Source organism: Embleya sp. NPDC050154 (genome assembly GCF_044460165.1).
GTDB lineage: Bacteria > Actinomycetota > Actinomycetes > Streptomycetales > Streptomycetaceae > Embleya.
Genome location: NZ_JBITJP010000002.1, coordinates 459,023 through 516,693 on the forward strand (window position 1 = coordinate 459,023; position 57,671 = coordinate 516,693).

50 protein-coding genes are annotated in these 57,671 nt (G+C 70.7%); 23 read left to right on the forward strand and 27 right to left on the reverse strand.

What is annotated here, in order from left to right; genetic code table 11:
- Positions 1–248: 248 nt before the first annotated feature.
- Positions 249–1,715, forward strand: a complete 1,467-nt coding sequence (locus ACIBSV_RS05650; protein ID WP_395859685.1) for an MDR family MFS transporter — start codon at positions 249–251, stop codon at positions 1,713–1,715.
- Between the two features lie 37 nt (positions 1,716–1,752).
- Positions 1,753–2,271 (forward strand): SRPBCC family protein, encoded by a 519-nt coding sequence (locus ACIBSV_RS05655; protein ID WP_395859686.1) that lies wholly within the window; start codon positions 1,753–1,755, stop codon positions 2,269–2,271.
- A gap of 135 nt (positions 2,272–2,406) precedes the next feature.
- Here ACIBSV_RS05655 and ACIBSV_RS05660 read toward each other — a convergent pair whose 3' ends face one another.
- Together ACIBSV_RS05660 and ACIBSV_RS05665 are read right to left on the reverse strand one after the other, a co-directional pair.
- Complete coding sequence (locus ACIBSV_RS05660; RefSeq protein WP_395859687.1) at positions 2,407–3,717, reverse strand: DUF1214 domain-containing protein; 1,311 nt, start codon at positions 3,715–3,717, stop codon at positions 2,407–2,409.
- Position 3,718: 1 nt separating this feature from the next.
- Positions 3,719–4,975 (reverse strand): sulfotransferase family protein, encoded by a 1,257-nt coding sequence (locus tag ACIBSV_RS05665; RefSeq protein WP_395859688.1) that lies wholly within the window; start codon positions 4,973–4,975, stop codon positions 3,719–3,721.
- Between the two features lie 390 nt (positions 4,976–5,365).
- Here ACIBSV_RS05665 and cysC point away from each other — a divergent pair, with 390 nt between their 5' ends.
- The gene (gene cysC, locus ACIBSV_RS05670) at positions 5,366–5,959 is read left to right on the forward strand and encodes an adenylyl-sulfate kinase (RefSeq protein WP_395859689.1); all 594 of its coding nucleotides are present in this window, start codon (positions 5,366–5,368) and stop codon (positions 5,957–5,959) included.
- A gap of 224 nt (positions 5,960–6,183) precedes the next feature.
- Here the strand turns inward: cysC and ACIBSV_RS05675 are convergent, their stop codons facing one another.
- The 4 genes from ACIBSV_RS05675 to ACIBSV_RS05690 all read right to left on the reverse strand — a co-directional run bounded on the left by ACIBSV_RS05675 (position 6,184) and on the right by ACIBSV_RS05690 (position 13,963).
- A complete protein-coding gene (locus tag ACIBSV_RS05675; RefSeq protein WP_395859690.1) occupies positions 6,184–7,854 on the reverse strand; it encodes an MFS transporter in 1,671 nt (556 codons plus the stop codon).
- A gap of 1,445 nt (positions 7,855–9,299) precedes the next feature.
- A complete protein-coding gene (locus ACIBSV_RS05680; protein WP_395859691.1) occupies positions 9,300–10,466 on the reverse strand; it encodes an ATP-binding protein in 1,167 nt (388 codons plus the stop codon).
- Positions 10,467–12,005: 1,539 nt separating this feature from the next.
- Positions 12,006–13,031, reverse strand: a complete 1,026-nt coding sequence (locus ACIBSV_RS05685; RefSeq protein ID WP_395859692.1) for a TIGR03617 family F420-dependent LLM class oxidoreductase — start codon at positions 13,029–13,031, stop codon at positions 12,006–12,008.
- Positions 13,028–13,963 (reverse strand): enoyl-CoA hydratase/isomerase family protein, encoded by a 936-nt coding sequence (locus ACIBSV_RS05690; RefSeq protein ID WP_395859693.1) that lies wholly within the window; start codon positions 13,961–13,963, stop codon positions 13,028–13,030. The genes ACIBSV_RS05685 and ACIBSV_RS05690 overlap by 4 nt, the downstream gene beginning before the upstream one ends.
- Before the next feature lie 130 nt (positions 13,964–14,093).
- Here ACIBSV_RS05690 and ACIBSV_RS05695 point away from each other — a divergent pair, with 130 nt between their 5' ends.
- The 3 genes from ACIBSV_RS05695 to ACIBSV_RS05705 all read left to right on the forward strand — a co-directional run bounded on the left by ACIBSV_RS05695 (position 14,094) and on the right by ACIBSV_RS05705 (position 16,004).
- A complete protein-coding gene (locus ACIBSV_RS05695; protein WP_395859694.1) occupies positions 14,094–14,909 on the forward strand; it encodes a coniferyl-alcohol dehydrogenase in 816 nt (271 codons plus the stop codon).
- A gap of 410 nt (positions 14,910–15,319) precedes the next feature.
- A complete protein-coding gene (locus ACIBSV_RS05700; RefSeq protein WP_395859695.1) occupies positions 15,320–15,667 on the forward strand; it encodes a hypothetical protein in 348 nt (115 codons plus the stop codon).
- A 121-nt stretch (positions 15,668–15,788) separates the two neighbouring features.
- Positions 15,789–16,004: a hypothetical protein gene (locus tag ACIBSV_RS05705; RefSeq protein ID WP_395859696.1), complete on the forward strand. Its 216-nt coding sequence runs from the start codon at positions 15,789–15,791 to the stop codon at positions 16,002–16,004.
- 251 nt (positions 16,005–16,255) lie between these two features.
- On the opposite strand, the gene ACIBSV_RS05710 is transcribed toward ACIBSV_RS05705, so the two are convergent.
- The 3 genes from ACIBSV_RS05710 to ACIBSV_RS05720 form a co-directional block, all read right to left on the reverse strand.
- On the reverse strand, positions 16,256–16,453 hold the full coding sequence (locus ACIBSV_RS05710; RefSeq protein WP_395859697.1) for a DUF397 domain-containing protein: 198 nt from the start codon (positions 16,451–16,453) through the stop codon (positions 16,256–16,258).
- Positions 16,454–16,596: 143 nt separating this feature from the next.
- Positions 16,597–16,794 carry a DUF397 domain-containing protein gene (locus tag ACIBSV_RS05715; RefSeq protein WP_395859698.1) on the reverse strand — a complete coding sequence of 66 codons (198 nt, stop codon included), beginning with the start codon at positions 16,792–16,794 and terminating at the stop codon, positions 16,597–16,599.
- 28 nt (positions 16,795–16,822) lie between these two features.
- Complete coding sequence (locus ACIBSV_RS05720; RefSeq protein WP_395859699.1) at positions 16,823–17,566, reverse strand: Scr1 family TA system antitoxin-like transcriptional regulator; 744 nt, start codon at positions 17,564–17,566, stop codon at positions 16,823–16,825.
- A gap of 659 nt (positions 17,567–18,225) precedes the next feature.
- Here ACIBSV_RS05720 and ACIBSV_RS05725 point away from each other — a divergent pair.
- Positions 18,226–18,765 (forward strand): hypothetical protein, encoded by a 540-nt coding sequence (locus tag ACIBSV_RS05725; protein ID WP_395859700.1) that lies wholly within the window; start codon positions 18,226–18,228, stop codon positions 18,763–18,765.
- Between the two features lie 192 nt (positions 18,766–18,957).
- Here ACIBSV_RS05725 and ACIBSV_RS05730 read toward each other — a convergent pair whose 3' ends face one another.
- The 4 genes from ACIBSV_RS05730 to ACIBSV_RS05745 form a co-directional block, all read right to left on the reverse strand.
- Positions 18,958–19,437, reverse strand: a complete 480-nt coding sequence (locus tag ACIBSV_RS05730) for a MarR family winged helix-turn-helix transcriptional regulator (protein WP_395859701.1) — start codon at positions 19,435–19,437, stop codon at positions 18,958–18,960.
- A gap of 347 nt (positions 19,438–19,784) precedes the next feature.
- Positions 19,785–20,726, reverse strand: coding sequence for a cyclase family protein (locus ACIBSV_RS05735; RefSeq protein WP_395859702.1), 942 nt, complete (start codon positions 20,724–20,726; stop codon positions 19,785–19,787).
- A gap of 104 nt (positions 20,727–20,830) precedes the next feature.
- The gene (locus ACIBSV_RS05740) at positions 20,831–21,937 is read right to left on the reverse strand and encodes an alcohol dehydrogenase catalytic domain-containing protein (RefSeq protein WP_395859703.1); all 1,107 of its coding nucleotides are present in this window, start codon (positions 21,935–21,937) and stop codon (positions 20,831–20,833) included.
- Positions 21,938–22,419: 482 nt separating this feature from the next.
- Entirely contained in the window at positions 22,420–22,932 is a 513-nt protein-coding gene (locus tag ACIBSV_RS05745) for a GNAT family N-acetyltransferase (protein ID WP_395859913.1), read from the reverse strand.
- A gap of 90 nt (positions 22,933–23,022) precedes the next feature.
- Between ACIBSV_RS05745 and ACIBSV_RS05750 the strand changes: the two genes are divergently transcribed.
- The 3 genes from ACIBSV_RS05750 to ACIBSV_RS05760 all read left to right on the forward strand — a co-directional run bounded on the left by ACIBSV_RS05750 (position 23,023) and on the right by ACIBSV_RS05760 (position 24,793).
- Positions 23,023–23,616: a maleylpyruvate isomerase N-terminal domain-containing protein gene (locus ACIBSV_RS05750; protein WP_395859704.1), complete on the forward strand. Its 594-nt coding sequence runs from the start codon at positions 23,023–23,025 to the stop codon at positions 23,614–23,616.
- A 186-nt stretch (positions 23,617–23,802) separates the two neighbouring features.
- Entirely contained in the window at positions 23,803–24,156 is a 354-nt protein-coding gene (locus ACIBSV_RS05755) for a hypothetical protein (protein ID WP_395859705.1), read from the forward strand.
- A gap of 70 nt (positions 24,157–24,226) precedes the next feature.
- On the forward strand, positions 24,227–24,793 hold the full coding sequence (locus tag ACIBSV_RS05760) for a hypothetical protein (protein ID WP_395859706.1): 567 nt from the start codon (positions 24,227–24,229) through the stop codon (positions 24,791–24,793).
- Between the two features lie 55 nt (positions 24,794–24,848).
- On the opposite strand, the gene ACIBSV_RS05765 is transcribed toward ACIBSV_RS05760, so the two are convergent.
- Complete coding sequence (locus tag ACIBSV_RS05765; protein ID WP_395859708.1) at positions 24,849–25,295, reverse strand: winged helix-turn-helix transcriptional regulator; 447 nt, start codon at positions 25,293–25,295, stop codon at positions 24,849–24,851.
- A gap of 80 nt (positions 25,296–25,375) precedes the next feature.
- Between ACIBSV_RS05765 and ACIBSV_RS05770 the strand changes: the two genes are divergently transcribed.
- The 3 genes from ACIBSV_RS05770 to ACIBSV_RS05780 all read left to right on the forward strand — a co-directional run bounded on the left by ACIBSV_RS05770 (position 25,376) and on the right by ACIBSV_RS05780 (position 29,072).
- Positions 25,376–26,830: an MFS transporter gene (locus ACIBSV_RS05770; RefSeq protein ID WP_395859709.1), complete on the forward strand. Its 1,455-nt coding sequence runs from the start codon at positions 25,376–25,378 to the stop codon at positions 26,828–26,830.
- Positions 26,831–27,132: 302 nt separating this feature from the next.
- Positions 27,133–28,440, forward strand: coding sequence for a sensor histidine kinase (locus tag ACIBSV_RS05775; RefSeq protein WP_395859710.1), 1,308 nt, complete (start codon positions 27,133–27,135; stop codon positions 28,438–28,440).
- On the forward strand, positions 28,428–29,072 hold the full coding sequence (locus ACIBSV_RS05780) for a response regulator (RefSeq protein ID WP_395859711.1): 645 nt from the start codon (positions 28,428–28,430) through the stop codon (positions 29,070–29,072). The genes ACIBSV_RS05775 and ACIBSV_RS05780 overlap by 13 nt, the downstream gene beginning before the upstream one ends.
- Positions 29,073–29,123: 51 nt before the next feature.
- Here the strand turns inward: ACIBSV_RS05780 and ACIBSV_RS05785 are convergent, their stop codons facing one another.
- The 5 genes from ACIBSV_RS05785 to ACIBSV_RS05805 all read right to left on the reverse strand — a co-directional run bounded on the left by ACIBSV_RS05785 (position 29,124) and on the right by ACIBSV_RS05805 (position 33,668).
- A complete protein-coding gene (locus ACIBSV_RS05785; protein WP_395859712.1) occupies positions 29,124–30,104 on the reverse strand; it encodes a fumarylacetoacetate hydrolase family protein in 981 nt (326 codons plus the stop codon).
- A 136-nt stretch (positions 30,105–30,240) separates the two neighbouring features.
- Positions 30,241–30,870 (reverse strand): 3-oxoacid CoA-transferase subunit B, encoded by a 630-nt coding sequence (locus ACIBSV_RS05790; RefSeq protein WP_395859713.1) that lies wholly within the window; start codon positions 30,868–30,870, stop codon positions 30,241–30,243.
- Entirely contained in the window at positions 30,870–31,652 is a 783-nt protein-coding gene (locus tag ACIBSV_RS05795; RefSeq protein ID WP_395859714.1) for a CoA transferase subunit A, read from the reverse strand. Before ACIBSV_RS05795 ends, ACIBSV_RS05790 begins: the two co-directional genes overlap by 1 nt.
- A 402-nt stretch (positions 31,653–32,054) precedes the next feature.
- Entirely contained in the window at positions 32,055–32,990 is a 936-nt protein-coding gene (locus ACIBSV_RS05800) for an MBL fold metallo-hydrolase (RefSeq protein WP_395859716.1), read from the reverse strand.
- A 138-nt stretch (positions 32,991–33,128) separates the two neighbouring features.
- On the reverse strand, positions 33,129–33,668 hold the full coding sequence (locus ACIBSV_RS05805) for a TIGR03086 family metal-binding protein (RefSeq protein WP_395859717.1): 540 nt from the start codon (positions 33,666–33,668) through the stop codon (positions 33,129–33,131).
- 285 nt (positions 33,669–33,953) lie between these two features.
- Here ACIBSV_RS05805 and ACIBSV_RS05810 point away from each other — a divergent pair, with 285 nt between their 5' ends.
- Both ACIBSV_RS05810 and ACIBSV_RS05815 read left to right on the forward strand, forming a co-directional pair.
- Positions 33,954–34,649: a DsbA family oxidoreductase gene (locus ACIBSV_RS05810; protein WP_395859718.1), complete on the forward strand. Its 696-nt coding sequence runs from the start codon at positions 33,954–33,956 to the stop codon at positions 34,647–34,649.
- The gene (locus ACIBSV_RS05815; protein ID WP_395859719.1) at positions 34,646–35,869 is read left to right on the forward strand and encodes an MFS transporter; all 1,224 of its coding nucleotides are present in this window, start codon (positions 34,646–34,648) and stop codon (positions 35,867–35,869) included. The genes ACIBSV_RS05810 and ACIBSV_RS05815 overlap by 4 nt, the downstream gene beginning before the upstream one ends.
- Before the next feature lie 237 nt (positions 35,870–36,106).
- Here the strand turns inward: ACIBSV_RS05815 and ACIBSV_RS05820 are convergent, their stop codons facing one another.
- Positions 36,107–37,777 carry a family 20 glycosylhydrolase gene (locus ACIBSV_RS05820; RefSeq protein WP_395859721.1) on the reverse strand — a complete coding sequence of 557 codons (1,671 nt, stop codon included), beginning with the start codon at positions 37,775–37,777 and terminating at the stop codon, positions 36,107–36,109.
- 497 nt (positions 37,778–38,274) lie between these two features.
- Between ACIBSV_RS05820 and ACIBSV_RS05825 the strand changes: the two genes are divergently transcribed.
- The 6 genes from ACIBSV_RS05825 to ACIBSV_RS05850 all read left to right on the forward strand — a co-directional run bounded on the left by ACIBSV_RS05825 (position 38,275) and on the right by ACIBSV_RS05850 (position 45,981).
- On the forward strand, positions 38,275–40,794 hold the full coding sequence (locus tag ACIBSV_RS05825; RefSeq protein ID WP_395859722.1) for a nitrate- and nitrite sensing domain-containing protein: 2,520 nt from the start codon (positions 38,275–38,277) through the stop codon (positions 40,792–40,794).
- Entirely contained in the window at positions 40,791–41,216 is a 426-nt protein-coding gene (locus tag ACIBSV_RS05830) for a roadblock/LC7 domain-containing protein (RefSeq protein ID WP_360314312.1), read from the forward strand. The genes ACIBSV_RS05825 and ACIBSV_RS05830 overlap by 4 nt, the downstream gene beginning before the upstream one ends.
- An 80-nt stretch (positions 41,217–41,296) precedes the next feature.
- Positions 41,297–42,511 (forward strand): ABC transporter substrate-binding protein, encoded by a 1,215-nt coding sequence (locus ACIBSV_RS05835; protein ID WP_395859723.1) that lies wholly within the window; start codon positions 41,297–41,299, stop codon positions 42,509–42,511.
- A gap of 30 nt (positions 42,512–42,541) precedes the next feature.
- Complete coding sequence (locus ACIBSV_RS05840; RefSeq protein WP_395859724.1) at positions 42,542–43,417, forward strand: branched-chain amino acid ABC transporter permease; 876 nt, start codon at positions 42,542–42,544, stop codon at positions 43,415–43,417.
- Positions 43,414–45,270 carry an ATP-binding cassette domain-containing protein gene (locus ACIBSV_RS05845; protein ID WP_395859725.1) on the forward strand — a complete coding sequence of 619 codons (1,857 nt, stop codon included), beginning with the start codon at positions 43,414–43,416 and terminating at the stop codon, positions 45,268–45,270. Before ACIBSV_RS05840 ends, ACIBSV_RS05845 begins: the two co-directional genes overlap by 4 nt.
- 3 nt (positions 45,271–45,273) lie before the next feature.
- Positions 45,274–45,981: an ABC transporter ATP-binding protein gene (locus ACIBSV_RS05850; RefSeq protein WP_395859726.1), complete on the forward strand. Its 708-nt coding sequence runs from the start codon at positions 45,274–45,276 to the stop codon at positions 45,979–45,981.
- Positions 45,982–46,048: 67 nt separating this feature from the next.
- Here ACIBSV_RS05850 and ACIBSV_RS05855 read toward each other — a convergent pair whose 3' ends face one another.
- From ACIBSV_RS05855 to ACIBSV_RS05885, 7 genes are read right to left on the reverse strand one after another with little or no spacing between them, the layout of a single operon-like run.
- Entirely contained in the window at positions 46,049–46,798 is a 750-nt protein-coding gene (locus ACIBSV_RS05855; protein WP_395859727.1) for an FHA domain-containing protein, read from the reverse strand.
- Positions 46,799–46,854: 56 nt separating this feature from the next.
- Positions 46,855–48,156, reverse strand: coding sequence for a VWA domain-containing protein (locus ACIBSV_RS05860; RefSeq protein ID WP_395859728.1), 1,302 nt, complete (start codon positions 48,154–48,156; stop codon positions 46,855–46,857).
- Positions 48,157–48,180: 24 nt separating this feature from the next.
- Positions 48,181–49,440, reverse strand: coding sequence for a protein phosphatase 2C domain-containing protein (locus ACIBSV_RS05865; protein WP_395859729.1), 1,260 nt, complete (start codon positions 49,438–49,440; stop codon positions 48,181–48,183).
- Entirely contained in the window at positions 49,431–51,716 is a 2,286-nt protein-coding gene (locus ACIBSV_RS05870) for a tetratricopeptide repeat protein (RefSeq protein WP_395859730.1), read from the reverse strand. The genes ACIBSV_RS05865 and ACIBSV_RS05870 overlap by 10 nt, the downstream gene beginning before the upstream one ends.
- Positions 51,713–52,987, reverse strand: a complete 1,275-nt coding sequence (locus ACIBSV_RS05875; RefSeq protein ID WP_395859731.1) for a hypothetical protein — start codon at positions 52,985–52,987, stop codon at positions 51,713–51,715. The genes ACIBSV_RS05870 and ACIBSV_RS05875 overlap by 4 nt, the downstream gene beginning before the upstream one ends.
- On the reverse strand, positions 52,984–53,982 hold the full coding sequence (locus ACIBSV_RS05880) for a glutamate ABC transporter substrate-binding protein (RefSeq protein WP_395859732.1): 999 nt from the start codon (positions 53,980–53,982) through the stop codon (positions 52,984–52,986). Before ACIBSV_RS05880 ends, ACIBSV_RS05875 begins: the two co-directional genes overlap by 4 nt.
- Positions 53,979–55,289, reverse strand: coding sequence for a hypothetical protein (locus tag ACIBSV_RS05885; RefSeq protein ID WP_395859733.1), 1,311 nt, complete (start codon positions 55,287–55,289; stop codon positions 53,979–53,981). The genes ACIBSV_RS05880 and ACIBSV_RS05885 overlap by 4 nt, the downstream gene beginning before the upstream one ends.
- Positions 55,290–55,727: 438 nt before the next feature.
- On the opposite strand from ACIBSV_RS05885, the gene ACIBSV_RS05890 reads away from it, so the two are divergent.
- A complete protein-coding gene (locus ACIBSV_RS05890; protein WP_395859734.1) occupies positions 55,728–56,717 on the forward strand; it encodes an ATP-binding cassette domain-containing protein in 990 nt (329 codons plus the stop codon).
- A 97-nt stretch (positions 56,718–56,814) separates the two neighbouring features.
- Complete coding sequence (locus ACIBSV_RS05895; RefSeq protein WP_395859735.1) at positions 56,815–57,660, forward strand: ABC transporter permease; 846 nt, start codon at positions 56,815–56,817, stop codon at positions 57,658–57,660.
- Positions 57,661–57,671 lie beyond the last annotated feature (11 nt).

A 57,671-nucleotide genomic window follows, 5' to 3' on the forward strand; every position in this document is an offset into this window, starting at 1 on the left:
GGAACCGGCGGGCCGACCGGCCCGACCACCTGTCAGACCCGACCACCTGTAACAAGCGTCACGCCGACGGCCCGGGAGGAAGCTCTCCCGGGCCGTCGGCGTTGGTCCGGTCGGGAAAAACCTGTCGTATGCACCTGTACGAAAAGATATAGTGAGCTTCGCTCAGTATCAGGCTTCGCCTCCACACTCGGCTCTCGCCTCCCCCTCCCGCCCTCCACGCATCCTCCCCGAACGAAGGCCCCTGCCGTATGCCGCCCATATCCGCGTCTCGCCTCAGCCAGAAGGTCGTGGTCGGCGCCGTCTTCGTCGCCGCGATGTTCGTCAACATCCTCGACATCACCATCATCAACGTCGCGCTGCCGGCGATCGGCAAGGACCTCGGCGCCTCCCAGGCGAGCCTGGCCACGGTCGCGGTCGGCTACCTGGTCAGCCTCGCGGTGTTCATCCCCGCGTCCGGCTGGCTCGGCGACCGCTTCGGCACCAAGCGCATCTTCCTGATCGCGCTCGCCCTGTTCACCGGCGCGTCCGCGCTGTGCGGGCTGGCCCAGAGCATCGACCAACTGGTGCTGTTCCGCATCCTCCAGGGCGCGGGCGGCGGCATGCTGACGCCGGTCGGCATGGCGATGATGTTCCGGGTCTTCCCGCCCGAGGAGCGCGTGCGCGCGTCCCGCATCCTGATGGTCCCCACCGCCCTGGCACCCGCGCTCGGCCCGGTGCTCGGCGGCCTGCTCGTGGACAAGGCGTCCTGGCACTGGGTCTTCTACATCAACCTGCCGGTGGGCGTGGCCGCGTTCGTGTTCGGCCTGATCTTCCTGGAGGAGTACAAGAACCCCAAGGCCGGTCGCTTCGACCTGCCCGGCTTCGTGCTCTCCGGGGCCGGCTTCGCGCTGCTGATGTACGCGCTGAGCGAGGGCGCGACCAAGGGCTGGGGCTCGCCGATCATCCTGTCCACCGGGATCTCCGGGCTGATCCTGTGTATCGCGATGGTCTTCGTCGAACTGCGGGTCAAGGAGCCGATGCTGCACCTGCGGCTGCTCCGCGATCGGCTGTTCGTGAGCACCAACGTGGTGTCGATGGTCAACTCCGCGGCGTTCCTGGGCGTGCTGTACGTCTTCCCGCTGATGCAGCAGCAGGCGTTCGGCAAGAGCGCCCTGGAGACCGGCCTGCTCACCTTCCCCGAGGCGTTCGGTGTGGTGATCGCCACCCAGTGGGTCTCGCGCCTGTACCCGGTGGTCGGTCCGCGCCGACTGATGGCGGGCGGCCTGCTCGGCATCGGCGCGTGCGCGGCGCTGCTCGCTCTGGTCGACGGCGACACCTCGGCCGTACTGATCGTGGTGTTGATGTTCTGCACGGGTGCCTCGATGGCGCACGTGATGATCCCGATGCAGGCGGCGGCGTTCGCGCGTACCGCGCCGGCCGACAACGGCCGCGCCTCGACCCTCTTCAACGTGCAGCGCCAACTCGGCTCGGCCCTCGGCGTCGCGCTACTGGCGAGCGTGCTCGCCGGAATCGGCACGATGACCATCCACTCCGGCGGCGCCCCGAGCCCGAACCTGCACGCCTACCACGTGGCCTTCCTGGTCGCGGCCGGCCTCGCGGTCCTCGGCGCGATCGCCGCCCTGACCATCCGCGACTCGGACGCCGCCTCCACGCTCCGCAAGAAGACCGAGGTCGTCCCCGCCCCGAAGCCGGAGACGGAGAGCGCAACGGTCTGATCCGAGGTTCCGGCCGTCGGCTGCCTACACTCGGGCCATGGACAGGACCGACCGTGCGAGTCGGGTGATCGCAGCATCACCGGCGACCGTCTACGACGCCCTCCTGGACCGGGAGTCCCTCGAGACCTGGTTGCCGCCGGAGGGCATGCGCGGGCGGATCGAGCGGTGGGATCCGCGGCCCGGTGGCGGGTTCCGGATGGTCCTCACCTACCTCGACCCCACCGACAGCCCCGGCAAGACCTCGGACGCGACGGATGTCGTCGACGTCGAGTTCGGTGAACTGGTGCGGGCGGAGCGCGTGGTGCAGCGGGCCGTGTTCGAGGCCGACGACCCGTCGTACGCGGGGACCATGACGATGACCTGGCACCTCGTTGCCGATGATGGCGGTGGCAGTGGCGGTGGTGGCAGTGGCAGTGGCAGTAACCGTGGCGGGGACGCGACCAGGGTGACCGTCACCGCCACGGATGTGCCGCCCGGCATCGACCAGGCGGCACACGAGGTCGGAATCGCCTCCTCGCTCGCCAACTTGGCGGGGTACGTGGAAGAGACCGGCTGACGCACGTCGACGCCGAACCGGGCTGACGACGTCGGCCCGGGAGCGAGCGGCCGTCCGGGCGTTCGGTCCCGCCCGCCGGATGTGGCAGGACGTGTCGGCGTCGATGGCGGTGTCGGTGTCGGCGTCGATCCGACGTCAGGCCCGGAAGCGCCACGAGACGTGCGCGGAGCGCCTTCGCATCGTTTCGCGGCGTTCCGGTTCGTCGACCGTGCGGGTGGTCGGGACGAGGTGGTCGCGGACCTCGTGGCGGGGGACCACCAGAGCCCGGACGGTGGGTTGTTCGCGGGGGTCGAGCCAGCGGTGCGTCGCGAAAACCTCCGTTCGCCCCTCGGTGTCCAGCCAGTTCGGTACGCCGGGGTCCACCGCGCCGATCACGACCCGGATCAGCCCGTCGGGATCGCGCTCGGCCTGCACGTGATTGAGCGAGGTCTGGCGGTTGGCGAAATCGAGCGACTCGAACCAACCGGGGCTGTAGAGCTGGAGATCCCACTGCCCGGAGACGCGGGGGTCGGTCTCCACGATCAGCACCTGATCATCCGTCAGCCGCACCCGCGCGAAGCCGTACACGACCTCCTTGACCCCGCCGGCCACCGTGGCCGGCGTACTGAACGTGTTCACCGCCTGCCGGTCGCCGGTGGTGCGCACCCAGTCGTTCCAGACTTCGATCGAGTTCTCCACCGACGTCGCGGCGCCGTCGAGCATGCCCGCGACCCGCTCCGGGGTCACCCGTGCGGCCGGTCGCCCCTGGGTGTCCAGGCGTTCGAGGGCGAGCATGGCGGGCTGTTCCGGCTTCCAGTCGAAGTAGTAGTCGCGTACGTGCAGAACCCGGGCGTCCGGTGTGAGGGGGACCCAGTTCCCGGGCTGCTCGGTGGCGCTGAGGATGATCTCGACGGTGTCGCCGGGCCCGACGCCCAGCGCGGTCGAGGAGGTCTCGGCGACGATGTCGGTCCGCCCGGAGTGCATGTCCCCCGGTTTGACCTGGAGTACGAACTTCTCGCACGCGTTCATCGTCACGGTGAGCCGGTACACGCCGTCCCCCGCGATCGGCGCGCGGCGCGCGTTCTGGTCCACGTTCGGCCCGCCCCAGCGGTAGGCGAGGTCGTTGTGGGTGAAGAAGGCCGGGTTCTGCGGGTCGGTCGCGGCGAGTTGGTAGGTCAGCCAGCAGGCGACCTGATTGGCCAGGTGCCGGATGCCCTCGGCTCGGTCGGCGTCGGTCGCGCCGGGGAAGTCGGCCTCCAGGATGCGGTCGCCGAGGGCGGCCATGCGCTCGCAATAGGCTCGCCACGCGGTGCCGTTGACCACGTCGTGCGCGGGTGGGTCGTTGCGACGCGGGTCGTGGTGGTGCCGGTCGTGGTGGTGGCGGTCGTTCGCGACTTGCCGTTGCGGTGCTTGCTGGTGCGGGACTTGCTGGTGCGGGTCGTTCGCGCGGAGTTCGTTCGACTGCACGTCAGATCTCTTCCGTCGGGACCAGGAACCGCTTCTGATAGTCCGTCAGCCGAGATCGTACGTCCTCCCGGGCCAATCCGAGGTCGTCGAACGAGTAGTTGTGCCTCCCGTGCCTACCCTGGGGCCGTTCGGTCAGGTACGCGCGCATCGCCGTCTCGGCCACGGTGGTGAGATCCAGACCGAATGTGGCGTACAACTCGCCCACCACCGCGATCGGGTCGCGCATGAAGTCGGCGTAGGCCGAGTCGTGCCAGTCGGATTCGGCGACCCGACCCGCGTCACGAAACGCGGTGAGCCGGTCGTACGCGGTGCACCACAGGGCGCTCTGGGTGCGGGCGACGTCCCGAATGTCGGACGGATTGCCGTACGCGTGGTGGATCGTGGCGATCAGGCTGCTCAACGAGGCCAGCACGGTGAGCGGATCGCGATGGGTCACCGCGAGCCGCGCATCGGGGTACACGTCGACCAGCGCGTCCAGGGTCAGCAGGTGCGCGGGTGACTTGAGCACCCAGCGGGTCTCCCCCGGCGTTCGGCGCTGGAGGATCTGCAACACGAGCCGGTGATAGGCGTACGCGGGTCGCATGTCGCACTCGGCCAACCACGCGGCGTAGGACGGGATCGCGAACTGCCCGGTGAAGTCCTCGGATCGGAACGCGAGCGCATGCGCGCTGATGCATTCCTTGGGCAGCGTGCCGCTCTTCTCGTGGATCGCGTCCATGGCCGGCACCGCACTCGTGATGAACCGGATCTCGCGCTCGGCGAGCCCGATCCGCGGGTCGGCGTCCCGGGTCGCGGGCTCCGGCGGCGGAACCGGGCGCAGGAACTCCCAGGTGGCCGGCACCCGGTTCGCCGGATCCCGGGCAAGCAGCGCATGCAGGATCGAAGTCCCGGTCCGGGGACCGCCGGTGACGAAGATCGGGCGCTGGATCGGCTCGTCGCGGACGCCGGGATCGTCCCGGACGTAGCGGGCCACCTGAAGCCGCACGTCCAGGAGCCGGGCCACCCACGTGTGCGCCCACCAGCGGCCCACCCGGTCCAGGTTCGCCTCGTGCTCCAGCGCGTGGAGCAGTCGGTCCAACCCCTCGCGGAAGCCGGGGTCGTCGTCCTCGCCCGGGTCGGTCAGTCCGGTCCTGGCCTGGGCCTCGCCGATCAGCGCGGCGGCGGCGAACGGCCGGTCCAGATCGTCGGTGAGCGGTGGGATGTCGCCGGCGGCAAGGGTCTCGGTCCAGGCGGCGCGGTGCGGCGGTGTCCAGGCCATGGCGGTACGGCCTCCCTCACGTCGTTCGAGTTCGCGGGCGGACGCCGAGTGGGCGCGACCCCGCCGCAGATTAGCTCTTTGTGAAGGTAAATCTGAAGAGGTGTCAGATACTGATCGGCGATGCGGTTGTGGGGGGTGGGGTGGCTCGGGGTGCGGCTCGGGTTGCCGACTTGAGTTCGGGCTCGGGTTGCCCGCTTGAGTCCGGCTCGGGTTGCATGAGTTCCGGCTCCGGGTACGGCTCGGCTCCGGGTACGGCTCGGGTTCGGATTCGGGCTCGGGGCTGAGTGGTCCGGGTGGCGGACCGGATCCGGGAGGGTGAGGGGTGCCCCGTACCGTACGAACCCTCGGTATCAGCGCGGAATCAACGCGAATCAACGCGGATGGAGAGTCGTGAGCGAGCGCAACGTGGTCTGGCACGAGGGCGGAGTGACGCGCGAGCAGCGTCCGGCGCTCGGGGCGACGATCTGGTTCACCGGGCTGTCGGGCTCGGGCAAGTCGACGGTCGCGGTGATCGCCGAGCGGCTCCTGGTCGAGCGTGGGATCACCGCGTACCGCCTGGACGGCGACAACGTCCGGCTCGGACTGAACGGCGACCTGGGCTTCGGGGCCGAGGACCGGACCGAGAACATCCGCCGGGTCGGCGAGGTGGCCCGCCTGTTCGCCGATGCGGGTGTGATCGCGATCGTCCCGGTGATCAGCCCGTACCGCGCCGACCGCGACCGGGTCCGCGCCCTGCACGCCCGGGACGGACTGCCGTTCCTGGAGGTGTTCGTGGACACCCCGATCGAGGAATGCGAACGTCGCGACCCGAAGGGCCTGTACGCCAAGGCCCGCCGCGGGGAGATCGGCGACTTCACCGGGATCTCGGCCCCGTACGAGGCGCCGGAGGCACCGGAACTGCGCCTCACCCCGGCGGACGGCGACCCGGAGCAGCAGGCGGCGCGGCTGATCGCGTTGTTGGACACGCTGAAGCTCGGAGTGTAGGCGGGGCTGGGCGGGGACCGGATCGAATCGGGTCGGCGAGGCGAGGGCAGGGTCGGCCGGGTCGGTCGGGTCGGTCGGGTCGGTCGGGTCGGTCGGTGACGTGCCGTCAGGGCCCGGGTATCCCCCTCGGATACCCGGGCCCTGAGGGTGTGTCAGGCCGCAGGCCACCCCTGTCGGACGCCGACCGACGCGACCGGGTCGACCCGTTCGGTGGCGGCCGATCGCTAGTGCAGCAGGCCGCCCGTGGCGGGCTTGCGACCGTGCTTCATCACCAGGGCGATCACGAGCGCCAGCACGCCGCACACGATCAGGACCCAGAACCCGGTGGTGAAGGCGTCCGTGGTGTACGTGCAGCCCCGCTCGTTGCACGCGTCGTTGGTGGCCAGGCCCTGGCCGCTCGGTGCCGGACCGGTGATCTTCAACCGGTTGTCGGTGAAGATCGGGGACAGCAGCGCGACCCCGACCGACGCGCCGAACGACTGGGCGACGACCAGCATGCTGGATGAGATGCCCTGCTGCTCCTGCGGTACCGCCTCGATGATCAGGTTCGGCGCCGCGGCGTAGTACATCCCGAAGCCGATGCCGTAGACCACGCCGCAGAGCAGCATCAACTGCCACGAGTCGTGCAGGAACAGGTACATGAAGCCGGCGACGGTCAGCGTCCCGACGCCGACGATCATCGGCATCCGCAGCCCTCGGCGCTGGCCCCACAGCCCGGCCAGTGGGCCGGCGATCATGCTGGACATCGACTGCCAGATCAGCACGTGCAGGGCGAGCCCGAGCAGGGTGAAGCCGAGCGCGTAGTCGAGCGAGTCGTTGAACGAGACAGCCGCCTTGACCTGGTCGGCGATTCCGGCCCACATCGCCTCGGGCGCGCCCATCGCCTTCGCGCCTTGGACGGCGCCGTCGGCGTACTGGTCGAGCGTGCTCTGCTTGACGTTGTCCGGGGTCAGGCCCATGTAGCTGGTGAGGTAGTTCTGGATGCCGATGATCATGTTCGCCAGGAACGCGATCCCGAGCACGAGCGCCACACGCGGGGCGGTGAGCAGCTTCAGGTCGATGATCGGGTTCTCCACCCGCTTCTCCCACAGTGCCCACAGCGCGATCACGAGCACGCCCAGGAGCGCGTATCCGAACGCGGAGGGCTTGCTCCAGCCCCAGGATTGCCCCTGGCTGATGTAGAGCAGGATCAGCGCGAGCCCGACGCCGAGGATGACACCGCCGACGTAGTCCACCTTCTGTGGGACGCGCAGCTTGGACTCCGGCACCACGACCAGCAGCAGCGGGATCAGCACGAGCATGTAGACGACCAGGAACCAGAACAGCGAGCGCCACGAGTAGTGCTCGGTGAGCAGCCCGCCGACCACCGGCGCGAGCGCGGCCGAGAGACCGAGGCCGGTGGCCGAGATGCCGATCGCGACCGGGATGAACTTGCGCGGCATCAGGTCGCGGATGAGCCCGTACACGACGGCGGTCATCCCGAACGCGACCGCCTGGAGCGCACGGCCGACCAGGAACAGCGGCCACGAACTGGTGAGCGCGCAGACCAGCGAGCCGACCAGGAACGAGACGCTGGTCGCGAGCAGCAGTCGCTTCTTGCCGTAGACGTCGGAGAGCTTCCCGATCAGCGGGCTCACCGCGCCGCCGACCAGGCCCAGGATCACCACCATCCACGAGATGCTCTCGCCGACGGACCGGAACGACGGGGCGATCTCGGGCACGGCAGAGGAGATCATCGCGTACTGGAGCGGCACGACCTCGGAGAACATGACCACGACGGCCAGAACTGCGAAGACCCGGCCCTTGGACACCCCTTCGAGTCGACCGGTGTCGACCGAGGACGGGTCCGATTCGGGCTCCGGCGGCTTCGCGGGTACTTCAACGGTCGCAGACATACCGGTACTTTCCGTTCTGTGCAGAGGCGCGCGCCGGACACGTGTCACCACTGCGACACGTCCGGTTTTGTACGGAATCTTTGGGGGCAAAACGCCGCTCGGCCTCGATGGGGCGGGCGCGTCTCGTGGACGGTGCCAACCGGATCGGTGTACTCCAGCCGAACTGATTGACAGTGTTTAGCACGGCGCACGGGCACGGGGAAGAGTGATCACCAGGAGTGCGTACGTTTTGAGGTCATTTGTGATAGAAATTCCCTGACGGCCCGTCAGCTAACTGTCGCGGTCGAGGGGTTGGCCCAAGTCGGGAATCGGGGCGCGAGTCGGGGTCGTCGCAAGGGTTGGAAAAATCCGGCGAGGCGAGGCGGGGCGAGGTCGCAGCCGGGCAGAAAAGCGACCGTCGGTGGCGGGAGAGGGCGAGACTCCGAGCGGGCCCGCCGAGGAGCCTCCCGCGCGAGTGACCCATGCTCTCCACAGAGAGCACTGCTCTCGGCCTACGTTGCGCGATGGCCGGGCCGGGGGCTGCCGGCTTTGCGCTCATAGGTTGGCGGCAGCGGCCGGTGTCGATCAGCCCTGTTCCAGGTCACCGGTGGTCTGGGGCCCGAGTTCTCGCCGGCAAGACGCGAGCTCGCTCGCGGGAAAGGCACCCGCAACGACGGCGGGGGTGGGTGGTCGGTGAGGTTCGTCGAGGGCCTTGCCGAGTGGGTCGGCCGGTCGAACCATGCGCCGAGCCTCGGTGGGAGCAGGCATGGGCGGCCTTGTACGCACCGATCGACGTACGCCGATGCCGGTCGGCCCGGCCCCAGGTCACCGGCGCCAAAAGCCATGGGCCCTCCGGCGAGATGCGGGCCTTGCTCGTCGGGAGGCGCCCGCGACTACGGAGGGGGAGAGCGGTCCGGTGAGGTTCGCCGGGGCGCCTTCCCGGGTGGGTTGGGGCGTTTTGGGTGCGGCGAGTGGAGGTGACGAGGTGTCACGAAGCCGGATGGCGTTGCAGGTTGCGGCTTCACCCGGGTTGAAACCGCAGGTCCGGGTGAGCGCGGAGCGAGACGCGGACGTCGGGATCCGGGTTTTGATCCCTGCGGCGGTACTTGCTCGGGTGTAGCGGTGAGTTGTGCCGACGGTGCGCGAAGCCGGCACTCGGCAAGTTCTTGTTTGCGCCGTCCCACCGAAACCGCAGGTCGCGCAGGCTCGCAATGTCCGCAACCGTCACCGTGATCCGGGTCGAGATCGCCGCCGGCCCGGGCTCGGGTGATCTGGTCGCTGTCACGGATGGGTTGTGCCGAGTTGTTCGTAGTCTCGGGTAACGGGCTGTCGGCGTGCTGTCTGTGGCACTGGACGCGGGAGCCGGCCTCGGGCGTGGCCGAGGCGCGGGCTTGGCCGCGTATGCGTGTGGTGCCGGTCGTCCCGCAGGTGCCGGATGTGGGACCAGCGGGACGGTTTGGTGGCGGTCAGTTCTGGTCGGCGTCCTGGAGGATTCGGTCGATCAGGGCTGCGGCCTGCTCCGGGTGCTGTTCCAGCCACCTGGCGAGGTGTTCCCGGACGGCCTGTGCAACGCAGGCGCGTACTTCGGCGTTGCCCAGTACGCCGCGCGTGGAGCCCTCGAACTCGGGATGGTCCAGCTTCACCGACACGACCGCAGTCAGTCCCTCGCCGATCCGGTCGGCGCCGAGATCGGGATCCGTCGCCGTCAGGAGTCGCCGTGCCCGCGCGTACGCGTTGACCGCAGCGGCCAGTCCATCACGCAAGCCATTCGCGTGGGTTCCGCCGCAGGAGGTGGGCCGGCTGTTGGCGAAGCTCCGGATCCGCTCCTCGCCGGAGCCGCACCACCGGAACGCCACCTCCATCGTCCCGGCCATCCGTGGGTCTTCCTGTTCGAAGCCGATGATGTCCGGGTAAGCGGGTGCCGCCTCCTGTGCGTCGAGGAAGGCGACGAACTCCCGTGTGCCGTCCGAGGACCGGAATCGAACCGACCGGGACTCGGCCGGGCGGCGCAGATCTGTCAGCGAGATCTCCAAGTCCCGGTTCAGGAAGGCCAGTTCCCTGAAGCGGTCCGCCAGGGTGTCGAACGAGCATTCCGCCGTCCCGAAGATTTCGGGGTCCGGTCGGAAGGCGATGGTGGTGCCGCTTCCGGTCGACGGCTCCGCGTCGGTGAGCGCCGTGATCGGGACGCCGCGCGCGTACTCCCATCCCCAATGGACCCCTTCGCGCCACACCTCAGCCGTCATTCGACTCGACAGGACGTTGGCGACGAAGAGCCCGATACCGCCGTAGAGGGGCATCACGTCGTAGCGGCCACTGGGCCCCGGCCCGCAGTGCATGCGTGTCAGCAGGGCTTCGAGATTGGGACCGCCGGTGTCCTCGCCGTCCTCGATGGACAGAGCCGGCCCGTCATCAGCGACGCGCACGCCGCCGTCGGGTGTGAGCGTGATGTCGACGCAGCCGGCACGGTCGGTCAGGACCTCGTTCACCGCCCGGTCGACGACATCGAACACCACGTGGTGCAGACCATGTTCACCGGTCGAGCCGACGTACATACCGGGTCGCTTCCGAACGGCTTCCCGCGGCTCCAGCACCTGGATGTCGGCTGCGTCGTACCTGATCGCTTCCCCACTCACGATGTCCCCTCCGAGGGTGTGCGGCAGAAGTCATCAGCCTAGGTAAGCTCCGGGAAACCAGCAGCTCAGAGCCGGTTTACCGAAGGTGTGGACGGCTGCGTGAACGCCTGTCCGAAGCCGTCGACCCTGGGTTCGAGACCCGCCTCCAAATTGCGACCGGGGGCCCACCGAGCCCGCGCACGACGCCATTCCCAGCGACCTCGAGGCCACCAATCTCGATGCATTTCGCCGGAGCGTCGTGGGCTCCCGAACCGCTGGTCACCCGGGACCGGCCGACCAACACCGGCCAACGCCGCCCGGTGAGTACAAAGCCACCCGCAGCCGTTCTCGGCTTGGCGCGACGCATACCGCGGGCACCGCACTCCGCAACCACCCGACCCACCCGGGAAGGCACCGGCCAACCGCACCGGACCACCCGCTCCGGCGCCTCCCCGGCGAGGCAAGCGGGCATCTCACCGGAGAACTCAGGGCTCCTGACCGCCGACGTCCCGAGACCGGGCCGACGGACAGCGCCCAACGCCAACCTGTGGGCACGAGGCGGTCCCGCGGCCGACCCCACCAAGGCGCGACGCACGCCGAGAGCAGTGCTCTCCATGAAGAGTCGGGCCACTCGGGAAGGCGTTTCGGGGAAACCTCGGCGGACCAGCCCACTCCCTCCGCCGCTGCGGGTGCCTTTCCTGCCGAGCATCTCGCCGGAAGGCTCAGGCTCCACCAGCGGCGACCTGCAACCGGGGCCGACCGACACCGCCAACGCCGACCGGCGAGCACAAATCCACCCGCACCCAGCCCCCAACACGCGACGCATACCGAGAGCACTGCTCTCCGCAAACAATCAACCCACTCGGGAACGCGCCCCGGCCGGCCCCACTGGCCTACCCACCCCCGGCGTTGTCGGAGCCTTCCTGCCGAGCAAACCGCGTCTCACCGGAAAACTCAGGCTCCACCACCGGCGACCCAAGGCCAACCGACGTCGGCCAACGCCAACCCATGAGCACAAAGCCACCCGCATACCGCCCCACCAATGCGAAGTGCACACCGAGAGCAGTGCTCTCCGTCAAGAGCACTGGTCACTCGCGAACGCGCCCCGGCCGGCCGCACCGGGCCGCTCACTCCCTCCACCGTCGCCGGCGGCCGTTCCTGCCAAGCAAAGCCCGCATCTCGCCGAAGAACTCAGGCCCCACCACCGGCGACCCGGGACCGGACGACCGACACCGGCCAACGCAGACCCTGAGCAAAAGGCCGGCCCGCTCGACCCCGCCGACGCGCAACGAACGCCGAGAGCAGTGCTCTCTATGAAGAGCACTGGTCACTCGGGAGGCTGCTCGACAAAAGCTCGACCGAAGACCCGCCCCTCCTGCCACCGTTGGTCGCTTTTTCTGTCGGCTCAGCCCCCGGCTCGCCGGACGACGCAACATCCTCGACAACCCCAAGCAGGCTTCATCCCGAGCCGCCCCGGCCGCGCGCACCGCGTCTCAGGACCACCTGCCCCGCCCAGCCGGGTGAAGCGCCTCGGCCTTGCGCCGCCCCGACCGGCCGCTCTCACGCCAGTTCGTGGAACGCGGCTGCGACCTCCGTCCAGCGTTCCACCGCGCCGGTGTCCTCGCGCCAGGTGCTGACCGCCGAGTACGCGACCACGCGGGTCGCGACGCCGCGGTAGCGGTTCATCAGGGCTTGGGCCAGGCCGTCCCACGGGGCGCTCACCGTCAGGCTGTCCAAGACCTCGTCGTCGATCGCGGCGGCCATGCCCGCGCGGTCCTTGGCGGCGAAGAGGCGGTTCAGGCGGGGTTGGAGGTCGTCCCAGCCGTGGGTCTCGAAGACCTTGGCGTAACCGGGCGTCGAGCCGTAGAAGGCCAAGCGCAGGCGCAGCTTCTCGCGTTCGGCCTCGATCTCCTCGTCGGTGTCGCCGGTCGCGGTCATCACCGGGCAGACCAGCGCGAAGTCGTCGGCCGCGCCGCCGGCGGCGAGTTGGGGGCGGACCACCTCCTCGATGTAGCGCACGCTGTGCAGCGGGTGGACGTGCAGGCCGTCGGCCACCTCGCCGATCATCCGCAACATCCACGGGTTGACCCCGGCCAGGTAGATCGGCGGGTCGGCGATCGAGCCGCCCGGCGTCCACTCCGGCGTCATCAGCGTGAAGCGATAGAAGTCGCCCTTGAACCGCAGTCGTTCCTCACCCCGGAAGGCCGCCCAGATCGCCCGCAACGCGCCGACGTACTCGCGCAGTCGCGGCCCCGGCTGGTCGAACTCGGCCGAGTAGCGCCGCTCGATGTGCGGTCGTACCTGCGTACCCAGGCCCAGGACGAAGCGTCCGCCGGTGGCCTCGGCGAGTTCCCAGGCCGCCGACGCGGTGACCATCGGGCTGCGGGCGAAGGCGACCGCGATGCCGGTACCGATGGTCAGGCTTTCGGTGGCCAGCGCCGCGGCGGTCGCGGCGGTGTACGCGGTGCGGCCGCCTTCGGTGAGCCATAGCCCGTCGAAGCCGGCCCGCTCGGTGGCGGCTGCGGCGCGTTGCATGCCGCGCAGGGTGAGGCCGGCTGCCATGACATCGAGCTGAGGGGGCGTCACTTGTTCTCCTGTACCGAGGATTTCGCGGTTTCCGCTTCGTGTACACGGTCCCACGCGCCGGTGACCGTGCCGGTCCAGCGCGGCGCGCGCCGTTCCGACCAGGCGCGCGGGCCCTCGCGCGCGTCCTCGGTGCCCATCAGGATGCGGTGATAGGCGGTTTCGAGCCGCTCGACCTCGTCCGGGCCGGCGTCCGCCCACAGCAGGCGTTTGGTGAGCGCGGCCGACACCGGGTGCACGTTGGTGGCGATGTCGCGGGCGATCTCCAGCGCGGCGGGCAATACCTCGGCCGCGGGCAGCGCGCGCGAGGCGAGCCCCAGCGCGAGTGCCTCGCTCCCCCGGAACGTACGCCCGGTCAACAGGATGTCGGCGGCCACCGCTCGCGAGGTGGCGGCCGGCACCGTCCAGTGCGACTGCGCGTCGGGCACCATGCCGCGCCGCACCTGGGGAATCGCCAATTTCGCGTCCTCGGCCACGATCCGGATGTCGCACTGCATCGCCAGCGTGAACCCGATGCCGATCGCGTGCCCGTTGATCGCCGCGATCACCGGCTTGCGCACGGCCCAGGCGGGCGGCCGAACCGGCGACGCGCTGAACTCCCGCGCACGCGCAGGCGCAGGCGCACGCCCACCGGACCCCGGCTTCGGCTTCGGCTCCGGTCCGTGCGCCGACCCCGGCGCCGCCGTCGACCCCGGCCCGGACCCTGACCTCGGCTCCGGCCCCGCAAAAGTGTCCGCAGCCGGCGACATATCGGCCCCCGCGCAGAACGCCCGCCCCGCGCCGGTCAGCACCACAACCCGCACCGCGTCGTCCGCATCGCAGCGCGCGTACGCGTCTCCCAGGGCGATGCCCATCCCGCCGGAGAACACGTTCAGCTTCTCGGGCCGGTCAAGCGTGATGACGGCGATGCCGTCGCGAATGGCGAACTGGATCACTCTCGGACGGTAGGCCGATTCCTTGACAAGGTCAAGCGAAGGCTTCGAGGTCGACTCACCAGATCGTTGACCGAATCAAGGGATGCTCCTTAGGGTCTGACCAACCAATGTCACGAGGGGACTCCACACCATGACCAACCCGTTCGGGTTCGAAGGTAAGCGCGTTGTCGTCACGGGAGGCTTCTCGGGTGTGGGAGCCGCCCTGGTCGAGGTGCTGGCCGAGCAGGGCGCCGAGCACATCACCGTGCTCGACCTCAAGGAGCCGACCGGCTCGGCGCACACATTCATCCGGACCGACCTGTCGGACGCCGCGTCGGTCGACGCCGCCGTCGACACGATCGACGGCCCGGTACACGCGCTGTTCAACAACGCGGGCGTGGCCGGCACGCTGCCCGCACCGGCGGTGTTCGCGATCAACTACCTCTCGTTGCGCCGGTTGACCGAGGCGCTCGTGGCCAAGGGTGCACTGCCCGAGGGCGCGGCGATCGTGAACACCGCATCGATCGCGGGGATTTCGTGGCCGGCCCACCTGGAGGCGATCAAGCAGTTGATCGCGATCGAGGACTGGGACGCCGCGCAGGAATGGCTCGCGAGCAACGAACTCGGCAGCGACGCCTACAGCTACAGCAAGGAGCTCGTGCAGGTTTACACGATGCACTACGCCCGTACGGCCGCGGCGAAGGGCCTGCGGATCAACAGCGTGTGCCCCTCGCCGATCGACACCCCGCTGCTGCCGGACTTCCGCAAGACGATCTCCGACAAGGTGATCGACTGGAACATCTCCCAGGGCAACGGCCGACTCGCCACCGGCCGCGACGTCGCCCTCGCACTCGCCTTCCTGGGCGCGGACGCCTCCGGCTTCCTCAACGGCGTGAACATCAACCTGGACGGCGGCTTCAACGCCGGCCTGACCGTCGGCAACCTCGACTTCTCCGGCCTGGCGTAGCGCGCGCGACACCCGACACGACGCCCCGTCACCCGCCGAACCGGGCGACGGGGCGTGCCTCCTAGCCTCTGGTGCGCGGGGCCGGCAAGGGGGCGCCGGCTCGGCGGCGAAATCGTCCCATCAGGTTCACGTCGCCGGCGCCATCCGTACGGCCCGAGGCAAGGCGCACGAGGTGCCGGGGCCGGCGTTCGAGCCGGCAGGGTTCCGTGGCACTCGGACGATGCCTGATCTGCGGTGTCCCGATCCACACCCGAATACTGAACATCCGAACTACTGTGGATCTCATGCCAACGGCTTACGAGGACGTGCCCTTCAGCGAGCTGCTCCACCATCCCGCCGCGACCACGCGCAGGCTGGACTCCGTCCGCGCGCTACGACTGCGCTGACGCGACGCCGGGGACCTCGCCCTGATGCGTGTCGACCAGATGGAGCAAGACACCTCGGTGATGGGTTTCGCGTCACGCCTGCCGGCCGGTCTGGCGCGAACCGAGAACGTCGCCGCCTTGCGCCAGGCACTACCCGAAGCCCTGCCGTGGAGCACGTTCCTACCCGCCGACGACATAGACACCCTGCTGTCCGAACTGGTGGATACGGCGCGCGGCGCGGTGGCCCTGGACAACCTGGCCCCGATCGCGCTCCTGCTCACCCAATGGCGGCACAGTGCGGAGATCCACGCGGATCCCACCCTGCTCTCGATCCTCACCCGCGAGCCGGATGGCGACCTCGGACCGGTGCCCATGCCCGAGGCAACGGGGTGAGCCCGAAGCGCGGAGACCGCGCCGCGCCGCCGCCGAGCGGTGACGAAGACGACCTTCGTTTCGCCAACGGCGAGGCAGCCGACGGCTGGGAACACACTCGAGCCGCCAGGCAGCGGGCAATGTGCGCCGCGCGTTCGAGAAGATCCGGGTCGCTCCCCGCGCCGTCGACAACCCCAACCGTCAGCACCGCCTCAAGGGCAAACAAGCACCTTCAAAGGCCGGGAACTGGAACGTTGGCAATACGACGTCACCGCGTATCTGGTATCTCCTCGACGACGTCAACCACATCGCGTGGATCAGCTACGCGGGTACGGGCCATCCCAAGGCCACGGACTGAAGCCGTTCCACACTCACAACCACCGCGGGATCGCACCGCGTTGGGGGTGTAGACGTGAAGTCGAGCCGCGGATTCGACGTCGAATGGGCCGTCGAATCCTCGACCTCTCCGGACGCGCCTGGACGGCGGGTTCAACGCCGGACCGACCGTCGGAAACCTCGACTTCTTTGGTCTGGCGTAGCGCGAGCCGCGCACCGAGGGGACGATGCCCCGTCACCCGCCGATTCGGGCGACGGGGCAGGCCGATTGCCTCAGCCGCGCAACGACGCCGTGAGCACACCCCACGAACCCGCAGACACGACCAGGCAACCCATGCTGGGGTCCTTGCTGTCGCGAACGGGGACGAAACCCGGGAAGCCATCGGCCACTTCGACGCACGCACCTTGATCGTCGTTGCTGTGGCTCGACTTGCGCCAGGTCGCGGCGCTCAGGTCGGGAGTTGTGTGCATGCCTCGTGCTCCTTCCGGACGGCGGTTCAACGCCGGACTGACCGTCGAAGACCTCGACTTCTCCGGCCTGGCATGGCGCAGGCCGCACCCCGACACGACGCCCCGCCACTCACCGAACCCGGCAACGGGACAGACTGATTGCCTCAGCCGCGCAACGCCGCCGTGAGCACACCCCACGAAGCGACAGGAACAACCAGACACCCGACGCTCGGGTCCTTACTGTCGCGGACCGGGACGGCGCCGGGAAAGTCGTCGGAGACCTCGACGCACGCGCCCTGGTCAGGGTTGCTGTGGGTCGACTTACGCCATGTGAGTGCGCTTATGTCGGGAGGTGTGAACATCCTTCGTACTCCTTTAGAGCTGCACGGATCATGACCGCCGATTCCCTCGGGTCAAGGGCGTAGGCGCATGCGCGATCGTAGGCCAGCCGACGTACTCGGATGGTGTCCGGATCTTCAACGATCTGTCCGAACATGCCCCCTCAACATAGACGACAGTCACGTCTTCCAACTCGACCACGATCTGGGTTACGTCACTGATGCCAAACCCGGCATTGCGGTAGGGCAGCACCCTGATCATCCCGTGCTCGTGATCCATGAGCGCCAGGAGAGATTCGAGTTGTGCGCGCATCACCTCCGCTCCGCCGATCCACCGGTATAGCACCGCCTGATCGATGAGGGCCATGAAGTAGGAGCCGCTCTCCCTGTCGAAGATGTGGCGTCTACCCATTCGTGCGGCTACACGGACGTCAAGCTCCTCGTCGGTGGCTCCCAAGTCCGCGTTTTGGAACAGGGTACGAGCGTAGGCCGGCGTCTGAAGCAGTCCGGGGATGTACAGCCCCGCCCACTCGCCGAGGCTCAGTGCCTCGTTCTCCAGGCTCATGTACTCCAAGTACCGATCCGGGAACCGCACTCCGCGCAGCATCTCGAACAGAGCCGTGAACAGTCCGTTCGTGCCGAAGGCGGCGTCGAGCTTCGGGCACAGTTCCTCCGGGACCGGACTGTCGCAGGTCTCGAAGCGGCTCATCGACGCCTTGCTGTAGCCAACGACGTCGGCCAACTCCGTTACGGACATGCCGGCTCGCGTTCGATGCTCGCGAATCTGGGCGGCCACGCGCTGACGAGGTGATCCGTTTGTCGGATCGGTCCGACGCTCCCGGAATCGCACACCCGTACCCCTCTTCGTTCCAATTGCATCCGCAACGGTGGGCTTCTTCAAAGGCTAGGGCGATTGGCCGATCCTGAACCACAGAGTGGCCGAATAACCACCCACCGCAACCGCTGGGGTCACTCCGGCGCGGGATGGACTTCCGCGTGCGTCAAAGACCGTCCCGACCGACCGTGCGGGGCGAGGAGTCGGCACAGCCGTTCCGTGGTCGAGCGGCGGTCCGACGAGGGATGGGAGGTAGGGGGCGAGTGAATGCCTGGACAGCGCCTCGCCCCCTGCGTGCCCCGAAACGAGAAAGGACACGTCATCACGATGACAGATCGCATCGGATGGACCCAACGAAGCTCGACGCTCGTGTCGACACCGGAACGCGACGCGCAAGACGAGCAGTTGCGCCTGCTCGTCCGGAAGTGGGTCGACGAAGCGGACTTCTGCGCCCTCCGACCTGCCCCGCGTGCCCCGCATCCGACGCCGGTCCTTCGGCACCTGCGTTCTCATCGTCGTTGGTGGAGGACTTGGCAGACCCGGCGGACCTCGCAGACCCGGCGGGTCTCGCGGTTGACGGTGCGGTTTCGCACGTCGCGCTCGGGTGGACGGGACGGGCGATGACCGCCTCGTCGAAGCAGAAGCAGCTTGCGGGGAGCACGCAGCGGGACCTCGACAGAGGCCGCGCGTTCTTCGAGCGCTACCGGCACGCGTGGTGCCGCGACGCCTACTCCGGTCGTGAAGGCGTGCTCACGGATGTATGGGGCCGGCAGGTCCACCTGCGCCTGCGAAGCGGCATCGAATTCACGTGTCGAATCCGGGACCTGGTCATTCTCCGGCTCCCCCGGCCGGTCCTGTACGAGCGCGTCGCGTACGTCGGAGCGGAGGACGCGAAGGAGCGGCCGGTCGGCGCGGTCATGGAGTTGTGGGCCGTGGACAAGGGCACATTGGCGATCGTGCAACCGCCGACCGGTCCCGCCTGGTTCGCGCTGTCGGCGGACCTCGAACCGGTCGACCGCCCTATGGGCCTCGTGGCGGATTGGGCGAACCCCCCGTTTCCGAATGGAAACCCGAGAGCCGTGGACAACGTCGCGCCGTCCCCGATCGGCGGCGAATACGGCCTCGACCGCACCGATATCGGGGCTACCGACGGCACGTAGGACTTTGCCGGCGGTCCGATCCCGAACCCGGGCGTCGGATAGCGGACAGTCGAAACCCGGATACGGATGCGGCCGGCTTTGTGGACAAGTCGATGGCTCACGCAAATTGCCGGGGCTTCTCGCAACGAGAAGCTCCGGCAATTTGGGGTATGACGAATTGTCAGGCACGCCACCCGAAGGCGTCGGTCGTGCTCAGACGGCGGGGTCCTCGACGGCGGCGGGAATCTCGCCCTCTGCCATCTCCTCGACGAATCGCTGCAACAGGGTGGCGAACGTCTCGCGGTCCGTGTCGCTCCAGCGGTCGAGCATCTCGCTCATCCGCCGATCCATGACGTCGTTGAGCCGGCGCCGGACCGAGTCGCCGCGCGGCGTCAGCGAGACGAGGCTGACCCGCCCGTCGTCCGGGCTGGGCGAGCGCCGTACGTAGCCGTCCCGCTCCAGTTGGCCCACCTGGCGGGCGGTGGCGCCCGGGTCCATGTTGGTCATGCGCGCCAACTCCCCCATGGGGAGCGGACCTTGCTTCTCGATTCGGCGCAGCAGCACATAGGCGGGCTGCGAGATGGTCGCGCCCGCCGCGGCGGCCTGGCCCGCGTACACTCGGCGGCTGGCGTGGCGCCGAAGCAGGGCCTCCAGCGCCCGCTGGATCGCTTCGACGTTTTCGGTGGAGTTCACCCGACCATGATAGCAGTCCTTGACTGCGTCAATTTAATACTGTGCGATAACGTGCATATCTCGGGCCGGATTTCGAAGCCGGGTCGGGTTGGGTTGTACACCGCGACTAAAGGTTCGGCATTGCGAACCCGCGAACGGGGCTTCACATCCAGGGAAGGCTCACGGAGAGCCGAGGAGCGGGGTCTGCGATACGTACGCGACGCACCCGCGATCATGTGTGATCACACATGTTGCTTTCTGCGGCCCGGCGGCGGGCCTAAGCGACTCGGCTAAGCGGTCGCCTCGGTCCCGACGGAGGAAACGAGACCGAGACGACCTGCCCATGGACTATGTCAGTCGTCAGACGATCAGACAATGGCAACCGGATTGATGGGGCTACCCGTTGCGCCGGTGACCGGAAGCGGCGCGACACACAGCAGGCACGAATAGGCGCCCTCCTCCGCCATCGCCTCGGCGAGCTCGCTCAACCACAGGTGTTCGAGAAGCGGGACTCCCGATTCGACCAGCAACGCGATGTGTACCGACAGGAACCGATCGTCGAACGGAATGCACTCGATCGCACTGTTGTCCGCGCCCACGACGCTGATGTCCCGCGCCCGGACGTACTCCACCGCGTCGAGAGACAGGCCCGGCTGCGCGAACGACGGTTCGCGGCCCGAGGCCGTGATGGCGCGGTACTCGTCGAGGTAGCCGGTGCGGACCAGCAGCGCGTCGCCGGGGCGGACCTCGACGCCCTGTCGCTCGGCGCAACCGGCCAGGTCGGCGCCGGTGATCTTGTATCCGCCCTCCAGATACTCGATATCGAAGTACCGAGGCAGGTCCAACAGCACCGCCCGAGTCGCGAAGGCGCCGAGCTTGTCGATCCCGCAGCGGCCGGCGCCGGTGTGCGAGCGGAACGTCTCGGCCGGGAAGCCGTTGTAGAAGCGGCCCTTGGCCTGCACGTGGCACAGCGCGTCCATGTGCGTGAGGTTGTGCGACGGGATGATCAGCACGTCCTCGTTCGAGCCGACGTCGTCACCGCCCTCGAACCCCTCGAACATCGCGTCGGTCTGGCTGACCAGGGTGAGCCGCTGCGGTGAGCCGCGGAAGTCGAAGGCGGGCTGGTTGCCGCGCGTGATGGGCAGCGCGAGCGAGTACGAGCGCCCGGTCCGAATCTCGTGCGCGGCGGCCCGGACGCCCGCCGGTTCGATCAGGTTGAGCGCCCCGCGCTCGTCCTCGGGGCCCCAGCGGCCCCAGTTCCCGGCGGCGGGCACCGGCTCGTCCGTACCGGGTCGGGTGTCGTCCGTCATGGGTCGGCGGTCCTCTCGGGCGGCCGGCCGGATCGGCGATCCGCAACCGGCGGGCGGGCCGGTCGGATCGGCGATCCGGCCGGTCGATCCGGGCCGGGCGGGCCTCAGAACGCGATGACGCCGCGCGCGATCCGGCCGTTGTGCATGTCGTCGAGCACGTCGTGGAAGCCGTCGGCGGGATAGACCTTGGAGACCAGCGCGTCCAGGTCGAACTTGCCCTGGCGGTACAGCTCGACGATCGCCCGGATGTCCTCGTGCGGACGCACCCCGCCTGCGCGCGTGCCCAGGATGCCCCGGTCGCACTGGAGCAGGTTGGCGATCCGGATGTTGGCGGTCGCGGTCTGCGCGGGCTGGCCGACGGCGATCAGCGTGCCGCCCCAGTCCAGGGCCTCCATGGCGTTCTCCAGTACCGACGGGATGCCGGTGCACTCGAAGATCCAGTCCACGCCGCCCGCGCCGAATACGCCGACTTTGACCTCGTCGCTGTACGGGAACAGGGTGCGGATCTCGTCCGCGACGTCCACGTCCTTCCCGGACTTGACGAAGTCGGTCGCGCCGAACTTGCCGGCCAGTTCGAACTTGCCGGGCACGGTGTCGATGCCGACCACGCGGCCGGCGCCCTTGAGCCGGAGCGCCTGGACGGCGGACAGGCCGACGCCGCCGAGGCCGATCACGGCCGCGGTCTGACCGGGCAGTACGTTCGCCCGGTTGAGCACCGCGCCCGAGCCGGTGACCACGCCGCACGGCACCAGGCACGCGGAGGTCAGCGGCACGTCCTTCGGGATGGTCACGCACTGGATTTCCTTGACCAGGGTGAGCTCGGCGAAGGTGGACGCACCGGCGAAGTTCCACACCGGCTCGTCGCCGATCGCGAACGGCGTGCCCCGGTTGCCCAGCGTCTGGCGGCAACGATTGGGGTGGCCGGTCTGGCAGTGCCGACACATCCCGCACGCGGCGATCGTGGTGATCACCACGTGGTCGCCGGGCGCGACCGTACCGACGCCCGCGCCGACCTTCTCCACGATCCCGGCGCCCTCGTGCCCGAGCACGGACGGCGTGGGCCACTCGATGACGCCCTCCAGCACGCTGACGTCGCTGTGGCAGACCCCGGTCGCGACGATCCGTACCAGAACCTCACCGGCCTCCGGGTCACGTACGGTGACATCGTCCCGGATCTCGGCGCCCGTGGCGGTGTGCAGGATCGCGCGCATGTACCGTCTCCTCGTTCCGGGCGGACGGCCCGCCGCGAGGTGTGTTCGCCGCGCACCGGACCGGCCCACCCCAAGCCGAACTTCCACATCCTTGATCACTACAACGATGTCGATTATTCACCGCGCGCCGAAGAGGTCAAGGCATAGCGGGCCTGGGATCTGACGACCCGTCGGACGTTTGACGACGGCGGTCGCCGGGCGCGGAGGCGGGCGCGAGCGGCGATCGTGGGCGCGTCGAGGGCGCTCCTCGAAGGGCGCGCCCCGCCGACCGCGATCCGTCGGATGCACGTCTTGCTCGACCCGCCGCGGTCCGGAGCCGTGCGCGTCCCGCTCGAACCACCCGCGGCACGGAGCCGTGCGCGTCCCGCTCGAACCACCCGCGGCACGGAGCCGTGCGCGCCCCGCTCGACCCACCGCGGTCCGGGGGCACCTCTGGCCCGCGACCCGCCTCGACCCACCGCGACCCTCAAGCGCGCGTCCGCTCAGTCCACCGTCGGACTGCGGCGTTCCAGGAGGATGACATCGCGCCAGCGGCCGTGGTGCCGGCCGACCCGCTCGCGGGTGCCGATGGTGCGGAAGCCCAGAGCCGCGTGCAGGGCGAGGCTGCCGGTGTTCTCCGGGAAGACGCCGGCCTGGATGGTCCACACGCCGGCCGCCTCGGTCGAGGCGATCTGCGCGCTCAACAGGGCGCGGCCCACTCCCCGGCCCGCCGCGTCGGGATGGACGTAGACAGAGGTCTCCACCACACCGCGATAGACCGCGCGCTTGGACGTCGGGCTCGCGGCCACCCAACCCAGCACCGTGCCGGTCGCCCCGTCGAGCGCGACGAAGCGGTGCTCGGGCAGTTTGCCCGCGTCGAATTCGGCCCAGTCCGGCGCGCTCTCCTGGAAGGTGGCGTCCCCGCCGTCGATGCCGAGCTGATAGATCGCGAGCACCTGGTCGGCGTGCTCGGCACGCATCGGCACGATGGTCGCGGTCGTGGTGGCGGTGGTCATGATGCTCTCCGGGGACGCGGTGGCCGGCAGAACCACCATCCTCACCGAATGGACATGCGCCTTCGCACCCGCCCCGGTATAAATCGCCGAATGGGATCACAGGCTGCACAGGACGTGGAATCGACGGTCGCACACGCCGTCGCGGTGTTGACCGAGGCAACCGAGAGCGAACGGGACTGGTCACGCCCGGCGGGCGAATTGGAATGGGACTGTCGTTACACCCTGGTCCACATCGTCGGCGATCTGTACGTGTACGCCGGCCAGATCGCGTCGGGCCGGATGGACGACTACCTCCCGGTGGACATCGAGGCCGACGCCGACGCGACGCCGGCCGAGATCCTGCACGCGGTCCGGGCCGGCGGGGCGCTCCTCACCGCCATGGTGGCCACCCGGCCCGACTCGGCCCGCGCGTTCCATCCGTACGGGATCTCCGACCCGGACGGCTTCGCGGGAATGGGCATGATCGAGGTCATGGTCCACATGCACGACCTGGCGGCCGGGCTCGACCTGGCCTACCGGCCCGATCCGCAGATCTGCGCCCGCGTGCTGGCACGGATGTTCCCCGACGCGCCGACCGGTTTCGACGCCTGGCCCACCCTGTTGTGGTGCACCGGCCGTACCGAACTCCCCGGTCACCCGCGCCGGGTCGGCAAGTGGCGCTGGCAGGGCCTCCCCGCGACGTAGGCCGGGGCCGTCGAATCCTCCGGGTGGAGGACGTCGATCCAGGCGCCCCGCGTCTACGCTGCTCGCGTCCGAGCGCCGCGTCGCACGCCCGGAGCCGAGTACCGCACGCGCGGTGCCCGGCGCCGACACCGGGTACCCGTCGCGCGTCGCATACCCGACCGCACACGCCCGTCGGAGGTACGCACCATGCCCGCACCGTCCCTGGATGGACTCGGCTTCGCCCCGCTCGATCGTCCCGAGCACGGCGAGGTGGACGCTTCCACGTTCTTCACGTACCACGAGCGCGACGGCGTGGTCTGGGCCGAATACAGCGGCGGCGACATCGTGCGGGGCCACCTGATCGGCACTCGCGAAGCGGACACGCTGGACTTCCGCTACACGCAGCTCAACCGGTCCGGCGCCACCGCTTCGGGGCACTGTGTCAGTGCCGTGGTCGTGTTGCCGGACGGGCGGATCCGGCTGGAGGAGAGCTGGGAGTGGGAGTCCAGGCCGGGCAGCGGTACGAGCGCCGTGGAGCAGGTCCCCGAGGCGCGGACCTGACACCCGGTCGGTTGTCGGACGCGGTATCTACGTTGAACCCCGACGGACATCGCGACCGAAGGGGTGGGCCATGGGATTCAACGGGGACATCGTCGTATTACGCGCACAGACGCCGTTGACGGACCTGGCCCCCTTCGTCGGCGGAAGCGGACATCCGGTCTACGGCGAGTGGTCCTACCTCGACGGCTGGCGTGCGGTGCACGTGCGGCACTTCGAGGATCCGTACGCCTTCCAGGGGCCGTGGCTGACCGACTTGGCCGCCCGGACCGGCTCTCCCGTACTGGTCTGCGGCGTGTTCGAGAGCGATGTCGCGCACGTCCAGGGGTTGAGCGGGACGCACTTCTGGGAGGGCTGGCTCGATCCCGGCACCGCCGCCTCGCGGTTGGCCCAGGACCGGTGGGAACGCGCGGGCGGGCGGGGCGACTTCGCCCGGGTCCGGGACGAGGCCGCCGCGTGGCTGGAGGAGGATCGGCCCCGCGTCGCGGAGGCCGCGGTCCGGTGGGCCGCGGCGGCCGGGTACCAGGTGCGGCCCGAGCCCGTCCTGGAATTGTTGGCCCTGAAGCGGGATCCGTTCGTCGAGCGGTTGTTCTTCGAACTGCTGACCCGCCTCGGCCTGGTGGCGGCGCCCGCGCGGTAGGTCGATCGCGGTCCCGGGGCGCTCGCGGCTCACGCGGCCCCGGGCCGCTCGCGGCTCATTCGACCTTGCGCACCTCGGTGTCCTCCGGCCGGATCCGCCGGCCGTCCGCGGCGTGCACCTCGAGCGCCCGCAGCGGCCGGCCGTCGCGGCGGTCCAGCAGGCAGGACTGCGGCTCGGCCGGCTCGAACCAGTGCGCCTCGCCCCACTGCCGCAGAGCGACGATCACGGTGAACAGGTCGCGGCCCTTGGCGGTCAGCACGTACTCGCCGTAGGCACTGCCGTCCGACGCGGGCACCACCTCCATGATCCCGCCGGCCACCAGTGCGCGCAGTCGTGCGGTCAGGATGTTCTTGGCCACGCCCAGGCTGCGCTGGAACTCGCCGAACCGCCGGCTCCCGTCGAACGCGTCGCGCACGATCAGCAGCGACCACCAGTCGCCGATCGCGTCCACGGACCGGGCCACCGGACACGTGCTGTCGTCGAACCGCGTGCGCTGCACCATGCCTCGTCCTCTCCTGCCGGGCGATCACCCACCATCACCCTGGTTGCAACATGCTACCAAGCTCGTCTAGCGTGCATCTGGTGGCAATTTGCAACCAGATGCACGAGGGGCGGGACATGGCAGCCGAGCACGACGTGCCGGAGCACACCGAGGAGCGGAACGAACACAGCACCGCGGAGAGGACCGAAGCGCGCACCGGGAAGGGAACCGACGCGGGAACAGGGATGGGGACCGAAGCCCGAACCGGCGCGCGAATCCGGGAAGCCGTGGGCACCGCGTCGATCGCCGGATCCGGCTCGCTCTCCCGTGCGCTCACCCTCGTCTTCGCGATCGCCGCCGGCGTCGCCGTCGCGAACGTCTACCTCGCCCAACCGCTCCTGGTGACCATGGGGCACGACCTCGGCCTCGCCGCAGGCACCGTCGGGGTCGTGGTCACGCTGACCCAGGTCGGCTACGGATTCGGCCTGTTCCTGCTGGTCCCGCTCGGCGACCTGGTCGACCGTCGCCGGCTGCTCGTCGGCCAATTCGCGCTGCTGGCCGCCGCGTTGGCCGGTGTCGGGCTGGCCGGCAACGCCGCATCGCTGTTCGTCGCGATGATCGCCGTGGGCCTGCTCGCGGTGGTCACCCAGGCGGTCGTCGCCTACGCCGCCGCACTGGCCGCGCCGGCCCAACGCGGTCGCGTCGTCGGTTCGGTGACCAGCGGCGTGGTCACCGGCATTCTGCTCGCCCGAACGGTCTCCGGCACGGTGGCCGACCTGGCGGGCTGGCGCGCGGTGTACCTCGGCTTCGCCGCGCTGACCCTGGCGCTGGCCGGGACGCTGTACCGAGTGCTTCCGCGTCGGCGCGACGATCGGGTGCCCGCTTCCGTCGACACGCCGCCGTCCGACCGCAAGGCGCCACCGTCCTATCGCAAGCTGCTCGTCTCGACGGTGACGCTGTTCGTCGAGGAACGCCTCTTCCGGGTCCGCGCGCTCTTCGCGCTGCTGATCTTCGCCGCCTTCAGCACCCTGTGGAGCAGCGTCGCGCTCCCGTTGAGCGAGCCGCCGCTGTCGCTGTCGCACACCGCGATCGGCGCCTTCGGCCTGGCGGGCGCGGCCGGGGCGCTCGGCGCGATCCCGGCCGGGCGGCTGAGCGACCGAGGACACGCGAACCGGGTCACCGGAATCGCGCTCGTGCTGCTCACCCTGTCCTGGCTGCCCCTCGCCTTCACCCGCCAGTCGCTGTGGGCACTGGTCCTGGGCACCATCGTGCTCGACCTCGCCGTACAGGCGGTGCACGTGACCAGCCAGACGTTGATCCACCCGCTGCGCCCGGACGCCGGCAGCCGGCTGATCGGCGGCTACATGATCTTCTACTCGATCGGCAGCGCGGGCGGCGCGATCGCCTCGACCACCCTGTACGCGGCGGCCGGCTGGCTCGCGGTGTGCGCACTGGGCGCGGCCTTCGGAGCGCTGGCACTGCTGGTGTGGGTGCTGGAACTGGTGCGCGCACACCGGATGGAGGGCAGGTCCGCGGCACCGCCCGTCACACCGTGATCAGTACGTTCACGACCACGCCGACGACGAGCAACAGCAGCAGCCAGGACCACGGCGGACGCAGCGCCGGACGCGGTCGGGAGGATCGGTCGCTCACGGTCGACTCCTTCGTCGTTGCCGCCGACCGCTCCGGGTGAGCCGCCGACCTGCACAAACGTAGGATTTCGTGGCGGTGTCCCGGCAGCCCGCACGCGCCCGTTCCGATGGTGGTGCGCGCACCACCATCGGGACACCCGCGGCTCGGCTACCTCTCGCGCGCGGCGGCGGAGACCATCGAACGAGCCCAGGAAAGGGGTCGAGCGGTGCACACGAAACCCGAACCGCCCGAAGCACGCGCCGCGCTCCCCACAGGGCGAGCCGCACTCTCCGGCCTGCCCGCAGCCCGCGCCGCGCTTCGCGGCCTGCCCACCCGGCTGGGTCTGCTCGCGCGAGCCGGCGGCACCGGCCTCCTCGCCCTGCTCGCGCTGCCCGTGGTCCTCATGTGCGCGTGCCTGTACGTCGCCGGCTTCGGCCTGCCCCTGCTGACCCCGCTGCTGCGCGGGGTGCGGCGACTGGCCGGCGCCGAACGCCGTCGGGTGGGCGTCGTGCTCGGCGGCCCACCGGTGCCCGAGCACTATCGCCCCCTCGACGGCCCCCTGCTCACCCGCGCGCGCATCGCGCTGACCGACCCCGCCGGCCGACGGGACCTGCTGTGGCTTCCGGTACACGGCCTGAGCGGCACCCTCGCCGCCGTGCTCGGCCTCGGCCTGACCATCAGCGCCGTCAACAACCTCACCATGCCGCTGTGGTGGTGGGCCGTGCCGGGTCGGGCGCCGTCCGGCGTCGGCTTCGCGGTCGATTCGTGGTGGAAGGCCGCGGCGATGCTCCCGATCGGCGCGGCGGTCGCGGTGCTCGCGGTCGCCCTGGCCGCACCGCTGCTGCGCGGCCAGGCCCGGCTGACCCGGCCGCTGCTCACCCCGCCGGACGGGTCGGTGGTCGAGCGGCTGGCCGAGGTCACCGCGAGCCGAGCCGCCGCACTGGACGCGCACGGCGCCGAACTGCGGCGGATCGAACGGGATCTGCACGACGGTACGCAGAACCGACTGCTCGCCGTGGTGCTGCATCTCGGGCTGATCGAACGGGCCCTGGAACGCGATCCGGAGCAGGCGCTGCCGCTGGTCCGACGCGCTCGACGGGCGGCCGGCGACGCACTGGACGAGTTGCGCGACGTGGTGCGCGGCATCCACCCGCCGATCCTGGCCGAACGCGGCCTGGACGGCGCCATCTCGGCCTTGGCCGCCCGCTGTCCGGTGCCCTGCGTCGTGCACACCGCCGGGCTGACCCGCACACCGGCCGCGGTGGAGACGGCCGCGTACTTCGTCGTCGCCGAGGCGTTGAACAATGTGGCCAAGCACAGCCGCGCCGCACACGTCGAGGTCCGGCTGACCCGCGAGGAGGACACGCTGGTGATCGAGGTCGAGGACGACGGGCGCGGTGGCGCGGACGAGCACGCGGGCAGCGGCCTGGTCGGCATCAGGCGGCGCACGGCCGCGCTGGACGGCCGGTTGAGTGTGCACAGCCCGGTCGGCGGACCGACCCGACTGCGCGCGGAGTTGCCGTGCGGGTGGTGATCGCGGAGGACGACGCGCTGCTGCGCGAGGGCCTGGTCCTGCTGCTGACCGGTGAGGGCTTCGAGGTCGCGGCGGCGGTCGACAACGGCGCCGACTTCCTGGCCGCCGTCGCGGCGCACGGCCCGGACGTCACGGTCGTCGACGTGCGACTGCCGCCGGACTTTCGCGACGAGGGGCTGCGGGCCGCGATCGAGGCCCGGCGGCGCCGGCCCGGGCTGCCCGTGCTGGTGTTGTCCGCCTATGTCGAGGACCGGTACGCCGCGGAGTTGCTCGCCGACGGCAAGGGGGCGACCGGCTATCTGCTCAAGCAACGGGTGGGCGATGTCGACGAGTTCGCCGACGCGCTGCGTCGGGTGGCGGCGGGCGGCACGGTGATGGATCCCGAGGTGGTGGCCCAACTCCTGGTCCGGCGCCGCTCCGACGACCCGCTGCGTGAACTGACCCCCCGCGAGCGCGAGGTGCTCGCACTGATGGCGGAGGGCAGGTCGAACACGGACATCGGCCGGCTTCTGGTGATCAGCGAGGGCGCGGTGAACAAGCACATCCGCAACATCTTCGCGAAGCTCGGGCTGGCCCCCGACGACGCGGGGCATCGACGGGTGCTCGCCGTACTCGCCTATCTGAACGGCTGAGCAAACGAGCACCCGCCGACCGAGTGCCGGGAGGCCGGGGAGGCCGCGGCCTCACGCGTCGAAGGACTCCTTGCGGGTGCGCGGGCGCTTGCGCGCGGCCGGGATCGCTCGCGGTGCGGCGCCCTCGACCACGGTGTTGGTCAGCGTGCCGATTCCCTCGACCGTGAGCGCGACCGTGTCGCCCGGTCGCAGCGGCGGCAACTCGCGTCCCAGACCCCACAGTTCACCCAGGCAACCGCCATTGCCGCAGGTGCCGGTGCCCAGTACGTCACCGGGTCGGACCCAGGTGCCACGCGACGCGTAGGCGACCAGTTCGGCGGGCGGCCAGCCCATGTTGACCAGTGAGTCCCGGCCGACCTCGACGCCGTTGACCGACGCGCGCATGGCCACGTCCAGGAAGCCGTCCGCGTCCCGGTGGACCTCGAACTCGTCGGCGGTCACCAGCCACGGGCCGAGCGTGGTCGCGGTGTCCTTGCCCTTGCACGGACCCAGGCCCACCCGCATCTCACGGGCCTGGAGGTCGCGCGCCGACCAGTCGTTGAAGATGGTGTAGCCGATGATGTGCTCCGCCGCCTGCTCGACCGTCAGGTCCTTGCCCGCGCGGCCGATCACGATGCCGACCTCCAACTCGAAGTCGAGCACGTTCGACCCGGGCGGCATCGGCACCACGTCGCTCGGGCCGATGATCGCGTAGGGGTTGGTGAAGTAGAAGGTGGGCAGCTCGTACCACTCCGGCACCACGGTCGCGTCCGGGCCCTGCACGGTGACCGCGACGCCCTCGACGTGTTCCTCGAACGCCACGAAGTCGCGGACGGTGGGCGGCTGTAGCGGCGGCAGCAGCCGCACCTCGGCGAGCGCGACCGCCGGCTCCGACAGAGCCCGCTCGCCCGCCGCGCGCAATTCCTCGGCGCCGCGCTCGATCAGGCCGAGCAGCGTGACGCCCACCGGCAGCGGGTGCACGACGGCGTCGCCCGCACCGGCCACGACTCCGCAACGGGTCGAGCCGGCCAGGTCGAAGGTGGCGAACTTCATGCGATTGCTCCCTGTTCCGATACGTGCCGAGCACCGGCGACGCGGCGTCGGTATCGCTGAATGATCACAGGTAAATGATCACTGCCCCATGATCATCGCCACATGATCACAGAGCCACAGGGGTCGGCCCACCGTGTCAGGACAGCAACTTCGCGCCGGTCTTCGCGCGCACCTCGTCCTCGGTGACGTCGGGAGCCGTCTCGACCAGGAGCAGGCCGCGGTCGGTGACGTCGATCACCGCGAGGTCGGTGACCACGCGCTGGACGCAGCGCCTGCCGGTGAGCGGCAGCGAACACGTCTCGACGATCTTGTGCTCGCCCTTCCGGGACACGTGCTCCATCAGCACGATCACCCGACGGGCGCCGTGCACGAGGTCCATCGCGCCGCCCATGCCCTTGATCATCTTGCCGGGGATGGTCCAGTTCGCCAGGTCGCCCACCGCGCTGACCTGCATCGCGCCCAGGATCGCGGCGTCGATGTGACCGCCTCGGATCATCCCGAAGGACAGCGCCGAATCGAAGAACGAGGCACCCGGCAGGACCGTGACGGTCTCCTTGCCGGCGTTGATCAGGTCCGCGTCGACCTCGTCCTCGCGCGGGTAGGGTCCCACTCCGAGCAGCCCGTTCTCCGAGTGCAACACCACGTGCACGCCGGCCGGGATGTGGTTGGGCACCAGCGTGGGCAACCCGATGCCGAGGTTCACGTACGACCCGTCGGCCAGCTCGGCCGCCGCCCGCGCGGCCATCTCGTCCCTGGTCCAGGCCATCAGTCGCGCACCGTCCCCCGCGCCGCCGGCGCGGTGATCGTGGTCTTCTCGATCTGCTTCTCGGCGGCCTGGGCCGCGCTCAGGACCACCACCCGTTGCACGAACACGCCGGGCAGGTGCACCTCGTCCGGGTCGAGTTCGCCCGGTTCGACCAGTTCCTCGACCTCGGCGACGGTGATCCGCCCGGCCATCGCGGCGAGCGGGTTGAAGTTGCGCGCCGACTTGTCGAACACCAGATTGCCGTGCCGATCGCCCCGGGCCGCCCGGACCAGCGCGTAGTCGGTGGTGATCGACTCCTCCAGGACGTACTCGACCCCGTCGAAGACCCGCACCTCCTTCCTCGGCGAGGCCACCACGACCGCGCCGGCCGCGTCGTAGCGCCACGGCAGACCGCCCTCGGCCACCTGGGTACCGACGCCGGCCGGGGTGAAGAAGGCCGGAATGCCGCACCCACCGGCCCGCAGCCGTTCGGCGAGCGTGCCCTGCGGGGTGAGTTCGAGCTCGATCTCACCGGACAGGTACTGCCGGGCGAACTCCTTGTTCTCACCGACATAGCTGCCGGTCGCGCGCGAGATGCGCCCGGCGTGCAGCAGGATGCCGAGTCCCCATCGGTCCACGCCGCAGTTGTTGGAGACGACCCGCAGATCGCCGGCGCCCTGCGCGTACAGGGCCCCGATCAGCACCGAGGGAATCCCACACAGCCCGAACCCGCCGACCGCGATCGAGGCCCCGTCCCCGATATCCGCCACCGCCGCCTCGGCCGTACCGACCACCTTGTCCACGCCATCTCCGATCACCCACCACCCCGACCCCCCGAAGCTATGCGCCCACCCCCCGCCCCACCCCCCAACCTTCCACCCACCGGAAACCCACCAAAAGCGCCGGCCAGGCCACCCCACAGCCCAACCGGCGCTCCCACAACCACCCAACCCGCCCGCAACCGACCACATCCAACTCGGCCGACCAACCCAGCCCGGCCGGCGCTTGAGGCCACCCAGCCCGGCCGGCGCATGAGGCCACATAGCCCGTGCGGCGCTTGAGCACACCAGCCCGGCCGGCGCTTGAGACCACCCAGCCCGGCCGGCGCTTGAGGCCAACCCAGCCCGGCCGGCGCTTGAGGCCACCGGACCGCAGGTCGACCAACCCCCGTCACGCGAAGCGAAACCGCAGGTCGGCCAACCCCGTCACGCGAAGCAAGAGAGCGGCTTGCCGTCGTTGAACGTCACCATGTCCCCGAGCGCGCCGTATATGTCGATCGCCCCCGCCCGCTCGACCCCGTTCAACTCCGCGTACGCACGATGCAGGTTGCCCACGATCCGCTCCGGGTCGGACAACGCCGCATACTCGCCGAGGTCCGTCTCGCGCGCCACGCTCAACGGGTCCAGCCCCGCGTCAAGCCCCTTGCGCGCGGTCTCCAGCACGAAGTTCGTGTACCCGATCGCGTAGTCGATCTGCTCCGGACCACACACCTCGCCGTGTCCGGGAACCAGCGTGGTGGCGCCCAACTGCTTCACCCGCTCCAGCACTTCGAGGTAGCCGGCGGGCGAGCCCATCAGCAGGAACGGAGTGCCGCCGTTGAAGATCAGGTCGCCGGTGTACAGGACGCCCTGCTCCTCGAGCCACACCACCGAGTCGTTCGAGGTGTGCGCGGCGCCGAAGTGCCGTACCTGCGCGCGCAGATCGCCCGCGTACACGGTGACGCCGTCGGTGAAGGTCAGGAACGGCGGGACCGCGCGCACTCCGCCCCAGCCGACGCCCGGCCAGATCGATTCGACCTCCATGATCCCCAGATTCAGGATCTCGGTCCGGGTGTTCTCGTGCGCCACGATGGTGGCCGACTCGAACAGGTAGTTCCCGTTCGTGTGGTCGCCGTGGTGGTGGGTGTTGATCAGCGTGCGCACCGGGGCGTCGGTGTGCTTCGCGATCGTCTCCAGGAAAGTGCGGGTCCGGGCCTCGGTGGCACAGCCGTCGATCGCGACGACGCCCTCCGGACCGACCAGGAACCCGGTGTTGTTGATCCACCAGGTGCCGTCCGGCTGGATGTACGCGTACGCTCCGTCGGCCACCTCCTGGACGCGAGGCGGATCCATCCGGCCGTGATCGTGCTGCGACGTGCTCATCGATACTCCCGATCGACTGGGGGTGTGCGTTGACGTGCATACACCGCCGACCACCCCGTGCGCAGCCTGACGAGCCGTCAGGTGCCGCGTCCGGTAGGGCTTGTCCGGGATGTCCCGGGCCCGGCGGGCGATTCGGGGTCAGTTCACCGCGCGGCCGGTGAACGCGGCGAGCCGGTCGGCGGGCGGCGCGTCCGCGGCGACCGGCTGCTCCGGGCCGAACGCGCGACCCTCCCCGCGCGCGGCGTCCGGCAGGGTCTTGCGCATGCGCTCCAGGAGCACCTCGGCGAGCTCGGGGTCCAGATCGGTCGGCTTGCCCAGGGCGCGGGCCAGGTCCCACGCGTGCACGAAGATGTCGCCGGTGGCCAGGCCGAGCAGGAAGCCGCCGCTCTGCTCGCCGAACGGGGTCTTGATCGCCGCGGCGATCCGCTCCGGGGTGAAGGTCGCGAGCATCGTCTCGACGACCGCCTCGAAGTCCTCCCGGGGATCCTCGGAAACCGGCTCGGTGGGCCCGGCCAGGGCCGCCGCCAGACCGCGCTGCGCGCCGGTGGCATGCGTGAGCAGACCTCGTACGTCCCACTGATCACACGGACACTCGAGCCCCAGCTGTTCGTCGCCGACCTCGGCGAGCAGCGGACGGAAGGCGTCGACGGCGCGCCTGTACTGGGTTATCTGGTCCACGAGGACTCCTCGGGCAGGTGACGCCGCGCGGGCACGGCATGCGTTCCGGGTGACGGACGACGAGCAGCGGTCAGATTACGCCCGGGTCCCCGGCGGCGATACGGCCGGTTGGGGAATGTTTGGCGCCTGCACGTATGTTTCACATCCGGTGCGTCCGCCGCCGTGACCGTCGGTACGTCCGTCCTTTGTATCGCCCCAGGGCGTGTCTTCGATCCCGTGCGTCCCGGGACGCCGCCGCCGAGCGTCGCGTGCCCCCGACCACCGAGCAAGGAAGCTGGAGAGCAAGTGAAGGTCGAGATCTACAGCGATATCGCGTGCCCGTGGTGCTACGTCGGGAAGCGGCGCTTCGAGCGCGCGCTCGCGGCGTTCCCGGGCGCCGAGGACATCCAGGTCACGTACCGTCCCTACGAGCTGGACCCCACCACTCCGGCCGAGCCGGCGCCGCTGCGCGAGCGACTGGCCGCGAAGTTCGGCGCGGCGAACCTCGACGGGATGAACGCGCGGCTCGCCGACGTGGGCGCCGGCGAGGGCATCACCTTCGACTTCACCCAGGCCCTGGCGGTGAACACGCTGACCGCGCACCGGGTGTTGTGGCTCGCGCTCACCGAGTTCGGTCCGGCGGCCCAGGCCGCGCTCAAGGACCGGCTGCTCGCGGCGTACTTCACCGAGGGCGAGAACGTCGCCGACCACGACCGGTTGACCGAGTTCGCGGTCGAGGCCGGCCTGGACCGGGACCGCGTGGTCGCCTTCCTCGCGTCCGACGAGGGCACCGACGAGGTCCGGCGCGAGATCGCCGAGGCGCGGGAGATGGGCGTCACCGCGGTGCCGACGTTCGTGTTCGAGGGCAAGTGGGCGGTCCAGGGCGCGCAGGAGGCGTCCACGTTCCTCCAGGTCCTGGAGCAGGTGCGGGGTCAAAGCGCCGAGTCGGCCGCGCCCGCGGGCGACGGCGACGCGTGCGCCGACGGCTCCTGCGCGGTGTGAGCGTCTCGGGGGGAACGACCCGGGAACTCTCCGCCGAGCGGTTGCGCGGTGCGCGACTGGCCGCGCTGTTCGTGTTCTTCGCGTTCAGCGCCGCGGTCGCGGACTTCCTGGCCCGGATCCCGCAGTTCAAGGAGGATCTGGAACTCGACGACGCCCAGTTGGGGCTGGCCCTGCTCGGCTCGCCGGTCGGCGCGCTGGTGGCGGTGCAACTCGCGGGTACCGCCGCCGGGCGATGGGGCAGCAAGCGGGTCGCGCGGGTGTCGGTGATCGGCGGCTGTCTGGCGCTGCTCCTGCCGGCGTTCGCGTGGGACCTGCCCTCGTTGGCGGTGGGCCTGCTGGTTTTGGGCATGCTGATGGGCTTCACCGATGTCGCGGTGAACGCGCAGGGCGTGGCGATCGAGCAGCACTTGCGCCGCCCGATCATGAACAGCCTGCACGGCGGTTACAGCCTCGGCGGGCTGTTCGGCGCGCTCGTCGGATCCGGCGCGGCTGCCCTGGGGATCACTCCCCGGGTGCATCTGTCGGTGATGGCGGTGGTGCTCGCACTGGCCGTATGGGCGGGTTCGCGTGCGTTGCTGGGCGTCGCGGACGACCCGCATGTACACGCGCCGGTCGAGCCGGCGGATCCGGCGCGACCGGCCGCGCCGGCCGCGGGCGGTGGTCTGCTCCGGTTGCTCGCGGGCTATCGCGCCGTGGTGTTGCTCGCGCTGATCGGGCTGTGCTCGTTCGTCGGCGAGGGTGCGGTGGCGGACTGGAGCGGCGTACATCTGCGCGAGACGCTGGACAGTTCGCCGGGTGTCGCCGGGTTGGGCTTCGCGGGCATGTCGGTGGCGATGGCCGCGGGCCGGTTCGCCGGTGACCGGGTGGTGGAACGGTTCGGCCCGGTCGCGGTGTTGCGGGTGGGCGCGCTGATCGGCGCGCTCGGCATGACGCTCGCGTTGGCCACGCCGTGGCCGGCGGTCTCGGTGCTCGGCTTCACGCTGTTCGGCGTCGGGGTGGCCCCGGTCGCACCGGTGACGTTCAGCGCGGCCGGCAACACCCCGGGAGTGCCCGCCGCGTGGGCCATCTCGCGGGTGACCGGCATCGCCTACATCGGGCTGCTCGCGGGCCCGCCGATGATCGGCTTCATCGCCCACCACACCAGCCTGACCACGGCGTTGGCCATTCCGGCGGTGCTGGTCGCGATCATCGCGCTCACCGCGGGGGCGGTCCGCCGCTGAGTGCTCCGTGCCCGGGTACCGGTCCGCCGATCGATCCGATCGGCGGACCGGTACCCGGCACGGATCCGAGGACGGGCCCGAGCACGGATCCGAGGTGGGCCCGGGCACGGGGTGTGGGCACGAGGTACGAGCCCGAACCGGAGCACAGGCCCGAGCACAGGCCCCGGGCACCAGCCCCGAGCACAGACCCCGGGCACAGGCCCCGAGGGCCGAACCCACCCACGCCGGGCGCCCGCGTCAGGACAACTTCCGCGCGTAGTTGATCCCCCGCGCCTGCCACCGCGCCTCGTGCGTGCCGATCCGGGTCCTGAAGTCCGCCCAGTCGCGCCGCTCCGGCCGGGACCAGGCCGCCTCGGCGACCGCCGCGATCCGTGGGAAGAGCAGATACTCGGCGTCCGCGACGCTCTTGATCGTCTCGCCCCACAACGCGCCCTCGACCCCGAGCACCGCGTCCGCGGGCAGCCCCGGCAGGTGCGTCGAGGGTTCCCAGTCGTAGGACGTGCGCACATCCACGGTGCCCGCCCAGGTCACCCCGAGCCGCTCGCCCCCGGCGTACTTCATGTCCAGGTAGGCGTGGTCGGCCGGGGCCATCACCACCTTGTGCCCGGCCCGCGCGGCGGCCGCGACCGCGGCCGCGTCCTGCTTGGACGCGCCCCAGTACTCGATGATCGCGCCGGGCACCGGGTCGCCCGCGGCGAGTTGGTGCCATGCGATGAGTTGCTTGCCGTGCCTGGCCACGATCGGCTGCGCGCGGGCCATGAACGCCCGGTACTGCGCGGGCTTGAGGGTGTGCGTCTCGTCGCCGCCGATGTGCAGGTAGGGGCCCGGGGTGAGTTCGGCGAGCCGGCCGAGCACCTCGTCGAGGAAGGTGTAGGTCGCCTCGCCGTCCACGCACAGCGCGGAGAAGCCGACCTGGGTACCGGTGTAGGGGGCGTACTTGCGTCCGTCGCACGCCAGTTCCGGGTAGGCCACGATCGCCGCGTTGGTGTGTCCGGGCATGTCGATCTCGGGCACCACGGTGATGAAGCGCTCGGCCGCGTAGCCGATCACCCCCTGGTAGTCGGCCGCCGTCCAGAAGCCGCCCGGCCCGCCGCCGACCTGGGTCGAGGCGCCGATTCCGGTGAGTCGGGGTCGGCCCTCGATCGCGATCCGCCAGCCCTGGTCGTCGGTCAGGTGCAGGTGCAGGTGGTTGAACTTGTAGGCGGCGATGTGGTCGATCAGCCGGCGCATCTCGGCGGGCGGATAGAAGTGCCGGGCCAGGTCGATCATGATGCCCCGGTACGGATACCGCGGCGCGTCCCGGACCACGGCGGGACGCAGTTCGAACGGTGCCCGGGCCGGAACCAGTTGGCGCAACGTCTGGGCGCCTCGATACAGGCCGGCCGGAGCGCTCGCGCGGATCGTGGCGCCGCCCGCGGTCACGGTCAACGCGTACGCCTCGTCGCCGGCCGGCCGGTCCGCCGGCGTCGTCCCGGGCGGGTCCGGCACCAGGGACAGGTCGGTTCCGGCGTGGGCGCGGGCATCGACCACCACGGGCAGGGGCAGGCCGGTGGCGGTGCGCAGTTCGGCGGCGACCACCTCGGCGACCGCCCGCGCGGCCTCGGTCGCGGCCCGCACCCTGGTGTCCCGGGACAGCGTCCAGCCCGCGCCCTTGGCGCCGAGCGCCTCGATCGGGATCGGGACCAGTCCTCGGGCGTCGGCGGCGAGTGGTCCGGGCGGCGGCTCACCGGCCTCGGCAGCGCCGGGCTCGGCACCACCGGGGTCCGGTGCGCCCGAGCCCGGGGCCGCGCCCGGGTCGGTCCCGGGGTTGCCGTCGGAGGAGGACGAGTCGGTGACCCATACGGCCGTCCCCGCGGCGGCGGCGATCGGCACGGCCAGGAAAAAAGCCAGGGCGCGTCGGCGCTGCATGTGACTCTCCCAATTCGGTCCGCCGGGATCGGTCTCGGCTCAGTCTAGGCAGTCGGGGTCGACTATCCGGTTGGTCGACACTTCGAAACCGGAGGGCAACGATCCGGTATATCCCAACGAATGGTTGGCAAACGGGCACCCGGAGATGGGGGTCAAAATACGGATAAAGACGTCCGACGGGAGAAGTCGGAGCCAAATCAGGTGATATGCGTCCGTGTATTGCCATGACCGACCATGCATATTCCTTCGCAGAGTTAACTTACGGATGTCAACATTCGCCGCCGTATGCGGGGCGCGCGATGCATTACCCACCGGCCACTGCGAGCACACGTGCGAATGCCGCTAGGCTCTGCCCGTCGTGCACGGAATAGGACGCGATCCGCGTCACCGAAAGCGCAAGACCGGAAAGTGCGAATCATCGGGAAAATGACGTACTTGACAAGCGGAATACTCGACTCCGTATCCCTGCCTCGCTCCACCCCGGCACCGACCTGGTGGTGGACGACCTGAACATCACTCGGAAGCTCGTCCTGCTCGTCGCCGTGCCCCTCACCGTGATGGTGGGGTCCGCGGGACTCGCCGTGTCCACCACGACCGGCGAGGCCCTCGACGCGAACCGCCTTCGCTCGCTGACCAAGGTCTCCGCGGAGGCGGGCGAGCTCGCGCACCGCCTGCAGAGCGAACGCGCGGCCGCCGCCGCGGTGCTGTGGCCGGACGCCGGCAGCAACGCGCTGGTCACGTACCACCAGCGCACCGCCGCGACGGACGAGAGCGCCACGCGCTACCGCAAGTTGCGCAAGGACCTCGGCTCGATCCCCGGCAACACCAAAGAACGCCTGCGCAGGCTGGACGCGGGTCTGACCGACCTGACCGCGCTGCGCGAGCAGGTCCAGGCGCCCAAGGGCACCTCGCTGACCGCCGTCGTCTTCCGCTACCGCATCCTGATCGCGGACGCGCTCGACTACCGCGACAGCGTGGCCCAGGCCGGCGGCGCCGGCCCCGACAACTCGGACCGCCTGCGTGCCGCCGCCGCGCTCTCGCACGCCACGGAGTGGCTGGGACAACAACAGACGGCGGTCCTGCGCGCGTTGTCGTCCAACCGGATCTCGCCGTCCCAACAGCAGGACATCCTGGCCACCCGGACCGGCTACGACGAGAGCGAGACGTCCTTCGAGTCGCTCGCCGACGAGGAGTGGCTGGGCTGGCTGGAACTCGCCCAGACCGGCCCGGAGATCCTGGCCGTCCACCAGCTCGAGGACGCCGTCTCCCGGGCCAAGGTGGACACACCCATCCTGATCCCTCAGGACGTGTGGACCAAGGCGACCGCCGACCGGATCGCCCGGATCAGCGACGTCGAACGACGCGTGGACGCGTCGGTGCTGTCCTCGGTCAGCGACGAACGCGACAGCCGACGCTGGTGGGCGATCGGACAGGCCGCGGCGGTGCTGCTCGCGCTGGCCGCCGCCGTGATCCTGGTGCTGCGCCTGGGCCGGCCGATGACGCGTGAACTGCTGCGCCTGCGCGACACCGCGCACGAGGTGGCCTACACCGGTCTGCCGGACGCGGTCGCCAAGCTCCAGCAGGGGCGTTCCCTCGACGGCGCGACCGCCGACGAGATCGCCGAACGCGCGGGGACCCCCATCGAGGTGCGCGGCAAGGACGAGATCGCCGAGGTGGGCTCGGCGTTCAACACCGTCTTCACCGCCGCCGTCCGCATCGCCGCCGAACAGGCGGTCCTGCGAGCCGGTATCGCCACCGTGCTGGTCGCGCTCGCCCGCCGCAACCAGCGGCTCACCGACGGCCTGGTCAAGGTCCTCGACGAGGCCGAGGCACACGAGCACGACCCGGACCGGCTCAAGCGGCTGTACTCGCTCGACCACCTGGTCCAGCGCATGGGCCGCAACAACACCAGTCTGCTGGTGCTCGGCGGCGAGGGCACCGCGCGCGTGCGCGAGGACGCGCTGCTCCTGGACGTCGCGCGTGCGGCGATCGGCCGGATCGAACGGTTCACCCGGGTCGACCCCGGCGCGGTGGACCCGCGCATCCTGATCGCCGGACGGGCCCGCGACGACGTCGCGCACCTGCTCGCCGAACTGCTGGACAACGCGACCAAGTTCAGCCGTCCGGAGACCTGGGTGGTGCTCCAGGCGAACCGTCGCGGCGACGGCGCGGTGCTGACCGTGACCGACTCCGGCGTGGGCATCACCCCGGAGCGACTGGCCGGGTTCAACGAACGCCTCGCGTCGCCGGCCCAGTTGGACGTGCACGCGGTGCGCGCGATGGGTCTGACCGTGGCGGGCCACCTGGCCACGCGCTACGGCATCACGATCACCCTGACCCCGGGCCCGCAGGGCGGCACGGTCGCCGAGGTCGGCCTGCCCGAGGACATCGTGGTCTTCCGCGATCGCCCCGGTCGGCACCGCGGCGTGCCCAAGGCCGAGGTCGCGCAACTGCCCCCCTCGGGTCGGGCGCCGGACGTCGGCGTGCGCGCCGGCGGCCATCCCGACCCGGGTCCGTTCGAGCCGGTGCCGAGCGTGTTCACGCCCACCCGGCCGCAACCGGTCAGCGACGCGAGCGCTCCCGGACCGCGTGAACCCGCGCCCTCGGGACTGCGCTTCACCGGTTCTCGGCCGCCCGTGCCCGCCGCCCCGACCCCGCCCGCGCTCGCCCCGCCGGCCCCGCCGGCGCAGGTCGAACCCGAGCGGCGTCCGGAACGGTCGCTGCCGTCGGCTCCGGAACCGACGGAGTCCGGCCGCACCACGAACACGGGCCTGCCGCTGCGGGTTCGCCGGGACACTCCCACCGTGCACCCGGGCAGCCCCGCCGCACCCGCCGCGCCGCTGGTCGGCTCGGCCGGAACGCCCGCCCGGGCGAACAACACGCCGGACCGCCGGGACGCCCGCCAGGTGTCCGCGGCCATGTCCGCCTTCGCGCAGGGCATCGGGCACAGCCGGGCCCGCCGCGCCCCCTCGCCCCGCCCCGGCGGCGGCGAACCGGATCACAAGGAGAGATCGTGACCCACCCCACCGCAGCCGATCTCAGTTGGCTGCTCAACGATTTCGCCACCCGGGTGCCCGAGGTGCTGCACGCCGTCGCGGTCTCCGCGGACGGACTCGTGGTGGCCAACACCAGTTCGCTGCCGCAGGACCGCGCCGACCAGCTTGGCGCGGTCGCGTCCGGCCTGGTCAGCCTGCTGGCCGGTGCCGCACGGCTGTTCGGCACCGACCCGGTGGCCAGCAACCTGACCGAGATGAACGGCGCGTTCATGTTCTCGATGCAGGTCAGCGACGGTGCCTCGCTGCTGGTGCTGGCCTCGCGGGAGTGCGACATCGGTCAGGTCTCGTTCGAGATGGCCGAGCTGATCAACCAGGTCGGCCCGGCCCTGACCCCGGCCGCCCGCGAGCGCTTCCTGCACGTGCAGCGCGGCGCGCTGGGCTGACCGAAGCACTCTCGCGTCCCTCCCGACGCAGCCCTCCCTCTGCTCGATCGCTCTCCCACGTCCACACCCTGGAGCACGTCATGACCCCGGCAAGTCCCATAACCCGACGCACGTTCCGCGTCACCGCCGCCGGCCTGATCGCCGGCGCCCTCGCCTTCACCACCGCGTGCAGCGGCAGCGCGGCGGACGACAAGAAGGGCGGGTCGTCCTCCGGCACGATCAAGATCGGCCTGACGATCCCGCTGACCGGTGTCTACGCGTCGCTCGGCCCGGACCTGCAGAACGGCTTCCAGACCTACCTCGACCAGCACGGCGGCAAGCTCGGCGGGCACAAGATCGAGCTCGTGATCACCGACGAGGGCGACGGCCCGCAGACCTCGGTGCCCTCGGTCACCAAGCTGATCAAGCAGGACAAGGTCACCGCGGTGGTCGGTCTGTCCAACGCGGCCACGGTGGCCGCCAACGTGCAGATCGTCAACGACAACAAGGTGCCGATGATCGGCGCCGTCGGTCGCCCCGGCAAGATCGACAAGCCGGACTACGTCTGGCACACCAGCTACCTCTCCGAGGAGCCGGGTGTGGCGGCGGCGCCGTACATCAAGGAGAACGTGGCCGGCTCGGTCTACGCGATCGGCCCGGACTACCAGGGTGGTTGGGACCAGCTCGGCGGCTTCACCAAGACCTTCGATCAGGCCGGCGGCAAGTTGGCGAACCCGGACGGCAAGACCAAGTGGACGCCGTTCCCGGCCACGACCAACTTCCAGCCGTACTTCACCGAGATCAAGAACTCGGGCGCCAAGGCCGTCTACACGTTCTACGCGGGCACCGCCGCGGTGAACTTCGTCAAGCAGTACAAGCAGTCCGACGTCAAGGACATCCCGCTGTACGCCGCGGGCTTCCTGACCGAGGGCGCGGTACTCGGGGCCGAGGGTGATGCCGCCAAGGGCGTGTTCACCTCGCTCAACTACACGCCCACCCTGGACATCCCGGCCAACCGCTCGTTCGTCGCGGCCTACCAGGGCAAGTACAACACGCTGCCGACGATGATGTCGGCGACCATGTACGACGCGGCCGCCGTGCTGGACAAGGCGATCGCCGCCGCGGGCGACAAGGTCACCCCGGAGGCGGTCAACGCCGCGATCGCCAAGACCGGCAAGGTCGACAGCCCGCGCGGGTCCTGGGAGTTCAACCCGAACACGCACGCTCCCGTGCAGAAGTGGTACCTGCGTGAGGTCAAGCAGGACGGCACCGCGCTGAGCAACGTGATGGTCCGCGAACTCGGCACGCTCGGCTAGCGGCGGATTCGGAGCGAAAGGGAGCGTGCCGTGGGCTGGTTCGACGACAATTTCATCCCCGCCCTGGACGGAGTGGCCTACGGGCTGCTGCTGTTCGTCGTGGCCGCGGGCCTGACTCTGGCCTTCGGCTCGGGTGGAGTCCTCAACCTCGCGCACGGCACGCTCTACGCGTTCGCCGCCTACACCGCGACCGCCGTCGCCGACGGCTCGTGGGTGGGTCTGGCTCTCGCGGTGCTCGCGGGCATCGGGGCGGGCGCGGCCGGTGGCGGGGTGCTCGCGGCGCTGACCGCGCCGATCGCCGGCAGAGGTCATATGGCGCAGGCCATGCTGACCTTCGGCGTCGCGCTGGTCGGCAGCGATCTGCTGACCACCACGTTCGGCAAGGACGACCCGCAGGTCTCGGTGCCCGGCGCACTCGAGGAGCCGGTGTCGATCCTGGGCCACAACTACCCGGGCTACCGACTCGCGTTCATCGTGGTCGCGGTCGTGCTCGGGGTCGCCGGCTGGTACGTGCTCTCGCGTACCCGCGTGGGCGCGGCCGTGCGCGCGTCGGTGGACGACCCCGAGATGCTCGCGGCCGGCGGCATCTCGCCGGCCCGGGTGCGCACGGGCGTACTGATCGCCGCGGGCGCCCTGGCCGGCCTCGCGGGCGGTCTGGGCGCGCCGATCATCGGCCCGTCCACGTCGGTGGCCAACACCGTGTTGCTGCAATCCCTGCTGGTCGTGGTGATCGGCGGGCTGGGTTCGGTCGGCGGTGCGCTGTTGGCGGCGATCCTGGTCGGCGAGGTGCAGACGCTCGGCGTCACGCTGATGCCCGATCTCGCGCCCTATCTGCTGTTCGCCACGATGGCCGTGATGCTGATCGCGCGCACCGCGCGCTTCGGCCCGACGGGGAGCCGAGTATGACCACCCTCGCCCTGCGCGCACGCACCGCGCTGCGCTCGCCGCGCGCGGTCCTGGTGGGCCGAATTTTGGCCGTCGCCGCGATCGTGTGGTTGTTCGCGGCGCCCTACCTGGTCGGCCTGTTCACCCTGATCCTGCTGTCCCAGGCGCTGTCCCTGGGCGTGCTCGCGGCCAGCGTCGCGGTGCTCGGCGGCGGCGCCGGACTGCCCTCGCTGGGCCAGGTCGCGCCGTACGCGGTCGGCGGCTACACGGCGGCGATCCTGGCCGAGCACGGCATGCGGATCGGCGTCGTGCACACCCTGGTCGCGGCGGCGGCCGGCGCCCTGTTCAACGCGGTCACCGCGCCGATCGTGGTGCGCACGCGCGGCGTCACGGTGCTGATGATCACCCTGGCCGTCGGCGAACTGGTGCGCACGGCCGCGGAGAAGTGGAAGTCGGTCACCGGCGGCACCGACGGCAAGTCCGGTGTGCCGCCGATCGAGCCCTTCTGGGGCATGGGCGACCTCGTCGACGACGTGGACACCTACTGGTACGTGCTGATCACCACGCTCGTGGTGATCGGGATCACCGCGCTGGTGCTGCGCTCGCCGGCCGGTCTGCTGCTGGACGGCGCGCGCGAGAACGAGACCCGGATGCGCGCGACCGGCCACCCGGTGACCCGCTACCTCTCGGTCACCTACATCGGGGTCGGCGCGCTCGCGGGCGTCGCCGGCGCGTTGCTGATCTCGGTGCAGCGCTACATCTCGCCCGCGCACATCGGCTTCGACACCTCCTCGCTGGTGCTGCTCGCGGTGGTCATCGGCGGCGGCGCGTCGCTGGTCGGCGCGATGATCGGCGCGGCGCTGATCGTGTTCACCAGGGACTGGCTCTCCGGTCCCTGGCCGGGGCACGGCCCGCTGCTGCTGGGCGTGCTCTTCCTGATCGCGGTGTACACGCTGCCGGGCGGCCTGGTCGGATTGACGGCGGGCGGCCCACGCGCCGCGTGGCGCGCCCTGGCCCGGGCCGGCGGAGCGGCGGGGAAGGAAGGGCAAGAGGGGGAAACCGAGAAGGCGGTGGCGGATCCGGTCACGAAGCCGGAAACCGTCGCCGACCCGGAGGCGCTGCTCACCATTACCGGCCTGACCCGCCGCTACGGCGCGCTGGCGGCCGTGGACGGCCTGGATCTGACCGTGCGCCGCGGTGCCCGGCACGCGCTCCTCGGTCCCAACGGCGCGGGCAAGTCGACCGTGCTCGGCATGGTCGCGGGCGCGATCCCGGTGACCTCGGGCAGCATCGTGTTCGCCGGTCGCGACATCACCCGGCTGCCTCCGGCGCGCCGCTCCCGGATCGGCATCGCGCGCGCGTTCCAACAGCCCGCGGTGGTGCCCTCGCTCTCCGTCCTGGACAACGTGACACTGGCCGCGTGGCGGCACGCCCGGGTCACCGGCACGGCGTGGCGACCCACCCGCTACCGCGCGTTGGCGGCTGAGGCGGCGACCCATCTGGAGACCGTCGGCCTGACCGACCGCGCGGACGAGAACGCCGGCGAACTCTCGCACGGCTCACGGCGGTTGCTCGACATCGCGATGGCCCTCGCGGGCCATCCGAAGCTGCTGCTGCTGGACGAGCCGGCCGCGGGTCTGACCGACACCGACATCGAGCGGCTGGCCGCGGTGCTCAAGGCGCTGCCGGCCGAGGTGACCATGGTGCTGGTCGAGCACAACTTCGCGCTGGTGCGCGAGGTCACCGACACCGTGACGGTGCTGGCGTCCGGACAACTGCTGGCCACCGGCACGCCCGACGAGATCGCGGCGGACCAGGCGGTACGCGACACGTATCTGGGCGCGTCCGAGCCCGAGCACCAGGAAGTGGGCTGAATCGTGCTGGAGATCGGCGAACTGACGGCGGGCTACCAGGGCGGCTCGGTGCTGCACGGGGTGGACCTGAGCATCCCCGAGGGCACGGTGCACGCGCTCCTGGGCGCCAATGGAGCGGGCAAGTCCACCCTCATCCACACCGTCGCGGGGCTGCTCAAGCCCTCCGGCGGCCGCGTGACGCTGGACGGTGGCGACCTCACCGGGCGTCCCGCGCACCGCGTCTCGCTCGCGGGCATCGGCCTGGTGCCGCAGGGTCGGCGGGTGTTCGCGAGCCTGACCGTGGCCGAGCATCTCAAGCTGGCCCACCGCAAGCACGCCGCGTGGACCCCCGCGCGGGTGCTGGAGCTCCTGCCGCGCCTGGGCGAGCGCGCGGGCAATCGGGGTTCGCAACTCTCCGGCGGCGAACAGCAGATGCTGGCGATCGCCCGGGCACTGCTCGGCGGGCCGCGGCTGATCCTGCTGGACGAGCCGACCGAGGGCCTGTCCCCGGTGATCGCCGAGCAGATCCGGGCGTTGATCACCACGCTCGCCGACGAGGGTCTGACCATCCTGGTCGCCGCCCCGCAACTGGGCTTCGTCCAGGGCATCGCGGATCATCTGACGGTGTTGTCCACGGGACGCGTCACCGCGCGGCTGACCTCGGCCGAGGCTGCCGCCGACCCGGGCCCGATCCTGGCCGCCCTGGCCCCGGGCGTGGCCGCGACCGGCTGACCGCACCGGCGCCGGTCGGCCGTGGGGCGTGCCCCCGGGTCCGACCGGCGTCGCCGCGCCGGCGGCCTCACAGTTCCACGCGCCGGATCTCCAGCGTCGTCCAGGCCCCCACGTGCACGCGGTCGCCGTCCTCGAGGTGCACCGGGTCGCGGCGGACCCGGTCGAAACCGGCGTTGATGGTGGTCCCGTTGGCCGATCCCAGGTCCATCACCTCCCACGTGCCGTCCCCGCAGCGCAGCAACATCGCATGGCGGCGGGAGACTCCCGGGTCACCGATCGGAATCTCCGGCGGGGCCGAGCTCGTGCTGGAGTTGCGCCGGCCGATGCGCATCGACTCGCCGGTCAACTCCAGCGTCCACGGCTCCTGTTCGTGCGGGAAGCGCATGCTGTGCGCGTCCGGGCCGTCCCATTCGAGCACCCGCAGGAAGTAGTCGTGGTCGGGCACCACGCGGGCCGTCCACACCGTGCGGGAAGGCGGCGGGTCCTCGGTCGGCCCCGGCCCGCCCTTCGTGCCGTTGCCGCCGTTCCCGTCCTTCCCACCGCCCCCGGTGTTCCCGGTGTTCCCGTCGTCGTCCACGCCGCCGGGCTGGTTCGACCCGTGCGTCAACTCGTGCCCGCAGCCCTCGCAGAACTGGTCGTTTGGCGTGTACTCGGTCGCGCAGAAACGACAGGTCAGCACGTTCCCGCCCGGCCCCGACCCGTCCGGGCCCGACCCGCTCGGGCCGTCGGACGGATCGCCGGCGGTGGGCATCGTACGTCCGCACTCGTCGCAGTAGTCCGCGGCGGTGGACTCATGACCGACCGGACAGATGTGCATGAGCGGACCTCCTTCCTGTTCCCCGTACCCAGCCCGACGCGTGCCGGCAACCAGGCTCAGCCCTCGATCGGCGGTCCCACCCGGGCAGTCTTGTGCGACTCGACGTCGATGATCATCATGCCCTCGTCGTCGTCGTTGCGGAGCCTGCTGGTGCCGTCCGCCTCGACCTCCACGACTCGGCCGAGCAGCCGCGCGGTGTGCTCGTCACCCGCCTCGTTGGCCAGCTCCAGGGCCTGCACCAGCCGCGCGGTCGCGGTGGTCTCGTCCCCGTCGCGACGGGCCTGCAGACCCTCCTGGACCGCGTTGGCCAGCTTCTCCCGGCCGGTGACCTTGGCCACCTCCTGGTTGATCCGGGTGGAGAGTTCCTCGTCGTCGGTCCACTGCGCGAACACGCCGGCCTTGGCCAGTTCCAGACCGCCCGCGCCGTCCGGCAGCACCACCGAGATCTGACACGGACGGCGCTTGCCGCCCGGGTTGACCTCGTCCGGCTCGACCTCCAGGCACACGTGGTAGTGCTTGCTCTCGCCGCCCCACGAACCGGTCGGGTAGTCGCCGACGTTGGGCCCCACCTCGGTGCGCCGCGCGGTCAGGTCGTCGATCACCGGGTAGGTCTGCTTGACGTACTTCACCCGGGCGTTGTTGATCGTGCGCACGCGCAGGGTCACGTCGGCCACCGACTTGCCCATCGCGTTCTGCATCATCCTGGTGAAGTCGGCGACCAGGTCCGCCGGTTCGCTCACCAGGCCGATGTCGCCCAGCAGCGCGGTGGAGATCTTGCGCACCTCCTCCACCCGCCAGTCCAGGCCGATGCCCCGGCAGTCGCAGACGAACACACCCTCGCAGTAGGCGATCGCCTCGGCGAGGTCCTGCTCGCGCTCGCTCTCGTTCTTGCCGTCGGTGAGCAGGATCGCGTGCCGGATCGCGTCCTTGTGCGGTTCCAACAGGCGACGGGCCATCAGCAGCCACTGCCCCATCGCGGTGCCGCCGCGCGCGCGGAGCTTGTCCACCTCGCGCTTGGCCTCCTTGCGGGTGCGCTCGTCGGCCGCGACCAGGCCCTCCTCGAACGGATACACCATCGACGCCATACCGGTCCCCGAGACCACCGCGAACAGTGTGCCGTCGCGCAGCGTGTCGATCGCGGCCTTGGTGGCCTGCTTGGCGGCCTTGAGCTTGGTGGACGGGAAGTCCATCGAACCCGAGCTGTCCACCATGATCACCTCGGCACCGCGAGCGCCGGCCCGCACTCCGGTCGGCGGCCCCGAGGCCCGGATGTGCGCGACGGCGTGGACCTCGTGACCTCCCATCGGCAGGTAGGGGTTCTGGTTGATCTCGATGGTGAATTCGGGGGCGCCTGACATGAATCCGACTCCTTCGTTTCCGGCTCAGACGTGGTCGGGGCCGCGCACCGGATCCCCGGGCGGGTTGAACGGGATCAGCGCGACGGTGATGTTGTCGGCACCGCCGCGGTCGAGCGCGAAGCCGGTGAGCATCCGCGCGGCGGCCAGCGGCTGTTCCAACGCGCCGGGCAGCACCATCGCGGCCAACGTCGGCGCGACCGAGAGGTAGTTCCACAACCCGTCGCTGCACAGCAGCAGGACTCCGGGGCCGGACGGGCGCAGACTGGTCACCCGGGGCCGCACCTCGCCCGCGTCCGCGCCCAGCCAGGACACGATCGCGTGCGCGCGTCGGTCCGCGTACGCCTCGGCCTCGGTCATCGCGCCGAGCGCGATCATCCGGGTCGCCCAGGAGTCGTCCTCGGTCAGCAGCGCGGAGGGGGTGCGCCGGGCCTCGTCCGACCCCGCGTCGTCCGCGTGCGGCTCGCCGACCGCCCCACGAGGCAGCGTGCTCGCACCGGGCAGCGTGTCGTCGCCGTCCGCGGCGTCGTCCGCGCCGCTGTCCGGATCGGCCAGCCAGTAGGCGCGGCTGTCACCCACCCAGCCCACGGTGATCTCGCCGGGTGTCATGATCGCCGACACCAGGGTGCATGCCGGGGCGTTGCCCGCGTCCTCGGCCCCGGGCATCCGGGCCACCGCGCTCGCCGCGGCGGCCACTCCCGCGCTGGTGGCCTTGGCCGGTCCGCATCCCTCGACCAGCGTGGCCGCCATGGTCGCGCACGCGGTCTCGGCGGCGGTCGCCGACGCCTCGTCGGGGCGCGGCGAGGAGGACACCCCGTCGCACACCACCGCGACCACGTGATCGCTGCCGTCCGGCATCCGCAACACCCGCAGTGCGGCGGAGTCCTCGTTGCGCCGGTGCCGCAGACCCCGGTTGCTGACCATCGCGACCAGCCCCAGGTCGCTCTCGACGTGATCGCGCGGGTTGAACGGCCGCCCGCACGCGTCGCACCACCCGTCCGAGCCGATCGTCGCGGTACCGCACGCGGAGCACACCGGGCCGTGCCCGCTGGGCGTCACCACCCGCCTGGGCGGCGGCCGTTCGGCCACCGGCGGCACCGGGATGTCCAGGTCGTAGCCACAGGACTCGCAGTACCGGTCATCCGCGTCGCCGGCGAGCCCGCACGAGGGACACGCCCCGCCGGCGGCCGTCGGCGGCTCGGGCGGGGCGGCCTCGTCCCCGTCCGGGGCACCCCCGGGCCCGGCCGCGTCCAGTCGTCCATATCCAGCCACTCTGATCACACCCACGTCCACGGTCGCACCTCGTTCGCCCGGTCGACGAGCGCGATGCGCTCCGCATGCGTCGTCACGTGCCGGGCCAGATCGCGGTAACACTTTTCCAAGGCGAACCGCAGAGGCTTTTCCTTCAACTCGCTGCCGAGCACCTTCGCGGTTCCACCCGCGTCCCCGGTGCCCGGATTCCCACCCTTCGCGCCCGCCTTGACCCATTCCAGCGCGGTCTCCAACAACTCCACGGCGAGCCGATCGTGCGCCTCCCCCTCCAGGCGCAACGCGCCCAGCCGGTCGGACGCCGCGGTCAGGTCGGGACCCAACTCCTCGCCCGCGCCCCGCCCGCTGATCCGGGTGCGCAACGCCGCGGTCTGCGCCGCGACGTGGTTGGCCGAGGTGTCCGGCACGCTCTCCAGGGTGCGTACCGCACCCGCCCGGTCGCCGGTGGCCAGTTGGCATCGGGCCAGTCCGAACGCCGCCGCGACGTAGGCCCGGTCGGTGGCCCACACACCGCGATACTCGGCGGCCGCCTCGTCGTGGCGGCCCATCAGTTCGCGGACCGCGCCGAGCGCGATCCGCGGCGCGGGCTCGCCGGGCAGCGCACCGCGCACCCCGTCGAAGCACTCGTGGGCACGCGGGAGATCCTGGTCGGAGAGCGCGGCAAGGCCCTCGAACCAGGGCAGTCGCCAGTCGTCGGCGTCGATGTCCGCGAGGAAGGCCCGGGCACGCACCACATCGCCCTGCTCGATGCACATCCGGACCAGCCGCAGCGTGCCCTCCGGCGAGGAGATGCCCGCGGCGGTGAGCGCGGAGAGCAGCTCGTCGGGATTGGTGGTGGCCACCGTGGCCAGCAGGTTCGCGGCCGGATCGGCGGCGTCCACCCGGGGCACCGGCAGCGCGCCGGCGATCACCGCCGGGTCGGGGGCGGGCGCGAGCAGGCCGGGCTCGGTGTTGCGCGCGGCCACCTCGGCGTGCACGACCCGGGTCTCCGGCCCGAACAGGCCGGACACGCCCGGACGCGGCTCGCCGGAGCGGATCGCGACCACCTCGCGCAGCACCGCGACGCACTGCTCGGCCATGTCCGCCGCGGAGGCGAAGCGCTGCTCCGGCTCGGGGTGCGTGGCCCGCAGCAACAGCCGGTGATAGGACTCGAATTCGGTGAACAGCGGCACCTCGGAGGCGGGTGGCAGGCCCGCCTTGTACTTGCGGGTGTAACCGGCGAAGTAGAAGCTGAGCACGGCCATCGTGCGGCCGATGGTGAACAGGTCCGACTCGACCGAGGGTTCGGCCCGGACGGTCTCGATCTCGGGTGCCTGGTAGCCGACCGTGCCGTAGGTGAACTTGCCCGGTCGGGCCAGGTCGGTCACCGCGCCGAGGTCGATCAGCTTGAGCTGGTCCTCGGTCTGGATCACGTTGTCCGGCTTGAAGTCGCAGTAGACCAGGTTCTGTTGGTGCAGGTAGCCGAACGCGGGCAGGATGTCGATCGCGTAGGCCAGCACCTGCTCGACCGGCAGCACGGCCTTGGGGTCGCTCTCGCGCATCGACTTGAGCCGGTCCATCAGCGACAGGCCGCCGACGTACTCCATCACCAGGTAGGTCTCGTCCTGGCCGGTGAGCGGGTCCGGGTGCTGCACGACGGTCTGGATGTGCACGATGTTGGCGTGCTGGATCTGGGTCAGGATGCGCTGCTCGGCCAGGGCCGCGGCGCGCGAGTCGGCGTCGTCGCTGCCGAGCAGGCCCTTGAGCACGACCCACATGTTGTGCGCGGCGGTGTCCTGGGCGAGATAGACCCAGCCGAAGCCGCCGCGGGCGAGGCAGCCGATGATCCGGTACTGGCCGACCATGTCGTCGCGCTGGAGCTTGGGCGCGAACGAGAACGGCGTGCGATCGCGCGGGCAGAACCCGTTCGCGACGCCGGGCCGACCGCCCCGGCCGCGGCCGACCGGCTGCTCGCACTTGCGGCAGAAGCGCTTCTCCTCGGGAATCACCGGGTTGCGCGCGAGCGCGGTCTCCGGGTTGCGGCGCGGCACGTTGGGCATCTCGACCAGACCGCCGCCGAGCCGACGGCTGGTGCCGGTGCTGCCGGAGCGCCGCGAGCTGCGCCCGGAGGCGCTGCGCGCGGACGAGGAGCCCGCGGTGCCCGCGGTGCCGGAGACGCCGGACCTCGCGGACCGATTCGGGTCGTGCCCGGGATCCACCGGGGCCGGGCCGGCGGCCAGCGGTTCGCGGCCGCATTCGGTGCAGAACCCGTCGTCGATCTCGCCCGGGCAAGGCGGGCGATTGCACTTGGTCATCTCTGTTCCCCCTTGTCGTCCGGACGATCCTCGCGGTGCGCGGCGATCACCGCCTCCTGATAGCGGGTCACCACCCGTACCGCCACTTCGAGTTCACACGGCGCTCGCCACAACAACTCCTTGGCGTGGCTGTACAGCGACTCCAACGCGGCGTCCTCGCCGTGTCCGCCGCGTGCCGCCATCGCCCGGTAGGACTGCACCAGGCCGCGCAGTTCGTCGCGCCGGGCCAGTGGCGCGTCGATGTGCGCACGGGTGGCCGCAAGCCGGTCCCGGGCACCTTGTACGTCGTTCTCCAACGCGCTCAGCTCCCGCGAGACGCGCGCCCAGTCGCCCTCGCCGCCGAGCATGGTGACCGAGGCCAGCCGATCCCGCAACGTGGCCGCCCGCAGCGGCACCTCGGGCACCCGCTTGTCACCGATCCGGCCGAGCACGTGCGCGCGTCGCCGAATCGTGTCGCCCTCCTGGTACCCCAACTCGTCGAGCATGCCCGCCAGTCGGCGGATCCGTTCGTCGAAGCGACCCCGGACGATGAGCAAGTGTCGCACTGTGTCGTCGACTTGGCGCAGGTCGGCCTCGATGGCAGAGACGTCCACGGTGCCGATGCGGCGCTCGTTCGCACCGGTCAGCGCGAGCGGATCGCCGGCCACCAGGGTACGGGCTGCCTCGAGGCGGCGGCGGATCCCGTCCAGCGCCGCAGTCTGCTCGGGCACCGCGTCCGGGCCGCCGAGTTCGGCGACCCGGGCCTCGGCGGCCACGATTCCCGCGTCCACCCGGTCCAGGGTGGGCACCAGGCGGGTCCACACCGCGTCCGCAGCCTCGACCACCGCGGTCACCTCGGTCCACGCCGGCGCCATGTCCGCGACCAGTTCGGCCAGGCTCATCCGGCGTGCCTGGGTCGCCGGGTCGGTCAGCCCGCGCCGGCCGATCGGGATGTCGCGCGCGGCCAGTTCGGCGGACTGTCCCAGCAGCAGGAAGGACAACTCCTCCAACTCCGGCCGCAGCGGCTTGCCGCGCCGACCGCGCAGCGCGCGCAGCCGATCCAGCACCGCGCCGTACGCCTCGCGGTGCCCCCACAGCAGGGAGATCGCCCGACGGCCGGTCTCCCACTGCTCGGCGGTGCGACCGGTGAGCGGACCGCCTTCCAGGAGTTGTCGTCCCGGGTGGCTCTCCAACTCCATCAGACCGGCCGTGATGCCGTCGTACTCCGCTTCGTGACGAGCCATCAGTTCGTCGATCTCGTCGCGGCCCAGTACGCGGGGGGCTCGGTTCACGCGCTGTCCCGGTATTCGGCCGCGGGCGGGTCGGGTACCTCGGCTGCCAGGGAGTTGCCCAGGTACTCCCGGTACAGCTCCTTCCACCGGCCGTTCCGGCGGGTTCGCTCGAGCACCGCGTTGACGAACCGGACGAAGTCGGGACGATCCTTGGCGATCGCCATGCCGTACGGCTCCAACGTGAGGTTGCCGCCGACCACGACGGTGAAGACGCGGTCCTGCGCCTGGAGACCGGCCAGGATCGTGTCGTCGGTGGTGATCGCGTCCGCCTCGCCCTGTTGCAGCAACACCAGGCAGCCCGCCCAGGTGTCGCCCTCGACCACCTTCACCTGCGGCGCCTGCTCGCGCAGCAGGGTGATCGAGGTGGAACCGGGCACCGAGCACACCCGCATCGCACGCGGCAGTGCGGCCAACCCCGCGCCGTAGTCGGCGCGATCGGCGGTGCCGTCGCGCTGCACCAGCAGTCGCTGGCCGGCGTTGAAGTAGACCGAGGAGAACTCGACGCTCTGCTTGCGCTGACAGTTGATCGTCATGGTCTCGGCGATGATGTCCACGTCGCCGCGCGCGACCGCGATCGTGCGCTCCTCGTTGCGCACCACCCGAAACTGGATGCGCTGCGGGCCGTCGTCGCCGAAGATCGCCTTCGCCACCTCGCGCAGCAGGTCGATGTCGAAGCCGCGGAGGGTGTTCGACTTCGGGTCCACGAAACCGAACGGGAAGCTGCTCTGATCGATGCCGGCGATCAGGAAGCCGCGTCGGCGCAGCACCTCCATCGTGCTGCCGGCGGGCAGCGCGGTCGGCGCGGGCAGCGCGCCGGTCGGGCGCAGGCTCGCGGTGACGTTCGGACACGAGGTGTCGGGTCCGGGGGTCGCGCGCGGCGCGGCGGCGGGCGGCGCGGGCTGCCCGGTGCCGCGCTGGTCGACCCCGGCGCCGCAACCGGCGAGGGTCAGCGCGAGGGCGCAGACCGCCGCGGGCAGAGCGATACGGGTGTTCATGGCCGGTTGTACCTCCCGACCTCGCGACGGACGCCGTCCACGGTCGCGGCGGCGGCGATCAGCGCCAGTACGCCCAGGCCGACGTCGAGACCGGTGAGCGCGTCCCGACCGGCGGCCACCGAACGTTCGAAGTCCTTCTGGTCCTTGTCGACCGCGGCCGCCAACGCCTCGTCGATCTTGGTGAAGGCCACTCGCGAGGCGCCGTCGGCCTTGGTCACCTGGGCGACGGCCTTCTCGAACTCGCCGTTTCGGTACAGCGAGACGACGTCCCCGTGCGCCTTCTTCCAGTCCGCGGCGGCGGCCTGCGCCGCCTTGACCTTCGCCAGCGTGCTCGCGTCCGAGCCGGTGACCTGCTCGGCGCGGGTCAGCATGCCGGTCACCGCGGGTTTGCCCCCCTCGGCCGGGACGCCGACGAGCTTGCCCCACACCTCGTTGAAGTCGTTCTCGTACTGTTCGTTGTCGCTGCCCCGCATGACCAGGGTCAGGCTCTCGTCGCCGTGCGCCTGCAAGGTCAGGAAGCGGGCCTGGGCGAGCGTCTCGACCGGCCCCCAGCCTCCGCTGCGGCTGCGGTCGAGGTCGGTGCGCGAACTGTCGGTGCCGGCCCACAGCCACCCGATGGACACCAGGGTGGCCAGTCCCGCGATCAGCAGGCCGATGTTGATCCGACGGTGCGTGCGCAGCGCGAAGAACCACAGGGCGGCGGCGAACGCGGCCAGGCTGACCAGCAGCAGGCTCAGCGGCACCCACGGGGTCGAGGTGGCGTCGCGGTGGTCGCCGGCGAGGCGCTTTTCCACCATGTCGTGCAGCGTGGTGGCGGCGGGCAGGATTTTGCCGCGCATCACGTTCTTGGAGGCGGAGCGCAGGTAGGCGGCGCCGACCGTGTTGCCCTGCCGGGTCTCGGCGCGGGCGCGCTCGACCAGGCGGGCGTACTCGGGCAGTTGCACGCCGATCACGGCGAGTTGTTCGGCGACCTTGCCGGTGGCGCCGGCGGCGGTCGCGGAGATCAGCGTGCTCGACGCGGTCTGGATGGCCCGCTGGTAGCGCTCGCGCACATCGGCCGATTCGACGCCGCCTTCGAGCAGCCCGGCCGCCGCGGTCGCGTCGGCGTCGGCGAGTGCCCGGTAGATCTCCTGGGTCTTGACGCCGAGCGGTTCACTGCCGGTGGCCACCGCCTTGGCCGCGTCCGCGCGGTCCCCCACCGCGAGTACGGCGAACAGTCCGGCCAGCAGGCTGATCAGCACCAGCACCACGCCGGTGACGAGCATCAGGCCGGGAGTGGTGGCGCCGGCGCGAACCAGTCGGCGCACGGATATGCCTCGTGATCGCATCATCCCGGCCGGACCGCTCGTACCCCGTGCGGGCACTCCCGGGCCCGGTGCCTGCGAAATCGGAACGGCTGCCGCCAACGCTCTGCCTCCCCCACTGTCGCGTGTGCCCCTTGTCGGTCGACCCGACCCCACGTCCGCCGCCCCCGACCGCCCGCGTGCTCCGCGAACGCTGTCACCTCGAAGTTATCGCGAGCATGTGGCGGCTCCCGATGGTCTTCCCTCGTTCTCCCCACGCGGACCCTCAAGGCCAGGACATTACCGCTGCGGGCGCCGGGTCGGTGGCGGCACCGTGTCAGGCCGGTGCCGGCGGTGCCGGCGGCGTGTGCGCGCGATATCAGCGGGCCCGGTGAAGCTGATCGCGCCACACGACGAAGACGTCGAACACGGACGACGAACACCTAGCGGGGAGCGACCCCAATGACATACGCGATCGAGACCGAGGGTCTGGTCAAGCGGTACGGCACCACCACCGCGTTGGCCGGGGTCGACCTGCGGGCCGAGGCCGGCACCGTGCTGGGCCTGCTGGGCCCCAACGGCGCGGGCAAGACCACGATGGTCCGCGTACTGGCCACGCTGATCAAGCCGGACGCGGGCATCGCCCGGGTCGGCGGGTTCGACACGGTCCGGCAGGCGCACGACGTGCGCGGCCTGATCGGGCTCACCGGCCAGTACGCCTCGGTGGACGAGGAGATGACCGGCTTCGAGAACCTGCTCCTGCTCGGCCGACTGCTCGACATGCCCCGCAACGAGGCGAAGGCGCGTGCCCGCGAACTGCTCGCCCGTTTCGACCTGACCGAGGCCGGCGGTCGCACCCCGGGCACCTATTCGGGTGGTATGCGCCGCCGGCTCGACCTGGCCGCCTCGCTCGTGGGTCGCCCCGCCTTCCTGTACCTGGACGAGCCGACCACCGGGCTCGACCCGCGCAGTCGCGGCGACGTGTGGCAGATGTTGCGCGAACTGGTCCGCGACGAGGGGGTCACGGTGCTGCTGACCACGCAGTACCTGGACGAGGCCGACCAGTTGGCGAGCGACATCGTGGTCATCGACCACGGTCGGGTGATCGCCAACGGCACGGCCGACCGACTCAAGAGCCAGGTCGGCGGCCAGAGCCTGGAGGTCCGGCCGGCCGACCCGACCCGAATGCCCGACGTGGTCGAGTTGTTGCGCGAACTCACCGGCCGGGATCCGATCGTGGAGAGCGAGCGCGGTCAGGTCACCGTCGCGGTCTCCGACGAGAACCTGCTCCCGGTGGTGGTCTCCCGGCTCGACCAAGCCGGTATCCGGGCCACCGAGTTCGCCCTGCGACTGCCCAGCCTGGACGAGGTGTTCATGACCCTCACCGGGCACCGCAGCCAGGACTCGGCCGAACGCGACGACGGGGCGACCGACCGGGGCAAGGCCGCGTGAAACACCGTCCCGACGTCTACGGCACCCGGGTTCTGCCGCTGCTCGCCGTCCTGCTGCTGACCATCTCCCATCTGGCCCGTGTCCTAGGAGCCTCCCGATGACCACGACCACCGTCCGTCCCGCCGACGACACCGCCGCGCGCCCGCCCGGGCAGCCGGCCGGGCACCTACCGCACCGCAACGCCCCGAGCGCCGCGCTGCGACACACGCTCACGCTCACCTGGCGCAGCCTGGTGAAGTTGAAGAAGCAGAGCGAACAACTGATCGACCTGACTCTGCAACCGATCCTGTTCATCGTGATGTTCGTGTACCTCTTCGGCGGCGCGATCGAGGGCAGCACGCACGACTATCTCCAGTTCGTGCTGCCCGGGATCCTGGTACAGACCGTGGTGTTCGCGTCGGTGGGCACCGGAGTCGGGCTGTGCACCGACATGTCCACGGGTGTGTTCGACCGGTTCCGCAGCCTGCCGATCTCGCGGATCGCGCCGCTGGCGGGCACCGTGCTCGGCGACGTGCTCCGGTTCCTGGTGGCCGTCGCGTCCGTGTTCGTGTTCGGCACGATCATCGGCTTCCGGTTCCACACCAACGTGTTCGCGGTGATCGCCGCGGTCGGCCTGGTGCTGCTGTTCGCGTTCGCCATCTGCTGGGTCGTGGCGTTGCTCGGGGTGACCTTGAAGCAGCCGCGCACCGTGCAGGGCGTCTCGTTCCTGATGATGTTTCCGCTGACCTTCGGCTCGAACCTGTTCGCCAAGACCTCGACGATGCCGGGCTGGTTGCAGGCGTGGGTCAAGATCAACCCGGTCACCGAGGTGACCAACGCCTCGCGTGGTCTGCTCACCGGCGGGCCGGTGGCCCATCATGCGACCGTGGCGGTGATCTGGGCGTTCGCCCTGATGGCGGTGTTCATCCCGTTGACGCTTCGCCAGTACAACCGCCGGGTCTGACGCCTCGCCGG

Bases quoted from the DNA above. Each gene is read 5' to 3' on its own strand.
- ACIBSV_RS05650 (WP_395859685.1), top strand. From the start codon at position 249: ATGCCGCCCATATCCGCGTCTCGCCTCAGCCAGAAGGTCGTGGTCGGC.
- ACIBSV_RS05655 (WP_395859686.1), top strand. From the start codon at position 1,753: ATGGACAGGACCGACCGTGCGAGTCGGGTGATCGCAGCATCACCGGCG.
- ACIBSV_RS05665 (WP_395859688.1), bottom strand. From the start codon at position 4,975: ATGGCCTGGACACCGCCGCACCGCGCCGCCTGGACCGAGACCCTTGCC.
- ACIBSV_RS05675 (WP_395859690.1), bottom strand. From the start codon at position 7,854: ATGTCTGCGACCGTTGAAGTACCCGCGAAGCCGCCGGAGCCCGAATCG.
- ACIBSV_RS05695 (WP_395859694.1), top strand. From the start codon at position 14,094: ATGACCAACCCGTTCGGGTTCGAAGGTAAGCGCGTTGTCGTCACGGGA.
- ACIBSV_RS05700 (WP_395859695.1), top strand. From the start codon at position 15,320: ATGCGTGTCGACCAGATGGAGCAAGACACCTCGGTGATGGGTTTCGCG.
- ACIBSV_RS05710 (WP_395859697.1), bottom strand. From the start codon at position 16,453: ATGCACACAACTCCCGACCTGAGCGCCGCGACCTGGCGCAAGTCGAGC.
- ACIBSV_RS05715 (WP_395859698.1), bottom strand. From the start codon at position 16,794: ATGTTCACACCTCCCGACATAAGCGCACTCACATGGCGTAAGTCGACC.
- ACIBSV_RS05725 (WP_395859700.1), top strand. From the start codon at position 18,226: ATGACCGCCTCGTCGAAGCAGAAGCAGCTTGCGGGGAGCACGCAGCGG.
- ACIBSV_RS05735 (WP_395859702.1), bottom strand. From the start codon at position 20,726: ATGACGGACGACACCCGACCCGGTACGGACGAGCCGGTGCCCGCCGCC.
- ACIBSV_RS05740 (WP_395859703.1), bottom strand. From the start codon at position 21,937: ATGCGCGCGATCCTGCACACCGCCACGGGCGCCGAGATCCGGGACGAT.
- ACIBSV_RS05745 (WP_395859913.1), bottom strand. From the start codon at position 22,932: ATGACCACCGCCACCACGACCGCGACCATCGTGCCGATGCGTGCCGAG.
- ACIBSV_RS05750 (WP_395859704.1), top strand. From the start codon at position 23,023: ATGGGATCACAGGCTGCACAGGACGTGGAATCGACGGTCGCACACGCC.
- ACIBSV_RS05755 (WP_395859705.1), top strand. From the start codon at position 23,803: ATGCCCGCACCGTCCCTGGATGGACTCGGCTTCGCCCCGCTCGATCGT.
- ACIBSV_RS05760 (WP_395859706.1), top strand. From the start codon at position 24,227: ATGGGATTCAACGGGGACATCGTCGTATTACGCGCACAGACGCCGTTG.
- ACIBSV_RS05765 (WP_395859708.1), bottom strand. From the start codon at position 25,295: ATGGTGCAGCGCACGCGGTTCGACGACAGCACGTGTCCGGTGGCCCGG.
- ACIBSV_RS05785 (WP_395859712.1), bottom strand. From the start codon at position 30,104: ATGAAGTTCGCCACCTTCGACCTGGCCGGCTCGACCCGTTGCGGAGTC.
- ACIBSV_RS05790 (WP_395859713.1), bottom strand. From the start codon at position 30,870: ATGGCCTGGACCAGGGACGAGATGGCCGCGCGGGCGGCGGCCGAGCTG.
- ACIBSV_RS05800 (WP_395859716.1), bottom strand. From the start codon at position 32,990: ATGAGCACGTCGCAGCACGATCACGGCCGGATGGATCCGCCTCGCGTC.
- ACIBSV_RS05820 (WP_395859721.1), bottom strand. From the start codon at position 37,777: ATGCAGCGCCGACGCGCCCTGGCTTTTTTCCTGGCCGTGCCGATCGCC.
- ACIBSV_RS05835 (WP_395859723.1), top strand. From the start codon at position 41,297: ATGACCCCGGCAAGTCCCATAACCCGACGCACGTTCCGCGTCACCGCC.
- ACIBSV_RS05845 (WP_395859725.1), top strand. From the start codon at position 43,414: ATGACCACCCTCGCCCTGCGCGCACGCACCGCGCTGCGCTCGCCGCGC.
- ACIBSV_RS05855 (WP_395859727.1), bottom strand. From the start codon at position 46,798: ATGCACATCTGTCCGGTCGGTCATGAGTCCACCGCCGCGGACTACTGC.
- ACIBSV_RS05860 (WP_395859728.1), bottom strand. From the start codon at position 48,156: ATGTCAGGCGCCCCCGAATTCACCATCGAGATCAACCAGAACCCCTAC.
- ACIBSV_RS05870 (WP_395859730.1), bottom strand. From the start codon at position 51,716: ATGACCAAGTGCAATCGCCCGCCTTGCCCGGGCGAGATCGACGACGGG.
- ACIBSV_RS05880 (WP_395859732.1), bottom strand. From the start codon at position 53,982: ATGAACACCCGTATCGCTCTGCCCGCGGCGGTCTGCGCCCTCGCGCTG.
- ACIBSV_RS05890 (WP_395859734.1), top strand. From the start codon at position 55,728: ATGACATACGCGATCGAGACCGAGGGTCTGGTCAAGCGGTACGGCACC.
- ACIBSV_RS05895 (WP_395859735.1), top strand. From the start codon at position 56,815: ATGACCACGACCACCGTCCGTCCCGCCGACGACACCGCCGCGCGCCCG.